43 protein-coding genes and 8 pseudogenes (2 of these 51 running past the window's edge) are annotated in these 57671 nt (G+C 60.3%); 22 read left to right on the top strand and 29 right to left on the bottom strand.

What is annotated here, in order from left to right; genetic code table 11:
• From N7E02_RS23260 to N7E02_RS23235, 6 genes are all read right to left on the bottom strand, one after another.
• A protein-coding gene (locus N7E02_RS23260; RefSeq protein ID WP_286579949.1) for a hypothetical protein crosses the window boundary here: on the bottom strand, positions 1-424 show its 5' portion. 257 nt of this gene lie to the left of the window's left edge; the window shows 424 of its 681 coding nt (coding positions 1-424); it begins with the start codon at positions 422-424; its stop codon lies off the left edge, out of view.
• A 22-nt stretch (positions 425-446) separates the two neighbouring features.
• Positions 447-2714: a polysaccharide biosynthesis tyrosine autokinase gene (locus N7E02_RS23255; RefSeq protein ID WP_286579948.1), complete on the bottom strand. Its 2268-nt coding sequence runs from the start codon at positions 2712-2714 to the stop codon at positions 447-449.
• Positions 2715-2767: 53 nt separating this feature from the next.
• Positions 2768-3445: a hypothetical protein gene (locus tag N7E02_RS23250; protein WP_286579947.1), complete on the bottom strand. Its 678-nt coding sequence runs from the start codon at positions 3443-3445 to the stop codon at positions 2768-2770.
• Positions 3446-3657: 212 nt separating this feature from the next.
• Positions 3658-4842 (bottom strand): polysaccharide biosynthesis/export family protein, encoded by a 1185-nt coding sequence (locus tag N7E02_RS23245; RefSeq protein WP_286579946.1) that lies wholly within the window; start codon positions 4840-4842, stop codon positions 3658-3660.
• Between the two features lie 150 nt (positions 4843-4992).
• Entirely contained in the window at positions 4993-5541 is a 549-nt protein-coding gene (locus N7E02_RS23240; RefSeq protein ID WP_353622844.1) for an O-antigen ligase family protein, read from the bottom strand.
• The gene (locus N7E02_RS23235; protein ID WP_286579944.1) at positions 5481-6311 is read right to left on the bottom strand and encodes a hypothetical protein; all 831 of its coding nucleotides are present in this window, start codon (positions 6309-6311) and stop codon (positions 5481-5483) included. Before N7E02_RS23235 ends, N7E02_RS23240 begins: the two co-directional genes overlap by 61 nt.
• A 313-nt stretch (positions 6312-6624) precedes the next feature.
• Between N7E02_RS23235 and N7E02_RS23230 the strand changes: the two genes are divergently transcribed.
• The 4 genes from N7E02_RS23230 (at position 6625) to N7E02_RS23215 (ending at position 9049) form a co-directional block, all read left to right on the top strand.
• Positions 6625-7206 (top strand): transglutaminase-like cysteine peptidase, encoded by a 582-nt coding sequence (locus tag N7E02_RS23230; protein ID WP_286579943.1) that lies wholly within the window; start codon positions 6625-6627, stop codon positions 7204-7206.
• Positions 7207-7406: 200 nt separating this feature from the next.
• Positions 7407-7592 (top strand): hypothetical protein, encoded by a 186-nt coding sequence (locus N7E02_RS30330; protein ID WP_510185304.1) that lies wholly within the window; start codon positions 7407-7409, stop codon positions 7590-7592.
• Between the two features lie 53 nt (positions 7593-7645).
• Complete coding sequence (locus N7E02_RS23220) at positions 7646-8161, top strand: DUF6030 family protein (protein WP_510185303.1); 516 nt, start codon at positions 7646-7648, stop codon at positions 8159-8161.
• A gap of 102 nt (positions 8162-8263) precedes the next feature.
• Positions 8264-9049 carry a metallophosphoesterase family protein gene (locus tag N7E02_RS23215; RefSeq protein WP_286579939.1) on the top strand — a complete coding sequence of 262 codons (786 nt, stop codon included), beginning with the start codon at positions 8264-8266 and terminating at the stop codon, positions 9047-9049.
• Between the two features lie 8 nt (positions 9050-9057).
• Here N7E02_RS23215 and N7E02_RS23210 read toward each other — a convergent pair whose 3' ends face one another.
• The 5 genes and pseudogenes from N7E02_RS23210 to N7E02_RS23195 all read right to left on the bottom strand — a co-directional run bounded on the left by N7E02_RS23210 (position 9058) and on the right by N7E02_RS23195 (position 20104).
• Entirely contained in the window at positions 9058-9843 is a 786-nt protein-coding gene (locus tag N7E02_RS23210) for an SDR family NAD(P)-dependent oxidoreductase (RefSeq protein ID WP_286579938.1), read from the bottom strand.
• 16 nt (positions 9844-9859) lie between these two features.
• Positions 9860-11214 (bottom strand): annotated as a pseudogene (locus tag N7E02_RS23205) (aminotransferase class I/II-fold pyridoxal phosphate-dependent enzyme).
• A 68-nt stretch (positions 11215-11282) separates the two neighbouring features.
• Positions 11283-15680, bottom strand: a complete 4398-nt coding sequence (locus N7E02_RS30245; RefSeq protein ID WP_445344462.1) for a KR domain-containing protein — start codon at positions 15678-15680, stop codon at positions 11283-11285.
• 55 nt (positions 15681-15735) lie between these two features.
• Positions 15736-18702, bottom strand: a complete 2967-nt coding sequence (locus tag N7E02_RS30240; protein ID WP_445344461.1) for a type I polyketide synthase — start codon at positions 18700-18702, stop codon at positions 15736-15738.
• 211 nt (positions 18703-18913) lie between these two features.
• A pseudogene (locus tag N7E02_RS23195) lies at positions 18914-20104 on the bottom strand (polysaccharide biosynthesis/export family protein).
• Positions 20105-20710: 606 nt separating this feature from the next.
• Here N7E02_RS23195 and N7E02_RS29915 point away from each other — a divergent pair.
• Together N7E02_RS29915 and N7E02_RS29910 are read left to right on the top strand one after the other, a co-directional pair.
• On the top strand, positions 20711-21112 hold the full coding sequence (locus N7E02_RS29915) for a DUF6030 family protein (RefSeq protein WP_353622928.1): 402 nt from the start codon (positions 20711-20713) through the stop codon (positions 21110-21112).
• Positions 20994-21302 carry a DUF6030 family protein gene (locus tag N7E02_RS29910; RefSeq protein WP_353622927.1) on the top strand — a complete coding sequence of 103 codons (309 nt, stop codon included), beginning with the start codon at positions 20994-20996 and terminating at the stop codon, positions 21300-21302. The genes N7E02_RS29915 and N7E02_RS29910 overlap by 119 nt, the downstream gene beginning before the upstream one ends.
• Here N7E02_RS29910 and N7E02_RS23185 read toward each other — a convergent pair.
• The 8 genes and pseudogenes from N7E02_RS23185 to clpP form a co-directional block, all read right to left on the bottom strand.
• Positions 21276-21653, bottom strand: a complete 378-nt coding sequence (locus N7E02_RS23185) for an ATP-binding protein (protein ID WP_286579934.1) — start codon at positions 21651-21653, stop codon at positions 21276-21278. The two genes, N7E02_RS29910 and N7E02_RS23185, sit on opposite strands and share 27 nt — an antisense overlap.
• Positions 21650-24730, bottom strand: a complete 3081-nt coding sequence (locus N7E02_RS23180; RefSeq protein WP_286579933.1) for a YhaN family protein — start codon at positions 24728-24730, stop codon at positions 21650-21652. The genes N7E02_RS23185 and N7E02_RS23180 overlap by 4 nt, the downstream gene beginning before the upstream one ends.
• Before the next feature lie 2 nt (positions 24731-24732).
• Entirely contained in the window at positions 24733-25968 is a 1236-nt protein-coding gene (locus tag N7E02_RS23175) for a metallophosphoesterase family protein (RefSeq protein WP_286579932.1), read from the bottom strand.
• A gap of 122 nt (positions 25969-26090) precedes the next feature.
• A pseudogene (locus tag N7E02_RS23170) lies at positions 26091-28281 on the bottom strand (esterase-like activity of phytase family protein).
• A gap of 171 nt (positions 28282-28452) precedes the next feature.
• Positions 28453-28731: a DNA-binding protein HupB gene (hupB, locus tag N7E02_RS23165; RefSeq protein ID WP_093001373.1), complete on the bottom strand. Its 279-nt coding sequence runs from the start codon at positions 28729-28731 to the stop codon at positions 28453-28455.
• A gap of 191 nt (positions 28732-28922) precedes the next feature.
• Complete coding sequence (gene lon / locus N7E02_RS23160) at positions 28923-31343, bottom strand: endopeptidase La (protein ID WP_286579931.1); 2421 nt, start codon at positions 31341-31343, stop codon at positions 28923-28925.
• 395 nt (positions 31344-31738) lie between these two features.
• Positions 31739-33016: an ATP-dependent Clp protease ATP-binding subunit ClpX gene (clpX, locus tag N7E02_RS23155; protein WP_286579930.1), complete on the bottom strand. Its 1278-nt coding sequence runs from the start codon at positions 33014-33016 to the stop codon at positions 31739-31741.
• A gap of 281 nt (positions 33017-33297) precedes the next feature.
• Positions 33298-33930, bottom strand: coding sequence for an ATP-dependent Clp endopeptidase proteolytic subunit ClpP (clpP, locus tag N7E02_RS23150; RefSeq protein ID WP_286579929.1), 633 nt, complete (start codon positions 33928-33930; stop codon positions 33298-33300).
• A 387-nt stretch (positions 33931-34317) separates the two neighbouring features.
• On the opposite strand from clpP, the gene N7E02_RS23145 reads away from it, so the two are divergent.
• The 5 genes and pseudogenes from N7E02_RS23145 to N7E02_RS23125 all read left to right on the top strand — a co-directional run bounded on the left by N7E02_RS23145 (position 34318) and on the right by N7E02_RS23125 (position 39996).
• Positions 34318-35568, top strand: coding sequence for a GGDEF domain-containing protein (locus N7E02_RS23145; RefSeq protein ID WP_286579928.1), 1251 nt, complete (start codon positions 34318-34320; stop codon positions 35566-35568).
• A gap of 106 nt (positions 35569-35674) precedes the next feature.
• Positions 35675-37441, top strand: coding sequence for a gamma-glutamyltransferase (gene ggt, locus N7E02_RS23140; RefSeq protein ID WP_286583996.1), 1767 nt, complete (start codon positions 35675-35677; stop codon positions 37439-37441).
• A gap of 55 nt (positions 37442-37496) precedes the next feature.
• Entirely contained in the window at positions 37497-38744 is a 1248-nt protein-coding gene (locus N7E02_RS23135; protein WP_286579927.1) for a cytochrome P450, read from the top strand.
• A 139-nt stretch (positions 38745-38883) separates the two neighbouring features.
• Entirely contained in the window at positions 38884-39312 is a 429-nt protein-coding gene (locus tag N7E02_RS23130) for a CidA/LrgA family protein (RefSeq protein WP_374730743.1), read from the top strand.
• Positions 39299-39996, top strand: a pseudogene (locus N7E02_RS23125) (LrgB family protein). Before N7E02_RS23130 ends, N7E02_RS23125 begins: the two are co-directional and overlap by 14 nt.
• Before the next feature lie 31 nt (positions 39997-40027).
• On the opposite strand, the gene N7E02_RS23120 reads toward N7E02_RS23125, so the two are convergent.
• Positions 40028-40828 (bottom strand): SDR family NAD(P)-dependent oxidoreductase, encoded by an 801-nt coding sequence (locus N7E02_RS23120; protein ID WP_286579925.1) that lies wholly within the window; start codon positions 40826-40828, stop codon positions 40028-40030.
• Positions 40829-40999: 171 nt separating this feature from the next.
• On the opposite strand from N7E02_RS23120, the gene N7E02_RS23115 reads away from it, so the two are divergent.
• Positions 41000-41467 carry a MarR family winged helix-turn-helix transcriptional regulator gene (locus tag N7E02_RS23115; protein ID WP_286579924.1) on the top strand — a complete coding sequence of 156 codons (468 nt, stop codon included), beginning with the start codon at positions 41000-41002 and terminating at the stop codon, positions 41465-41467.
• Positions 41468-41493: 26 nt separating this feature from the next.
• On the opposite strand, the pseudogene N7E02_RS23110 reads toward N7E02_RS23115, so the two are convergent.
• The 3 genes and pseudogenes from N7E02_RS23110 to N7E02_RS23100 all read right to left on the bottom strand — a co-directional run bounded on the left by N7E02_RS23110 (position 41494) and on the right by N7E02_RS23100 (position 42487).
• A pseudogene (locus N7E02_RS23110) lies at positions 41494-41846 on the bottom strand (cupin domain-containing protein).
• Between the two features lie 42 nt (positions 41847-41888).
• Complete coding sequence (locus N7E02_RS23105; RefSeq protein ID WP_286579923.1) at positions 41889-42203, bottom strand: hypothetical protein; 315 nt, start codon at positions 42201-42203, stop codon at positions 41889-41891.
• A gap of 5 nt (positions 42204-42208) precedes the next feature.
• Positions 42209-42487 (bottom strand): TetR/AcrR family transcriptional regulator, encoded by a 279-nt coding sequence (locus N7E02_RS23100; RefSeq protein WP_286579922.1) that lies wholly within the window; start codon positions 42485-42487, stop codon positions 42209-42211.
• Positions 42488-42573: 86 nt separating this feature from the next.
• Here N7E02_RS23100 and bdcA point away from each other — a divergent pair, with 86 nt between their 5' ends.
• On the top strand, positions 42574-43287 hold the full coding sequence (gene bdcA / locus N7E02_RS23095) for an SDR family oxidoreductase (RefSeq protein ID WP_286579921.1): 714 nt from the start codon (positions 42574-42576) through the stop codon (positions 43285-43287).
• Positions 43288-43646: 359 nt separating this feature from the next.
• Positions 43647-45230, top strand: coding sequence for a TerC family protein (locus N7E02_RS23090; protein WP_286579920.1), 1584 nt, complete (start codon positions 43647-43649; stop codon positions 45228-45230).
• A 19-nt stretch (positions 45231-45249) separates the two neighbouring features.
• Here the strand turns inward: N7E02_RS23090 and N7E02_RS23085 are convergent, their stop codons facing one another.
• The 4 genes from N7E02_RS23085 to N7E02_RS23070 form a co-directional block, all read right to left on the bottom strand.
• Positions 45250-45657, bottom strand: coding sequence for a response regulator (locus tag N7E02_RS23085; RefSeq protein WP_286579919.1), 408 nt, complete (start codon positions 45655-45657; stop codon positions 45250-45252).
• A gap of 131 nt (positions 45658-45788) precedes the next feature.
• A complete protein-coding gene (locus tag N7E02_RS23080; RefSeq protein WP_286579917.1) occupies positions 45789-46709 on the bottom strand; it encodes a cation diffusion facilitator family transporter in 921 nt (306 codons plus the stop codon).
• Positions 46710-46863: 154 nt separating this feature from the next.
• Complete coding sequence (locus N7E02_RS23075) at positions 46864-48162, bottom strand: O-acetylhomoserine aminocarboxypropyltransferase (protein ID WP_286579916.1); 1299 nt, start codon at positions 48160-48162, stop codon at positions 46864-46866.
• Positions 48163-48297: 135 nt separating this feature from the next.
• Positions 48298-48726 (bottom strand): CoA-binding protein, encoded by a 429-nt coding sequence (locus tag N7E02_RS23070; RefSeq protein WP_286579914.1) that lies wholly within the window; start codon positions 48724-48726, stop codon positions 48298-48300.
• Positions 48727-49540: 814 nt separating this feature from the next.
• Between N7E02_RS23070 and rplM the strand changes: the two genes are divergently transcribed.
• The 6 genes and pseudogenes from rplM (at position 49541) to N7E02_RS23040 (ending at position 53828) form a co-directional block, all read left to right on the top strand.
• Positions 49541-50005, top strand: coding sequence for a 50S ribosomal protein L13 (gene rplM, locus N7E02_RS23065; RefSeq protein ID WP_286579913.1), 465 nt, complete (start codon positions 49541-49543; stop codon positions 50003-50005).
• Between the two features lie 2 nt (positions 50006-50007).
• Entirely contained in the window at positions 50008-50472 is a 465-nt protein-coding gene (gene rpsI / locus N7E02_RS23060) for a 30S ribosomal protein S9 (protein WP_093001353.1), read from the top strand.
• 149 nt (positions 50473-50621) lie between these two features.
• Entirely contained in the window at positions 50622-50966 is a 345-nt protein-coding gene (locus N7E02_RS23055; RefSeq protein ID WP_286579910.1) for an antibiotic biosynthesis monooxygenase family protein, read from the top strand.
• 8 nt (positions 50967-50974) lie between these two features.
• The gene (speB, locus tag N7E02_RS23050; RefSeq protein WP_286579908.1) at positions 50975-51937 is read left to right on the top strand and encodes an agmatinase; all 963 of its coding nucleotides are present in this window, start codon (positions 50975-50977) and stop codon (positions 51935-51937) included.
• 73 nt (positions 51938-52010) lie between these two features.
• Positions 52011-52942, top strand: a pseudogene (gene argC, locus N7E02_RS23045) (N-acetyl-gamma-glutamyl-phosphate reductase).
• A gap of 13 nt (positions 52943-52955) precedes the next feature.
• Positions 52956-53828 carry an aminoglycoside phosphotransferase family protein gene (locus N7E02_RS23040; protein WP_286579907.1) on the top strand — a complete coding sequence of 291 codons (873 nt, stop codon included), beginning with the start codon at positions 52956-52958 and terminating at the stop codon, positions 53826-53828.
• Here the strand turns inward: N7E02_RS23040 and N7E02_RS23035 are convergent.
• Positions 53825-54925, bottom strand: coding sequence for a COX15/CtaA family protein (locus tag N7E02_RS23035; RefSeq protein ID WP_286579905.1), 1101 nt, complete (start codon positions 54923-54925; stop codon positions 53825-53827). The genes N7E02_RS23040 and N7E02_RS23035 overlap by 4 nt on opposite strands.
• A gap of 192 nt (positions 54926-55117) precedes the next feature.
• On the opposite strand from N7E02_RS23035, the pseudogene N7E02_RS23030 reads away from it, so the two are divergent.
• Positions 55118-55329 (top strand): annotated as a pseudogene (locus tag N7E02_RS23030) (DUF2842 domain-containing protein).
• A gap of 119 nt (positions 55330-55448) precedes the next feature.
• Positions 55449-56651: a GNAT family N-acetyltransferase gene (locus N7E02_RS23025; RefSeq protein ID WP_374730742.1), complete on the top strand. Its 1203-nt coding sequence runs from the start codon at positions 55449-55451 to the stop codon at positions 56649-56651.
• Between the two features lie 24 nt (positions 56652-56675).
• Here N7E02_RS23025 and N7E02_RS23020 read toward each other — a convergent pair.
• Positions 56676-57671, bottom strand: a pseudogene (locus N7E02_RS23020) (GumC family protein); it runs 1291 nt beyond the window's last position.

Genomic DNA, 57671 nt, shown 5'->3' with positions numbered 1-57671 from the left:
GCGAATATGCCTGCGAAAGTGTCATCAGATTAATCTGCTCATCGGCGCTGCCACCGGCAAACCAGCGCGTCTGCGCCAACTGTACCCACAAGTCGCCATTCGTGGGGTTGCACGCGAGCGCATTGCGGAGGACCCGCTCCATACGGGCAAGCGCCTCAGGCCATCCGTCCCTGTTCGCCACAAACTGCAGATCCGCCTCACGCTTGGCGACAGCGACCACAGCATTCAAGATATCAGTCCTGCAGGTGTCGAGCGGCGATCCTAACGCCTTTGCATAGTGCGCTACGCCCCGATCGGATACAATCTCCTGTCTGCGAAACATGGAGTTCAACGTCAGGTAGGGATGATATTCGCGTGTCGATGCGAACTCGCTGATCGCGACTGCTCCGATCAGGACTGCGGCCAAAAAGGCGACTGCGCGCAACGCCGCCGCCGGCCGGATACCATTAGCCATTGTCCTGATAGTACGACGTGTAGCGCGAGGCATAATATTCCGACGACCCGTACTCGCGATAAAGCTTCATCTTGCTGCTATCGACTTTGTTCAGCACCACGCCAAGGCAACGGTTTACGATCTGCGGATCGGCGTCGAGCGTGTCGCTGACGACTTTGCGGGAAGCTCCACCCCACTCCACCACCATGACGAAACCGTCGACACGCGGAGATATGGCACGGGCATCGACAACTGGACCAAGTGGGGGCAAGTCGAGAACCACGTAATCGAACTCGGTTGCCGCCTGGCTCAGGAGCTTCATCATCTGCTGCGATGCCAGAAGTTCCGACGAATGAGGGACGCGGCGTTTGACGACGGCTGGAAGAAACTTCAAACCGGAATCTGAATCACTCAGCAGCAAGGATGCCGGAGACTTGTTCTCGAGCAGGACTTCGAGCAGCCCCTCGTCGGCGTGTTGGCCGAGCGCCCGCGTGGCGCCAGGGTTGCGAAGGTCTGCATCGATCAAGAGGGTCTTGGCGCTCTTCGACAATATCTGGGCGAGATTGACGGCTATGGTCGACTTGCCCTCGCCCGGCAGCGCAGACACAATACCGATAATCTTGTTCTGCTTGTTGATGCTCAGATCGGCGGCGATCTTTGCGCTGCGCAGCGTCTCGGCGAATGAGGACAGAGGATGGTCGATTGCGTAACTGGAAACCTGGTTGCGCTTGAACACCTGGCCCTTTACCGGCTGGCCGGGACTTGCCTTGTTCTTTGACGGCTCGACCAATGGGATCGAACCGAGATATTCAAGCGAGAGCACATCGCGAACCTGCTCTCCCGTGCGGAAGAAGCGGTCGCGGAACTCGCGGAATCCCGCGACGCCAACGCCAACGATACCGCCGAGCAGGATACCGGCTGCGAGCACCAGGAACTTCCTCGGTTCACTCGGCCCGGCCGGCGGCGTGGCATAGGATATGATGCGAGCCTCGGTGACAGGGAATGATTCCTGCTGGACAGCCTCCTGATAACGCTGGAGGAATGTCTGGTAGAGGTTCTTGTAGGTCTCGGCGCTGCGCTCAAGTTCGCGCAGCTGAACCTGCGTCTCGCTGGCAGCGACACTGATCGTGGTGGCGCTTGCAACGCCTTCGGTGATCTGCCTCTCACGCGACTGCGCTACCTCAAGTTCGCTTTGGTAGCTTTCCGAGATACGACGCAGTTCGTCGAACATCAGGCGATTGTATTCGCCCATTTCCTGCCGCAGACGCGCTGCCTGGATGTGGTCGGGGCCTAGGCGCTTGCTGATCTCGGATTCCCGTTTGGAGGCATCGAGATATTTTTCACGCAGCGTATTGATGACCGAGCTCTCCAGGGCATCGGTTACGATCGCATCCGTCTGTCCGCTCTGGATGATGGACTGGAGGCGGTCATACCTCGCCTGCGCGCGGGCAGTATCGGCCCTTGCTACGATGAGCGCGCTGTTCAACTCTGTGAGTTGCTGGTCGGAGACCAGTTTGTTGTCGGCGACAACGAGACCATTGGCGGCGCGGAATTTCTGGATCGCCAGATCGGATTCCAGCGAGCGTTGACGCAGTTCCTCGATCCGCTCCTGCAACCAGGTACCGGCACGGCGCGTCGCGTCATATTTGGCGTCAAGCTTATCGGTAAGATAGGCGTCAGCAACGGCGCCGGCAATCTTTGCGGCGAGATCCGGTGAGGTCGCGGTGATGTCGATCTGCAGCACATAGGAACGCCCGACCCGAGAGACCTGCATCGATGCGAGCAGTGACTGAAGCGCTGCCTGCCGCTTGGCTTCGGCAGGGTCCTGGAGGTTTTCGACCTCTCCACCGGTCAAAAGGCCGATTCCCGAATGAATAAGAGACATGCCCACGGAGAAGATGTTGCCACCACCAGCCATGAACTCGGGATTGTCCTGCAGCTTCAATTTGTCGACCGCAGCCAAGCCGATCGTTTCGGACTTCAGCAGCTCCACCTGACTGAGGACAGACGCCTCATCGTCCAGTGGGCTACCGATAGCCGAAAGCTGCTGTACGACCTGACTATTGCTACGGTCGATGAGAACACTCGTGGACGCCGTGTATTTCGGAACAGCCGTCATCACGTAGCAGAGGCCGAACACAACAGACACAGCCACACAGACAGCAACCGCACGCCATTGGCGACGGGCAATCGAGATCAAGGCATCGAGATCAATCCCTCTGATCTCTTCTTCCTGCACTTGCTCTTCCTTGCCCCGAAAAAAGACCGGCCTCTGGTTCATCCATACGATCCACTTGCTTCCACGATCCAGACGCTCAGAGAGGCATCCGCCTGTCAGCCACGGGTTACAGGGCTTGGATCGACAACAGTGGTGCCGCCATCATCGTTGTCGTCATTGTTGCTTCCGCCGCCGCCACCGCTCGCGCCGGCAACGCTACCGCTGCCGCTGGCGGTACCGCCGCCACTGGCGCCCGCACCGGCACCCGTTCCAGTGCCGGTACCCGTGCCCGTGCCTGCACCACCGGTCCCCGCGCCCGCGCCAGCACCGCCGATTGCGGAGCCCGGAGCAGAAGCAGCGGGCGCAGTCGGCGTGGCGGGAGCAACCGGCGTGGTCGCAGCCGTCTCTGTTTCCGTCTGTTGCTGAACAGCCGCTTGCTGGGCTGCCGTGCCGAGCGTCTCACTCGATGCGACGGCAGTCTGGATCGCCGCCTGAGCGTCGGTATTGCCCGCTGCCGCGAGAGCACCCGCAGCCTGGGTCGCACCCTGCGCGACTGCACTGACCTGGCCGGGGCTCATCTGCCCATTTGCCGCCAGCGTCTGCAACGTTTCCATCATTTGGTCGAGCTGGCCGGCCTGTGCGGCGGCCTGAACGAGAGCGGCAATCCGCGCCTGCAATGCCGGTCCGCCTTGCGGGAATTGGGAAAGCACCGCGTTCGGCGTGGTCATGAATGCCTGGACGTCGGTCGCAGCCTGAACAGCCGGAGCCGGCGTCTGAGCTTGAGCCGACGCCATGCCAGCGCTGAAAATCAATACTGTTGCGGCGGCCGATCCCAACAAAACAGAACGGAAAGTCATTTCGACACCCCCAAGTGAAAGAGTAAATACTTCTTTAAGAAACACCAATCATCGCAACAAAATCAACTCCCGATTTCGAACAACCAAGCGATTCTTCAATATTTCCTTCAGTAACGTTAAGAGGCGACCGCAGTCGCCTCTGCAGTGCCTTAGTTATTATTCCAAGAGTCGTGAGTATCCACGACGTCTCGTACAGAAGATGTGACCGAATTCATGATGGTCAGGAACTTCACCAGTTCGACGGCATCCGATGTCGAGACGTAAATTACGTCCTTGTTCTGCATCGGGAACTTCTGAACCGCAAAGAATGCCGCCGGATCACGAAGGTTCGCGCGGAAGATCACAGGCACTTCGTCGCCTACGAACTTGCTCGTGTCGACCCCAAGACTGCGCAGGAAGTCACGGCTGACGACACGGTAGAGCAGAACGGCACGCGGTTCAGCCTTGTCGTCGAGCAGGCCACCAGCCTTCGCCAGCGCTTCGCCAAACGACAGGTTGGAGTCATCGAAATCATAGCGACCGCTCTCGCCCGTCACGCCGAAGGCAACAAAGGTGCGACGATCGCGGTTGACGAAGATCGTGTCTCCCGGCTGCACATAGATGTTTTCATTCGGGTTTTCGCTCAGCGTGTTGTAACCGACTGTCACGCTGCGGCCACCGCGCTGAAGCGTGACCGTTACCTCATCAGCAGGTGCACTGAGGCCACCGGCTTCGGAAATGACGTCAATGACACGCTCGCCAGCAGGGCTCAACTCAACCTTGGCAGGCGACTTCACGTCGCCGAGGACCGAAGCCTCCATGGATCGATTGGTGACCGTAGAAATGACCACCTGAGGCTCAATCGCGCGGTTTGCAAGCCGCTGCGCGAGATCGATCTGGATCGCCTCGATCGGGCGGCCTGCTGCAACGACCTTGCCGGCATAAGGGATGCTCAGCGTGCCATCACGACCGATCGTCTGATTGGGCAGGGTAATGAAGTTGCCAGGGCGCGAGCCTGCGTCAGCAGGAATGAACAGACCGCCGGCCTGCGCCTCGAAGACCGAAACCTGAACAACATCGCCGACACCAAGCACGATGTTCGGCGGGCCGCCACGACCGCCGCCAAACCCACCCCGCATGCTTGCCTTTGTGGTCTGCGAAACATTCGCCAGCACTGCCTTATTGATGTCGACCAAGGCGTAGTCGATGCCAACCTTCTTGTTGGCCGATGCGACCTTGACCTTGGCTTCGTTCTCGACTCGATGCAGGTCCGGACCGGACCGCGGAAGCGTCGTACAACCTGAAAGAAAAGCTAAAGTAGCAATAAGTAATACATGCGTGGAAGAACTAGCCATTTGCCCCGCCATTATTGTCCCGCGGGTGAATCGTATAGATACACCCTTCGGCGCATACCAGCATTTTTTCCTAGAAATTCAAGTATCGCTAAAAAGTTGAGTTTTTATGTAGCAAATAGACAACATAGACGCAGCATAGGATGAACTATTCTATATTATACCTGTCTTATTAACGCTTATCTTCATAGAAATCGCCAGGAAAAGCATAAATGCCATAGCGAATCCTGGGATTTGAATTGAGAAATCGACAATAGAATGAGCTACTACTAATATGACCGAAGCCACTCCGCCCCATACAAGTGGCCTTTTGCTCTTTCTACGTTTGATGCCCCCTGCAAATATGTGCAGCGCGGCTCGAAGTGCGAACACTAGGACGACGACGGTGATCGGCACGCCGTAGGCAAGGGCCATGTCGAAATAGCCGTTGTGGGCGCGTATCCAGGCGCTGGTCATCCCGCAAGCCGGATCAGCATGGGCGGGAAAGACATATTCGAAAGATCCGGCACCAGTTCCGGTGATCCAGTTCTGCCCGATCGATTTCACGATCCCGGGATAGACGCAGAAGCGACCGTCCTCGCCGCCGAGCATGCTGGCACGAAACAGCGTGCGGCCGAAAAGGAAGACGGTCGCAAGCAAGGCTACGGCTGCGACAAGTCCCGCGGTAAGAAAACGCTTTTTCCGCCTCTCGGCCACTCCCATGGCAAGCCGGTTGCCGGCAGCGCCCTTACGAAACCAAACAAAAAGCACCGCTGACAGCCCCCGACAGCGATTATCGAGGCACCAATACCGCCCCTCGACGTGGTCAGGGCCAGCGCCAAGAGCACCACCAAAGTCATCGCTCCGAATAGCCAGCGCAAATCGATCGGATCGGCAGTCGCCTGCCTGGAAGATCGCACCCTGGAAACCTCAAGAGCCAGGCACACCAAAAGCGCAATCAATACAAGGCCGTAAAACGTCGCGGCGGTGTTGCGGTTGACGAAAGGCGCGGTGAGACTGGAGAGATAATCCAGCTTGGCGGAAAACATCAGCGTTCCGGGAAACAGCTTGAACTGGATGATGGCAAAGAGAGCCAGGGCGGATCCCGCGATGGCAAACACCCGGAGGGCAACCTCGGCCTGTCGGTCGCTGCGAAACAGGAGCAGCCCCGTCAGAAACGTCATGAATGCCAGGCTGAGAGGCAGAAGTGAGTAAAGACTATCGCCTGGAGTTAAAGATATGCTTGATGATGCCTCGATCTCCGCAGCCGACAAATAGCCCCAGGCATCGTTGGCAATAATCCCTTCCGGCAACGGCGATATCTGAACAAGCGTCCACACGACGAGTAGCAACCAGATTGCCAGCGCCGAGGCAAACAGCGGCACGGCCTCCTTCTGCAATTCGGCAGTTGCCGCCGCGAGCGCTAGAGACAGCGCCATAAGCGCGGCTGCGAGCGAGAGCGAGCCCGGATAGACGCCGCCGTCGGTCAGCATGACGATAACGAACGAGGCGACAAACGGAATGACCGTGGCAATTCTAATGATCATGTGGAACCGGAAAATATCGAGGCAGTATGACTCGAATGTTGTACCGAAACGGTCAGCCTGTCACGGTCAATACTGGAGAAGACCGGAGCTTATTGCTTACTTTCTGTATTAATCAGTGCTTGCCCCATCCTGGGCCAATAAAAATCAAGATCGCTAAAATTGAAGAGATCAACTTAAACGTAGAGAATGACACTGCTGCTACAACCGCACCCGAGGCCGATATCCGGCACAAAAGAACGTTTGAACGGGGCGTTGGGCAATGGGCAAGTATCTTCTGGCTGCAGTCGCAGGCATTTCGATGTCCGCCATTGCGACATCCGCCTTGGCAATAGGTCCCGCCGGCTTGGCGCGTCCCGCGCCTTCTCAGCTTAACATCACAGTGCAGAAGGCAACCCTCGCACCGCTGGCATATGTCAAGTTTTGCGTGAGCCACAAGGACGATTGCGAAAAGGGCAGCGGGGAAGCCCGCGTTGACCTGACGCCCAAGCTGCGGCGGGAATTGCGCCAAGTCAACTTCCAGATCAACCGCACCATCGAGCCGGTCAACGATGTTCCGGGTCAGGACAGCTGGGACGCGGACGTGGCCAGCGGCGATTGCGAAGACTACGTACTGACGAAGCGCAAGCGGCTGATCGAACTCGGCTGGTCGCCGAACGCCCTGCGCATTGCCGTCACCTACACGGCAGACAATACCGGCCACGCGGTTCTGGTCGTCAGCACCACGAAGGGCGATCTCGTGCTGGACAATCGACACAATGCGGTTCTCGACTGGCGAGACACGGACCTGCGCTGGGTCAAGATTCAATCCCCGGACAATCCACTCAAGTGGAACGAGATCTGATTGCGGTCTAGATTTATCGACGTATAATCCAACTGTTTCAGGCCGTTGCGGCACGAATACTTTGGATAAATTTCGATAGATTCCGGATCTTACCTGAGTTGGTCAGCTCCACTTCAACAAAGTCGCCGGCTAAACCGGCACGGACCAAGGCGAACGATGGCAGGGCGGCTTTGCCCAGGCCACGCAACGCGCTTTTTCCCATGGCGCTGGTGGTGCTCGTCCTTGTGTTCGTGCTCGGTATCGTGCTGTCTGCGAACGGCGGGCGCAACCTGGCCGCCCTGCTCAAGACGTTCAATCTCCCCCTCCCCAGTTCATGGCATCCGTCGCACCTGCACCACCGGCAATCGACCTCGCGCCTCCTGCGACAAGATACTGGCCGTGGCTGAAAGGAATTTCGCACCACCCCGCGCCTTTGATTTCCATGCTTGCACCGGAGGAGATGTGCCAGTCTCTTGCCGTCGACGGGCAAGAGGCACCGTCCTTCCTCAAATCCGGTGCGGATGGCTGGGAATGCTCCATGCTCCTTGCCACATCGAGCGACCCATCGGCGCCCTCGCTGTTTCTTCAGGTGCGAGGTGGTGAGGATGGCCAGTTCACCATCGTGCGGGTGAAATTCAATCTGGCGGATGGCCGGTTAGCGGCTGACCTGTCGCGCCGTTCGCTCGCCTTTCTGCATGCGGCAATGAGGATGCCGCCATCTGAAAACCTCGACGAGGAGCTTGCAGCCAAACTTGCGAGCCAACAGGATTTTCATTTTGTTGCAGGCTATCACGCCCTCACCTTTCGCCGCGAAGTCGACGATCCGAGCAGATATAATCTGATCGGATTCAATCGCAGGATCGCAGGCACGGAGCCCTTCGCCTCTTGGCCAATGGCCAGCACTGTCGCCGAGAGCACGCCCACGCGCGTGCCGAAAGGTCCGCGACTTTCTGCCCAATCAGGCGGAAGTCCTTGAACAATCGCGTGATAGCTAGTATCGGGGGCCTGTTTTTAACCCTCCCTTAGGAGGGAGTTTTCATTGTCTAAAAATACATTTTTCTTCTAACTGGCGACATCGATGCGTAAAATAATCGGCTGGATGAAACGGAGCCAGACAGTGCAGGCTGCCGCCCCTTCCAGACGCCGAATTGATCTCGGCGACGAGCCGGCGACCTATCCGATCTATGCGATCGGGGACGTGCATGGCTGTCTTCGCGAGCTGCAGGATGCAGAGGCCCGCATCGCCCATGATGTGCGCCGCACCGGACGGCCCGGCCTCGTCGTGATGCTCGGCGATTATGTCGATCGCGGCCCGAGTTCGTGTCAGGTGGTCGAACATCTTCTGACACCGAGCGAGCTCGGCCTGAGGCGTCTCGCGCTTTGCGGCAATCACGACGACGTCTTCAGCAAGTTCATCGAGGAGCCCGACCTTTATATGGATTGGCTGGGCCTCGGCGGAGAGCAGACGCTGATGTCCTACGGCATCGACCTGCGCCATCTCACCGTAAAGCGGAAGAGCCGCAGTGGCGACCTGAAGGAGCTTCTTGCCGAAGCCATCCCGGCCAGCCACAGGGAGTTTCTGTCCCACCTGCCGATATGCCTCAAGATCGGCAACATCGTCTTCGTTCACGCCGGTCTGCGGCCGCGATTGCCATTGGCGGATCAGCATGACGAAGACCTGATGTGGATCCGTGATCCGTTCCTGACCGAAGGTTCCGGATTGCCGATCATCGTCGTCCATGGACATACACCGCAGCCGGAGCCAAGTCTCGGCCCCGGCCGCATCGGGATCGACACCGGCGCCTATTACACGGGCAATCTTACGGTTCTGAAGATCGATGGTGAGGAGAAGGCGTTTATCTAGCGCTGGCTCTAACGACCGACACGAAGCCGGTACCACAGCTCGACAAACGGCTTGATCGCCGGGCCGAAGATGGACAGCGCCGCAATCGACAGGGTGAAATAGACCCGCGCCCTGCCCTTGGCGATCCCGTCGACGATGTCTGCTGCAATGTTTTCCGCGCGTCGCGGCTTTACCTTGCCCATCAGCATCTGCGCTTCGCGCGGGCGGCACTGGACTTCCCAGGCAAGCTGCGGCGTGTCGGTATCGGGCGGGAAGCATATCCCGACGGATATCCCGTCCGGTATCGCCTCCAACCGCAACGAGTCTACAAACCCGACGAGCGCGGCCTTCGACCCGCAATAGCCCGCATAGGCGGGAATGCCGATGAGAGCGGCGGCGGAGGACACGATCATGATGCGCCCTTCCCGGCGCTTGCGCATGCCCTGATAGACCGCCCTGACGGCGTTGACCGCACCGTGAAAATTCGTCTCCCACATGGCGCGGAAGGCTTCATCGCTCTGTTCGTAGAACCATGCAGGATCGACGATGCCTGCCGACACGACGAGAGTGTCGCACGGCCCCTGAACGGCTTCGCAAGCGGCGATCGCCGCGGAAAGAGCTACAGGGTCGGCCACGTCGGCGGCCGCCGAGAAGATTTTGGCGCCGACGGCCGCAACGCTTTCGATCCGCTCATGCGCGGATTGCAGCCTTTCGGGATTGCGGGCGACGATCGAAACAGACACGCCCTTCGCCGCGTAGATCTTTGCAACCTCAAGTCCGATGCCGCTCGATCCCCCCGTTACGACGACATGCATGGCGCCGCTCCTCACCTCAACTATTGGGCGTCTGGAGCAGCGGCGAAAGCTGCATCATCTTTTCCATGTCAAGCGAGGCGAGGCCGAAATTGCGGTCCTTCAGGGCTTTCAACCTGCGAGCGGTCGCGTCGACAGCATGGCGGATCTGCTCTTCGGTGTGATTGCAGGTGATGAAGAAGCGCAGGCGCGCCATGCCTTCAGGAACTGCAGGATGGATGATCGGCAGCGCATTGACGCCGTCTTCCAGCAATTCGTTGGAGAGCTGTACAGCGCGAAGGAATCGCCGACGAGAACCGGCACCACCGAAAAGCCGACGCTCAAGCCCGTGTCGAGACCGGCTTTCTGGGCATACTCCAGGAAGAGCGCGCCGTTGCTGTGCAGGCGCTCGGTCCGCTCAGGCTCATTGCGTAGGATCTCAAGTCCAGCCTTTGCAGCCGTTGCTAGCACGGGGGCGAGACCGACGCTGTAGACGAAGCCGCCGGCTTCCGCCTTCAGGATATCCGCCAGCGCCTGCGAACCGGCAATATAGCCGCCGCAGCTCGAGGTCGTCTTGGAGAGCGTGCCCATCCAAAGATCGACATCCTTTGGATCGAGACCGAAATGCTCGAATGTGCCCCTGCCCGTCTTGCCGAGCACACCCAGCGCATGGGCCTCGTCGACCATCAGCCAGAAACCGTAGCGGCTGCGCAGTTCGAGAAGCTTTGGCAGATCGGCGATATCGCCGTCCATCGAATAGACGCCTTCAACGATGACCAGCACGCGGCGGAAATCGGAAGACAGGGTCTTCAAAACGGTTTCAAGATTGTCGACGTCGTTGTGACGGAAAAGCCTGCGGGTGGCGCCGGACTGTTTTATGCCGGCAAGCGCGCTGTTGTGGATGAACTCGTCGTGGATGACGAGGTCCTGCGGGCCAACCAGACAGCTGATCGCTGCGACATTGGTGAGGTAACCGCTGACGAAGCAGACGGCTGCCTCGACGCCATAAACCTCGGCCAGGGCCGCTTCCAGCTCCGTGTGAACCGGACGTTCGCCTGCCACAAGGCGGCTGGCAGAGGCAGAGATGCCGTAACGGTCGATCGCTTCCTTCGCGCGGCTCATCACTAGCGGATCGGTGTTGGTGCCGAGATAGTCGTAGGAGGCGAAATTGGCGAAGAGTTCGCCACCCATGACGGTGGTCGCACCGGCTGCGGCATCATGCGAGCGATAGAAGGGGTTGCCCACTCCGATCATCTCGCCGATCTTCCGCTGCGTCTGCACGCGCTGATATTCCGGCAGCTGGTCGAACTTCAATGCCTGGCGGGCAGCAGCCTGCGGCTGGCGGTTCAACCGCGCTTCGCGATTGCGCCCGGATGCCTCGTTCGTCTGCCGCATCTGTTCGAGGAACCCCTTCTTGGCGTCTCCGCCGGAAGACGCCGTGGTTCCCCGCTTGTCTTTGTCAGTCACTGTGCGGCTGCTTTCTGCTGTGTCGAGTGGCTCTTCACCAGGCGATCCAGGACCTCGTCCTGCGGACCAGATTCGTCCTCGTCGTTGCGCTTCGAGACCCTCTCGCGCAGACGGGTGACGACATCGCTGACGGTCGTGTCTTCACCGACGCCGCTCAGAGGAATATCAAACCCGGTCTTCTGCTGGAAGCTCATGCCGAGTTCCATCGCCATCAGACTGTCGAGGCCGACATCCTTGAGGATCTTTTCCGGCGTGATGCTGTCTTCGGTCACACGCAGGATCGTGGCGATTTCGGCGGCAACGACCTGATGCAGCAGCACCTGGGCTTCGTCGATCGACTTGCCGCGGATGAGCTCTTCCAGATCGATCCGGTCGCCGTCTGCCGCAGCCTGCTGGCTGCCGGCCGCGCGCATGGCCGTCTCGAACAGGGAGGACGTCGCGATCGGCAGCATGCGGACAGCGCTCCAGTCGACTTCGGCGATCATGACCGCCGCAGCATCGATGGAGCCGGTGTCGGCCGCCATGTAGTTCTCGACCTGCTCCAGCGCATCGCGCGCCTTGAGCGCCGTCTTGCCGATACGCTTCGACAGAAGCTCGTTGACTTCGGCATTGCGCGCCAGGAAGCCAGTATCGGCAATCGCACCGAAACCGACGGCAAGCGCCGAGAGACCGGCTGCGCGGCGGGCGCGGGCAAGGCCTTCGAGATAGCCGTTGGCGATGACGTAATTCGCCTGGCCAGGGTTTCCGAGCATCGTCGTGGCCGAAGAGAAGAGCAGGAAGAGCTCGAGATCATCGCCACGGGTCAGCTTGTCGAGCAATTCAGCACCGCGAACCTTCACGTCGACGACCGGACGGTTGCGCTCGTCGGTGAGGTTGGTCAGCAGCGCGTCGTCCAGCACCATGGCGGCGTGGATGACACCCTTGATGGGAGCAGCACCGCGCAGCTCGGTCAGAAGCCCCGAGAGCGACTGATCGTTGGTGATATCGCAGGCGTGCAATGTAGCGGCCACACCGAGGCGCGCCCACTTTTCGAGAGCCCGGATCGTCGCCTCGTCGGCAATGCCGCGACGCGAGCAGAGCGCGATCCGTCGTGCGCCCCTAGCAACCAGCCAGTCGGCGGCTACAAGGCCGAAGCCGCCGATACCACCGGCAACGAGGAAGGTGCCCTCGCCGTCGAAGCGAACAGCGCGGTCGGTCGCCACGACGACGCGATCCTTGCCGCGCACCGGCGGCTCGATGACGATCTTGCCGATCTGGCCGGCATTCTGCATCAGGCGGAAGGCGCTGCCGATCTCGTCGAAGCCGAAGGCGCGATAAGGCAGAGGCGAAAGCTCGCCGTTCTGGAACAGCTCGCCGATCTGCGTGAAGATCTTCTTCGTCACCGCCGGCAGGTTGACCAGCAACTGGTCGGCGTCGATGCCGAAATAGCTGATGTTGCGGCGGAACGGACGCAGTCCGATCTTGCGGTCGGAATAGTAGTCGCGCTTGCCGAGTTCGAGGAAGCGACCGAAGGGTTTCACAAGTTCGAGGCTTCGCTCCATCGCTTCGGAGAAGAGCGAGTTGAGAACCAGATCGACGCCCTCGCCGTTCGTCACCGCGCGAACGCGGGAGACGAAATCGAGCGAGCGGGAATCGAAGATGTGGTCGGCGCCAACCGTTTCGAGGAAGCGGCGCTTCTCGATGGTGCCAGCCGTCGCGATAACGGTCGCGCCCTTCAGCTTGGCGATCTGCAGCGCGGCAAGGCCAACGCCGCCGGCAGCACCGTGAATGAGGATCGTCTCGCCCGGCTCGATATGGCCGAGTTGGACCATGGCATAATAGGCCGTGAGGAAGGCAACCGGCACGGTTGCCGCCGCGGCGAAATCCAGCCTGTCGGGGAATTTCGTTACACCGTCACGGCGAACGCGGACATGGGTCGAGAACGCGGCCGGGCCGATGCCCATGACCCGGTCACCCGGGACGAGATCGATCACGGCCGAACCGACGCGCTCGACACGGCCGGACATTTCCATGCCGATCGTGGCGCCTGCAAAACCGTCTTCCAGCGCTTCTTCCGGCAGGAGGCCCATGGACCACATAACGTCGCGGAAGTTGAGGCCCGCAGCCTCGACCGCGATAATGACCTCGTCGTCTGCAGGCTCGGCCGGGTCACAGGTTTCCCAGATGATGCTGTCGACGCGACCACTCACCAGCTGACGGATGGTAGCGGCTTCGAAATTGGTCGTCGTCGTGTCGGAGCCAGCAAACGGGCCGGATGCCGCGCGGATTTCGACAAGGCCCTCGCCCGCGACCAACCATTCGCGGTTGGCGCCGCGGACAGTGGCGATGCGATCGACGAGTGCGACGGACGCGTCGCTTTCCGCGTCGACGAGATGAATATCGACGGCGTCATATTCATTCTGAAGAACGCGGGCAAAGGTCCAGAGACCTGCATTGCCCTCATCGCTCTTCGCGCCGGCAAGCGGAGAACCGCCGGCCGCGACGATGACGATCCGCGGACGGCCTGCAAGCCCGAGGGACTGACGCGTCAGCGTTTCCGCCAGATGCTTGAAGCGTGACAGGCGCTCGACCTGAAGGCCAGAGACGTTCTCATGAGCACCGCGATCGGCAAGGTAGGCGACGCAGATGGTGCCCTGCTCATCTGCCTCGAATGGCTGTTCGAGCACCGATCCTGCAGACACGATCGTCGCATCAGTGAAGGATGCGGAGACCGACGTCTCTGCGGACGGTTCAGCGACAACGATCAGATGGCCACGTGCCTCGGCAGCAAGCCTTTCGGTCGAAGCGATGGACTGAGCCGATGCCAGGATGAGAGACCCCTGCTCGGTCTGAACTTCCTCTATCGAGGGCGCAGCGAAGCCGAAATCCGAAAGCAGGCTCTCGATCTGCGTCGGTGTGCCGAGTTGGCCAACCGGGAAATCTGCGGACTGGCTCGCGGCAAACCAGTCGTCCGACAGACCGAAGGTGAAGTCGTTGAATGCGGACGGCGCACGATCGGCAAAGACGATTGCTGTGCCCTTGGATGCGAGCGTGCGAACGGCCTGGCGAACGTCGTCATCGGCTGCGAGCAAAGCCTGGCTGTTCAGCCCGCCTGCGATGATCAGATCGACCTGCGGCAGGGCGGAAAGCGCCTTGGGTTCGACGACCGAAACATGGACCTTCTGCTCGAAGGCCAGTTCCAGCATGCGCCGTGCATTTTCGCGCGGTTCAGCGATCACAAGCGTCGCGCCAATCGAAGCGGCTAGATCCGCGAACCGCGTGCTGACCGATTCACTGGTGCTGCCGAGCTCGACGATGAAACGCGTCTTGCCGGGGTTGGCCTTGCAGAAGCGCTTGGCCAGTTCGACTGCGCTTTCCGCGCGGCTGCGGCCAAGTGGCGAATGGATGAGGACGTGGTCCAGCGTCGCTTCGCTGACATTGCGCTGCAATGCTGCCTCGGCATCACCGCGAAGGGTGACGAGCGACAGACGTTCCATCATGTCGCGATAAACGTCGTTGACGAGAACCGCCTCGGCGACCCGGGCGGAGTTCTCGCGGTAGATTTCCTGGATCAGATCGGCGACCGGCGGGAAGGCAAATTCCTGCGGCACCTGCCAGCCGGCATCCGTCGGCGAGGCGATCCCGGCATCTTCCAGCGTGAAAAGGCAGGAGGTCAGGAACGCGCGCAGATCCTTGTCGCCCGGCAGGGCTGAAGACAGGATGACGCCTTCGCGGTCCGCCAGAGACAGGGCGATCTCGTGGCAGGCACGGTAGATCGCAGCATCGATCATCAGCGAAGCATTGTCCTTGGACGACACCGATGTGCCTTCGGACAGCGCCGGCAGTGCGAATGTCCGACCTGCCGCAGCAGCTAGGAGCGCGCTCGGAACGGCTTCGAAATGAAAGGCGACGGAATCCAGCGTGTGGTGACGGCGCAGCGATGTGCGGCGGAAGCGGCAATCGGCAAGCATCGCGACCTGTTCGCCGGCGGCGTTGAAGAGGCGGAAGTTGACCTTGATCGAGAAGCTGCTGAAGCGTTCGATTTCGATCACCGCCTGGGCGATCGTCTCACCCGTGCCAGTTACGCGGACAGAGCCGAAGCGAACCGGGATATAGGGCGAACCAGCTTCGCTGCCGGACAGCTTGTCGAACAGAGCCACGAGGCCGTGGAAGACGGCGTCTACCGAGAACGGGTTGAGATTGTAGCTGACGTAAGGATGCGCAGGATCCGCAGCGTTCTTCAGCTCGACCTCGACGACATTGTTGCCAAATGCAACGGCCTCGGAGAGCAGCTGGAAACGTGGTCCATATTGCAGACCGAAGCGCTCGGCGGTCTCATAGACTTCCGTGGACGAGAGGCTGGATCGATCGTCGGCGGTCTTTGCGCCCTCGAACCGATAACCTTCACCGTCCACCGGGCGCCGACAACGGCCGACGGCGTGGATCGTCCAGTCGTCGCTGCTCAGGCGCTCACGCGAACGAGATCTCGATATTGCCGGTCTCGGGCGACAGGATTGTCGACATTTCGAGCATGCGATCGGGGCGCAGTTCCAGCGGCCGCACGATCTCCATGTTGGAAATCTCGATCTCGTCCGTGCCGAAATGCGCCTGCGCCGCCGTCACGGCGATATCGAGGAAGCCACTGCCTGGCAGGATGGCGCGGCCATCGACCACGTGTTCCGCAAGATCGGGGAAAAGCAGTGCGTCGATGTGGTTTTTCCAGTGAGAACCATTCGGGTCGTTACGCCAGCCAAGCAGCGTGTAGCGGCTCTTCAGGTCGCGACCGAAGACGTCGATCTCGTCCGTCGTTCCCGGCATCTTGAGCGACATCGGCTCGAAAGGCAGCGACGGCAGGTCGGCCAATGCATTGCGTTTGCCGCTGTGGCGCGACGGAGCCGGCACTGCGCCATGGGCAATGGCGCGGGCAAACGAACGGGCGACAGGATCGCGGCCTTCGACGGAAGCCTCACGCTGCAGCGTACCGATCACGGTCGCCGGCTGCGCTATGTTCTTGGCGATTTCGGACACGTAATTGGACAGGATCGTACGCGGCGAGATCTCGATGAAGAGGTTGCATCCGAGATCGAGCGCCGTCTCGGCGGCCGAGCGGAAGAGCACCGGCTCGCGGACATTGCGCCACCAGTAATCGGCATCGAGGCCACGGCCATCGTAGATGCCGCCGGTGACGGTAGAGACGAAGGTACAGGCAGCGCTCTGCGGCTCGATGGCCGGCAGGTCGGCAAGGAAGCCGGCGCGCGCACTGTCGATGATCGGATGGTGGAACGGGTAGTTGATATCGAGGATATGGGCGACGACCTGGACCTTGCGGGCCGCATCGCGGAATGCCTGAATTTCCTCGACCGGTCCGGAAATGGTGACCGAGTTCGGAGCATTGACTGCGGCGACGCAGATGCCGTCGAGACCGTGGGTCTTGGCGAAGGCCGCTGCGGCCTCTTCGCTCATGACCACAGCAGCCATCTTGCCCTGGCCGGCAAACAAATGCTGTGAGCGCGAACGCTTGGCCACGATCGCAACCGATTCAGCCGCGGTCAGCGCCTTTGACGCATAGGCAGCCGCGATTTCGCCGACAGAGTGGCCGAAGACCACATCGGGACGGATGCCGTGCGCAGCAAGGCAATCGGAGAGTGCTGCCTGTACCGCGAAGAGCAGCGGCTGGGCGATGGTTGCATCGGCAAGCCGCGCATTGATGTCATCGGCGACGATGAGATCGGTCAGCTTCTCGCCGAGATGATATTCGAACAGCGCGCTGAACGACTGGAAATACTGACGGAAATGACGGTTTTCGCGATAGGCGTCAACGCCCATGCCGGCCCATTGCGCGCCGTTACCGGAGAATACGAAGGCGATCTTGCCGACATGCGAAGGCGCTTCGCCGCGCTCGCCATCGCAGGCTTCGCCTGCCAGATGTGCTTCAATTGCCTGCAGGACAGTGTCTTCGCTGCGTGCGTCGACGGCGAACCGGTGCTTCAGGGCATCCCTGTTGGTCGTCGTCGCAGCCACGATCCGGCGCGCAGCCGCAGGCTCAGCCGTGGAAAGACGCTTGCGATAATCTTCAAGCAAGGTCTGCAACGCAGTCGCGCTGTGGGCACTGGCGAGGAAGAGCACGTTGTCGCCCTTGGCCGGCGCATCGGCCTCGCTCGCAGGCTCGGGATCGCCAATGACGACGTGTGCATTGGTGCCGCCGAAGCCGAAGGAGTTGACGCCGGCAAGTCGTGCCTCCTTGGCTGGAAGCAGCTTCAGTGCGGACGTGTTGACGCGCACATTGAGTGCGTCGAAATCGATATCTTCATTGGTCTTTTCAATATGCAGCGTCGCCGGGAGATAGTCGTTCTCGAGCGATATCATGGCCTTGAGCAGGCCGAAGAGGCCCGATACCGGCTCGGTATGGCCGATATTCGACTTGATCGAACCGATCGGCAAAGGCGCGCGACGGTTCTGGGCGATGACGCTGCCGATTGCCCAGACTTCGGCCGGATCGCCGACGCGCGTGCCGGTGCCGTGGCCTTCGATGAAGGCGACGCGGTTCACGTCGATATTGTTACCTTGGTAGATCGAGCGCAGCAGGTCGGCCTGAGCCTCGCGCGACGGCAGGCTGATGCCGTTGGTGCGGCCGGAGGAGTTCACGCCCGTCGCGTGGATGCGCGCGTAACTGCGGTCCTTCTGCTGCCTTGCCCTATCGCTGCGACGAAGCACGATTGCGGCGCCACCTTCGGCGCGGACGTAACCATGGCCATTGGTGTCATAGGCGCGGCAGAGGCCTTCCGGCGACAGCATGCGCGCCTGGGCGAAACCGACGAAGGAGAGCGGATAGATAAGAATGTTCACGCCGCCGACGATTGCCGTGTCGATATCGCCGCGCTCAAGCGCGCGGGCGGCCTGATCCAGAGCGACCAGCGAGGACGAACAGGCCGTATCGATCGTCATGCTCGGTCCGTTAAGGCCGAAGACATGCGAGACGCGGTTGGAGACGATCGAGAGCGTATTGCCCGTCATGAAATACGGGCTGCCGGACGCAGGATCTTCGGCGGAAAGGTTGCCAGCCTCAAGACTGGAAGCGCCGATATAAACGCCGACCTTCTCGTTGGCGAGCGTGCTTGCCGGAAGATTTGCATCTTCCAGCGCCCGCCAGACCAGCCGCAAGAGCACGCGCTGCTGCGGATCCATCTGCATGGCTTCGCGCTGCGACAGGCCGAAAACGCCCGGATCGAAATCATAAACGGAGTCAATCACGCCCGCGGCATAAGTATAGGTCTTGCCGGGTGTGCCCTGTACAGGGTGCCAGAACCGCGCCAGATCCCATCGGTCGGAAGGGATTTGCGTGACAGTACAACGCCCTTTTCTAAGGACTTGCTGAAGTTCCTGAATAGAGTTTGCGCCTGGGGCTACACAGGCTCTGCCAATTACTTCTATCGTCATCGTCACTCGGTGCTGTTTACAGCATTAATGGCGTAAGCGGATTAGGCCGCACTTAATCAACTTTAACAACATAGTTGGCAACAGTTGTCACGAGAAAAGCGCCGTGAGGCGCCTGTCAACAGTTTTCAACAGGCGCAACCCTGACGCGAAAATATATTCTCAAGCGGCCCAAAAATGCTGCAGGGCCGCGTCATGCAGTCAGGTTTCAGCGTCAGTCGCTGACGCTGTTGGCGACCGCTGCTACGCCAGCACCCTGCGCCGCGATGCCCAAAGGCGAACCGATAAGCGAGAGGAACTTGGCGAAATCAACGTTCCGGTGACGCGACGCATAGATGACGTCCCGGCTCTTTACAGGGAATGTCTGCCCGACGACAAGGCTGTCCGGCTTGCTCATGTCGAAGCGATAGACGATCGGATAGCGACCTTCCTTATCCGAGCGAATTCCTTTTCGCAGCAACTCATCGAAGCGAGCCTGACCGACCAGCCCCTGAACAACTTCCGGCTCTTCATAACGGAACAGGAAATAGCCCGTCGCATCGACCGCCTGATCGTTTCCACCGCCACCGAGTGCAACGGCTTCCAGCAGGTTCAGATCATTGGCACCAAATTCCACGCGGGCATTGCCCTTGACGGCGCCAAGCAGCGTGAAGGTGCGGGGATCACGGCTGACGAAAATCTGGTCGCCCGGCTGAACATAGATGTTCTCGCTCGGGTTTTCGATGACCGACTTGAGAAGCGCAGTACCGGTGCGCCGCCCGCGTACCAGCGTGATGTAGCTTTCATACGGCTGAGCAACCGGACCACCGGCCTTGGCGATGACATCGGTGATCTGCTCGCCACTCAAATTCAGCGGGATCTGTGCGGACTTGCCCACAGCGCCGGAGACCGTGACCGACCTCGATGGCGTATCCATGCTGGCAACGATGACATCGGGTTCGACTGCCTTGCTGCGCAGTGCGGTCAAGATGGACTGCCGCGCTTCTTCCAAAGTCTTGCCAGCGAACCGAACGGTTCCAACATAGGGAACAGCCGCAGTGCCGTCCGGCTGGACGACGATATCAAGTCCGGTCTGCTTCGATCTCGCTCGTGGAGAAAAGCCCGTCCGATCCGGCCTCGAAAATGGTGATCTTCAGCTGATCGCCCACACCGATGACGGCACGACCTGCACCACCGCCGCCGAATCCGAAACGCCGCTTCATCGCGGTCGAGGTATAGTCGGAAACCAGTCTCGCCGAGCGGCTGTCGACATCCACGATTTCGAAGACCGCAGCATTCGGCCGCCCTACTTCCGATGCCGAACGCCCCCGTCCGCATTGATCGCCGACGTAAGAGGGCCTTCTCCGGGCACTGCCTGGCAACCGGCCAGGGCCGCACAGATTACGATCGCAGTTACTCGAACCAAATCTCGATACTCCAAGGCATTGCCGAGAAAGCAGTTTTGACCGCTTCATCAACCTAAATTCGACGCCCTTGAAAGCACACCGGACGACGAACAACAAGCACCATGACTTTGGCCATACCCAAAATAAACGAGGGTGCGGTTTTATGGCCATAGTCTCTAGCAAACCGATCTCAAGAGGCGAACCTAGAAAAGTTGACTTAAATGCCTACTAACCAACGTGGTTAACGGCACAATCGGCGCGTGGAAAACTCCTTACCAATCAACAGAATCATGCTTGGACAGGCACCCTTTTCCTATGGCAATGCTCTGAGAATAAATCTGGAGTTGGAACCGAGCATATGTCCCCAGCGGACAAACCTGATGTCTTAACGCCCCTGATGCGCCTTCGGCGCAGGCGAAAGGCATTCAGGATTTTCGGAACACTTTTGATTCTAGCGATGCTTTTGCTTGTCGGTACGGTGCTCGCAGTCAATCAGGCGCGGAATTTCCATCGCCTTGCCGACTGGCTTGGACTTCAGGATTACCTGAGAATCATCGAACCAACTACGGGTGGAGCCCCCAAACATTTTCGAAGGCTCAGCCGCGTTGCAGCCTTCCCCCAAACTGATGTCGCGCGAGATGGACACAACAACTGCGTTCAGGCATTTCCCAAGCCAGGCAGCCTATGATCGGTGCCGGCAATTGGGCGTCGATGGGGCTGCGGCAGCCTTCCAGGCATCGGGCAATGACTGGGAATGCGTTTTTTCCCAGGAACTTGGATCAACATCGGAACCGTCGGTTCTTTTCATCCAGGCAAAGGGAACCTCGCCTGATTCATTCCGAACATTCCGGGCAAAGCTCAGCTTGCTCGATCCGGTTGAGGACGCGGCACTCATTCGCCTCGCGCTCGATCTCGATCGACCGATTCGGACTGGCGCTTTCAGTCGAAAGTCGCGGCTATATCGAGGGTCGGATCACCGCGCGAAGAAACTTCTCTTCTTTGCTGGAAAACTACCGGATCACCTTTGAACGGGAGCGCGGTGACGAGAATCGTTTCAACCTGCTGATCGTCCCGCTTTCGACCTCAGTCGGCTGTGCCCTGCCACGGCAGGAAAGCGATGGCCGCACGATGCGCTCCTCGATCATACAGATGGAACTTGGATGCCTTTCGCTCAGCCGCAAACCACCCGCATCAGGTCAGTCCGCCCAGTCTGACTAGATCCAAATTGCCGCCGAGCTCTTGCTTTGCCGTTTCGACAAGGCTCATCTGGTGGGTGAAAAGGATCGTCTGCGATACAGCCTCACCGGCGGCAAGAGTACGTAGGCCAGCCGCCGTACGCTCGTCGTCAAACGTCTGGAAGATATCATCCAGAATCAGCGGCGCGGGCTCGTTACGAGCGCAATAGTCTTCCAGGAAGGCAAGGCGCAGAGCCAGGTAGAGCTGATCGCCGGTGCCCTCGCTCAAGCCAGCCAGCGGAACCTGCTCGCCGGTGCGACGTTCCACGGCCAGTTGCAACTCGTCACTGTCGTCATAGATCTGAAGCAACCTCGCGAAACGGCCGCCGGTCAATTTCGAGAAGATACCCCTGCCCGCTTCATCACCGGATCGGCCTGGCGTTCACGGTAACTTTCCATCGAACCGGCGAGCAACGCGCTGGCAAGCTTGAGGACGACCCAGCGCCGGCCCAGTTCACGTGCCTCCTCTTCGGCCGCGCGTTTCTGGAAGACGGCCTTTTCAGCGCCGATACCCGTTTCAAGCTCCGTGCGACGCCGCTCTATATTTGCCTGGACCGCACCCAATGTGCGCAGTTTCTCGACCTGACGCTCGTCGGCAGCGGCAAGTTCTTCAAGCCTGACGCTTGTTGCGACACGATCGAACCCTTCCAAAGCAAGGCGAATATCCTCTTCCTGCGAGCCTGCCGCCTGATCGGCAAAGCGGATCCGGGACTGGCGAAGACCAGCTTCCGCCTCGGCTCGCGTTCTCAGTTCCTCCAACATCGTCGACAGACCCGACGTGTCGCGCCCAACAGCACCGGCAATCGCGGCAAGCTGCTCATCGATAGCAGCCGTCTCGGCGACGGTACGGGTATAAGACAATCGCGCCCGCTCAAAGGCTGCAGCGACGACCTTCCGCTGGCTGTCGGCAGTCTTCGCGTGGGCAGCCTTTTCGTTCAGCATGCCAGCGGCCACGTCGGCAGGCAGCTTGGCCAAATCGGGTGCGACCTCGCGGCAAAGCGCGTGCACAGCCGACTCGAACTCGTCCATGTCTCGCGTCATACCGCGCACACGGCGATCACGGTTCTCCCGCTCTGCCAAGAGGTCTGGAACAACGCGCCAGACATCGAGACTAGCGAGCGCCATCTCCGTCGTGACGTCCTCCGGCAAACCGACAAGGGCGGCCGCCGAGGCGAAACTTCCACGCCAGCGCTGGATGTCGCCTACAATATCAGCTTCTTTTTCCTCCAGCCGCGCCAGTGCCTCCTCAGCTGCAGACCGCAGACGCTGGAGCGATCGACCCTCGGTCCAGATCCGACTAGCCTCTTCGAGACGGCGCTCGATGTCCCGAGCAAGAGCTCCCGTCGGCATGCTTCCGATAGTAACGCCGATGGCCTCTGCCAGATCTGCGAGCGCCGGTACCAACACGTCTTCCTTCAGCCTCAGCGCTTCGACCGCATCGACGGCATCGTTGAGAACGGCCTGGCGTGCCGCGAGATCATCGACAGCGCGGCGCCATTCGATCATCTTGTCGGCAGCGGACGGGACGACTGGCGCAGCGTGGAAAAGATCCTCAAACTCGGTCAGAGCGTCGGCAGCAGCGATTTCCGCTTCCTTCGCCTCGCTTTCGAGCTTGGCAATCGCCTGATCGAGGTCGCGCCGACGCAGCGTCAGTTCCGCGTGGCGTGATACTCGCTCCGCATCTGCGAGCGCAGCGTCCGACAATCTGTCCGCTTCCATGCTGGCGTGACGAAACACCGTGATCCTTTCGGATGTCGGTTCCTCGGCGATCAGATCGAACAGGGCGTCGCGGCCCACCCTCGCTGCCTCCACGTCTACACGCGATACAAACCCTCTCTCGGCCTCAAGGGCCTCAAGCTGGCAGACCACTTTTTGCGCATCATCGAGACGAGCAGACAATTCCTGATGTCGCTGCCGGCTTTCTGCCCTTGCAGCATCGATCAGCCCCTTATGCGTATTGAGCGTGACAATGTCCGGCAGCGGGGTCGCAAGCAGGCGCGCAATATCCGTAACGGGCGGATCAAGGCGGCTTGCTGCGGCCGCAAGGTCACTCTCGGCGCGCGCCGCACGGACTTTCAGTGCCTCCTTTTCAGCAAGGGCCGAAATATCCGGCCGCAGCGCTGCGAACTGGTCGGCCCATGACTTGGGATCGATAAGCCTCACGCGCCCCGCATCAACATCGAGACGGCGTAGTGCCTCGCGCTCCTCCTCAATCCGCAGACGCTGTTGCTTGAGACTGCGATCGAGTGCAGCGCCCTGGTCCACGATATCGCGCAACCGGACGAGGTCAGCATCTGTCGGTTGGGCGCGCTCAAGTTCGGCAAGCTTGGAGAAGCCAAGCCGTTTTGCGGCTTGGACGAGCCGCTGGTCAAAGCCGTCCACCTCTTGGCGCACGCGAGAAATGTCTTCCCGCGCATTGAGATATACCCCCAGACCTGTATGGGCAGCGATGATGCGCGGGGCAGCGGCGAGCAGTGCGGCATCAACATGCAGTGCCGCCAGATCGTCTTTCAGTCGCCCGGTCTCGGCTTCCGCCACGCGTCGGGCCTCAGAATTCAGCCGTGAACTTTCCAGAGCCTCCGCAAGTTCAGCTGCAAAGCCCGTCGGAAGCTCGCCAAGATGATCATAGCTCGCCAACCGCTGCCGCTCGCGATCGAGCTCCGCCAGAACGGGCTCGAGCTGGAGCAACTTCCGCAGGCTTTCCAGCTCTCGTCTTGTCGCCTCGCGTTCGTTGCGGACCGCCGTCACGGCCTCCTCGGCCTCTGCCTGCTCTTTCAGCAATCCTTTCCAGTCACTCGCCTTCAGCTCGCTCTCGCGCTCTGCTCGACGCGCTTCGTCATGGATATCGAGCGCCTGATAGAAGAGCCGGTCCTTGGACTTGCGCTGGGCGTAAATTCCGTCTGCCTCTGCCTCCAATGATTTACGCAGACCGGAAAGGCCCGTAAGACCGGATGCCGCGGAGAAAAGAAGGCTACCGATCTCGCCGCCGCTTTTCAGCATCGTATCGCCGCCATGGCGCAGCGTACCGGAGTTCAGGCCGAAGGCGCGCTCAAAGACATCGCGCGAGAGCGTGCCGAGGAACGGCACCAGCGCATCGTCCGGAAGAGCGCCCTCCGTATCACTGTCGGACAGCAACGTGTTCTTGCGTCCCTTGCGGCGGCGAAATTCGAGTTCGCGTCCATCGCGGGTGACGAGACGCGCACCGACACGAAGCGATGCGCTGTCGTGCAGAAAACCATATTCGGAGCGATCCGGAAAACCGAACAATAGATCCGAGATTGCCGACAGCGCCGAGGATTTACCGGCCTCGTTCGGACCGTAGACGATATGCAGTCTGGCATCCGGTCGGAAGGTCAGGCGGCGATCGGTCAGGGCACCGTAGCGAAGAATATCCAGTCGTTCGAAACGCATGCTCAGCCGGCCCTCGCGGCACGGGCAAGAAGAAGATCGCGGGCCTCGGCCAGAAGCGTATCGAGATCGGCGCCGAGCGGAAGGGCGTCCGCACCGAGCCCACCCGGCAGGCGTGCGGCAATTTCGGCCACCCGTGCGCTTGCCTCATCGACGAGTTCAGGAGAGAAACCACCCGTCGAGATCAGGCCCTCAAGGCCGAGTACAGCATTATCGTCATCGACAATCTCCTGGTCCGGCTCCATGCGCAGCTCAAGTTTTTCCAGCCAAATATCGGCATGGGAGCGATGGCATGCGGCCTGCACCTCATCACGAAAATCCCCTCCCCGTGCAAGGATTTCGCGCCGGAACCGGCTTCTCCCACCCAGCCTGACGCGCAACGCCAAGGGTCGTTCCTCCATCGTTTCGACGAGACCGTCGAGCGCGTTCTCCACGCGACGGAGGATGGCCGGCACATCGTCATCGGCAGCAAGATCGATCGAGATTTCGGCGAAACGGGCGCTGTCGGTGATCAAACGTTCATGGCTGACGCGGCCGTCTTCCACCGTAACCACCACGGCACCCTTGGCACCCTGCTCTCGGATCGAGCGGCCCTGGATATTGCCTGGGAAGACGACGAGCGGATCCTGCGAGACGATCTCGAAATCGTGGACATGGCCGAGCGCCCAGTAGTCGTAGCCGCGCGAGCGCAGATCTTCCAGCGAACACGGCGCATAGGTAGCGTGGGGCTCGCGGCCGGTCATCGAGGTGTGCAGAACGCCGATATTGAACCAGCCGGCCTCCGGCTTCGGATAGGCGAGCGCCAGGTTTTCGGTCGCCGACCGCTCGGCGAAGCCCTGACCATGCAGCGCCACCTTCAAGTGATCCAGCTTGAACGTGCCGGGCCTGTTTGTCGGGAACTCGCTGACATTCTTCGGCAGCGTGATCGTCTTGGTGATCACGCTTTCGGCGTCGTGGTTGCCCTTCAGCAGGAAGACCGGAATACCGGCGCGTTCCAGCCGCGCGATCTCGCGGTTGAAGAACAGGCCGATCTTATTGTCCTTCCAATCGCCGTCATAGACGTCGCCGGCGACGATGACGAAATCGACCTTTCTCGCGACAGCCTCATCCACCAACAGCGAAAAGGAGCTGCGGCTTGCTTCGACAAACAGCTCGGCGAGGCTGGCATCCTTGAGCGCCAGCCCCTGGAAGGGACTGCCGAGATGTAGGTCTGCGGCGTGGATGAAGCGGAAAGCGGTCATCAGAATCGGCTCATGCGAACACATCGGGAACGCCAGATTTAGGACAGGACCGCGCAATAAAAAAGGCCGGGCATATAAATGCCCGGCCTTTTCCTGTTGATGTGAGTGCTAAAACATCGTGATCAGTTGGTCGCCTTGATCTCGACCGGCAGGAACAGCGTCTCCCCGGAGCTGTCGTCCACGCCGTCGTTATCGGTGACCATGAAGGCCTTGCCGGACTTGTCGAAGGCGAACCCTTCCAGCTTGTCGAGGACGTAGCCGTTGGTGGCGCTCTTCAGGTCGGGAAGGAAGTCGTGGACCTCTTCCTTGGTAACGACCGGCAGTTCGCCGCCGAGTTCGGCAGGCTTCAGGTCCTTGAGCGCGACGCGATAAAGCTTCTTCAGCTTGGCTTCGTCACCGATGAGGTTGTCGCGCTCGACGATGTAGAGGTAGTCGCCGTTGGCGGTGATTTCCGACAGGCCGACCCAGCCCTTGTCAGCCTTTTCGAGCGGATAGCGGACAGCCGCCCACTCCTTCGACTTCGGCTTGTAGGACAGAAGCTTCACCTGGCCCTTCGGGTCGTCCTTCCATTCGCGCTGGATCGCCATCCAGAGCGTCAGATCGTCGCCGGAGCCGACGGCGGTAACACCCTCAAGACCGTAGCGGCTCTCACCAGCCAGAAGTTCGGCGGGGAGGCCGATCTCGGCCTTGATCTCGCCCTTGGCGTTGACGTTGTAGAGGCCGTGGCCGACGAGCTTGGCGCTGTCGCCTTCCGAAGCCAGCCAGAAACCGCCCTTGCCGTCGAGCGCGATGCCCTCGATGTCGAGCTTTTGGGCCGGCTGGCCGTTGCGCGTCACAAGGAGGACATTGGTGATCTCGGCAGGCTTCTTCGTCGCGTCGATGGTGAAGATCGACGGCTGCATGGCATAGACCGAGATCGGACACGGCGTAGAACGTGCCGTCCTTTTCCGCGTCGCCGACGAGACCGGAAAGAGCGCCCCAGCCGACGACCTTGCCATCCAGATCCTTGGAGACGAGCGTCGGATAGGCCTTTTCACCTTCGGCCAGCTCATAGAGCATCACGTGCGAGCGCGGACCGCCATCTTCGCCTAGATCGGCTTCGTTGGCGGATGCGAGCAAATTACGACCAGGAATTGCGACAGCACCCTCCGGCGACACGCCCGACGGCAGAAGCTGTACGAGCTCAGGCTCGGCGCCGGTATCCTTGTAGACGGCGATCATCGAACCGCGCTCGGACAGCACGAAGAAATACTGCTGGCCACCAAAGACGGCAGCTTCCATGCCTTCCGGCTCGATGCCCTTGTTCTTGGCACGCTTTTCCGGGAAGTGGCCGTGACGTGCGATCTCGTGTTCGAGCGTCATGCCGGCATCGTAGAGGACCTTGCCGGAGCGATCGAAGATGGTGAAGCCGCGCGAGCCGCCCTTGTAGTCACCTTCGTTGGCGATGACGAGGCGGTCAGTGCCCAGCCACTTAACAGCGTCGGGCTCGCGCGGAACGGCAGTCAACTTGCCGGAGAAATTCAGAGAACCGTCAGTCTTGGCATCAACGCCTTCCAGGTCGACCGTGCCGGCCGTGAAGTGGCCGGTGACCTTGGCGGTCTTCGAGTCGATGATGATGACGTGGTTGTTTTCCTGCAGCGTCAGAGCGATTTCGCCATTGGCGTTGATGTTGACGAATTCCGGTTCCGGATCTTCCGGAGCAACGGTGGCGAGACCGGTGACATCGACATGCTTGATGCTCTCGCAGGCCGGAACGCCGTTGTTCAGCGTGACGATCAGCAGTTCGCCCGCCGGAAGCTGCGGCAGGGCGCCGTCGTTCAGATCCTCATCTCGCTGGTTTTCGATGGCAATGGCAGCGAACGAGCCATCCGGCGCCACGACGACGCTGTCCGGTTGGCCACCGAGGTCGCAGGTCATTTCCAGCTTCTTCGAGGCGATATCGATGACACCAAGCTTGCCCGCAGGCTTCGTCAAGTCTTCCGTGTTGTCGATGGTGATGAGAGCCTTGGCACCTGCCGCGGCAACCGAATTCGGCTCGCCATCGATGGCGATCGAACCGCCGGCCTTCGGAGCCTTGGCGTCGGTGATGTCGATAAAGCCGATCGTACCGCCCGGCGCGTCGGAATAGATCAGGGTGTTGCCGTCAGCTGTCGCCGTAATGATTTCCGACGACGTCGCCTTGTCCTCACCCTTGGGGAGGTTCGTCGCGACGGGGAAGGAAGCGATGCGATTGAAAACCTGTTCGGCACCAGCCGGAACGGCTACCGAAGCCAGAAGCGTCGCGGTCAGCGCGATGCGTATAGAGAATGTCATTGGAAAGCCCTCCGTGAAACCACAGGTGGGCTTTTGGTCCAGTGTCATGACAGCCGCATGACACTTCCGATGATCCTTGGTTGCATTCCACAACATCAAGCAAAACGCAAAAAGGCCCGACATGAGCCGGGCCTTCAAGACCAGAGCGGACGAGAGCCGCCCGGCTAAATCTTACTTGCCGTTAACGGCGTCCTTCAGGCCCTTGCCGGCCGAGAACTTCGGCACGTTGCGAGCCGGGATATCGACTTCTGCGCCGGTGGACGGGTTACGACCCTTGGAAGCTTCGCGACGCGAAACCGAGAAGCTGCCGAAGCCAGCGAGACGGATGTCGCCACCCTTCTTCAGCTCAGCCTGGACAGTCTCGAAAACGGCATCGACTGCAGAGGCGGCATCAGCCTTGGAGAGGCCGGCGTTTTCGGCCACTGCGGATACCAGTTCGGTCTTGTTCATGTTTCCACCCTTTCAACGGTTTTGGAACGACTCAATTGGTCGGTGCCGACAATAGTTTTGCGTCGGACCTTGGCAACCCAAAAGCTCTGGAAAAGCCTGAAAAACAAGGGCCTTCGTGCAATTTTCACAAAAAAGCCGGCTTTGAGCCGGCTTTCTCCACATTTCGTTTCATTTTGACGAAGCCGTGACGCTCAGTGAGCGATGGTCGTCGTTCCGTCTTCGGAGCCTTCAACAGTCGCAATGACCGGCGTTTCAACGGTTCCGTCCCATTCGATCGGCTCCGGACGACGCACGAGCGCATGCTTGATCACCTCGCCCATGCGGGACACGGGAATGATCTCCATGTTGTTCTTCACGTTGTCCGGAATCTCCGCCAGATCCTTGGCGTTTTCTTCCGGGATCAGCACCTTCTTGATGCCGCCGCGCAGGGCCGCGAGCAGCTTTTCCTTCAGGCCACCGATCGGGAGCACGCGGCCACGCAGCGTGATTTCACCGGTCATGGCGACATCCTTGGAAACCGGGATGCCGGTCATGATCGAGACGATCGCAGTTGCCATGGCGACACCGGCGGACGGACCATCCTTCGGGGTCGCACCCTCCGGCACGTGGACGTGGATGTCCGACTTGTCGAAGCGCGGCGGCTCGATGCCGAAATCGACAGCACGCGAACGGACATAGGATGCCGCCGCCGAGATCGATTCCTTCATCACGTCTTTCAGGTTACCGGTCACGGTCATACGACCCTTGCCCGGCATCATGACGCCTTCGATGGTCAGCAGTTCGCCGCCGACTTCGGTCCATGCCAGACCGGTCACGACACCGACCTGATCCTCGCCCTCGGCCTCACCGTGACGGAAGCGCGGAACACCGAGGTAGTCCGAAATGTTGGCGGCCGTGACGGCAACCGACTTCGTTTTGCCCTTGATGATTTCGGTCACTGCCTTGCGGGCGAGCTTCATCAGCTCGCGTTCGAAGGAGCGAACACCTGCTTCACGGGTATACTGCTGGCTGATCGCCATCAGGGCATCGTCCGTAACCGAGAACTCACTCGGCTGCAGGGCATGTTCCTTGATGGCCTTCGGCAGAAGGTGACGCTTGGCGATCTCGCGCTTCTCATCTTCCGTGTAACCGGCGATGCGGATGATCTCCATGCGGTCCATCAGCGGACCCGGAATGTTCAGCGTGTTCGCCGTGGTGATGAACATCACGTCGGACAGGTCGTATTCGACTTCCAGGTAGTGATCCATGAAGGTCGAGTTCTGTGCCGGGTCGAGCACTTCGAGCAGGGCCGAAGACGGATCGCCGCGGAAGTCCGAGCCCATCTTGTCGATCTCGTCGAGCAGGAAGAGCGGGTTGGACTTCTTCGCCTTCTTCATCGACTGGATGATCTTGCCGGGCATCGAACCGATATAGGTGCGGCGGTGACCGCGGATCTCGGCTTCGTCACGGACGCCACCCAGAGCCATGCGCACGTATTCGCGGCCGGTCGCCTTGGCGATCGACTGGGCGAGCGAGGTCTTGCCGACGCCCGGAGGGCCGACGAGGCACAGGATTGGCCCCTTGATCTTGGTCGCACGCGCCTGGACCGCCAGATACTCGACGATACGTTCCTTTACCTTGTCTAGACCGAAGTGATCCTGTTCCAGGATCTTCTCGGCGTTGTTGAGGTCAGCCTTGATCTTCGATTTCTTGCCCCACGGAATGCCGAGCAGCCAGTCGAGATAGTTGCGCACGACAGTGGCTTCCGCCGACATCGGGCTCATCTGCTTGAGCTTCTTCAGTTCGGCATCCGCCTTTTCGCGGGCTTCCTTGGAGAGCTTGGTCTTGGAGATGCGCTCTTCCAGTTCGGCCATCTCGTCGCGGCCTTCCTCGCCGTCGCCGAGTTCCTTCTGGATCGCCTTCATCTGCTCATTCAGGTAGTATTCGCGCTGGGTCTTCTCCATCTGGCGCTTGACGCGCGAACGGATGCGCTTTTCGACCTGCAGAACGGAGATTTCGCCTTCCATGAAGCCGAGCGCCTTTTCCAGACGCAGCTTGACGGAAACCGTCTCCAGCATTTCCTGCTTTTCGGTGATCTTGATCGACAGATGCGAGGCAACCGTATCAGCGAGCTTCGAGTAATCCTCGATCTGGCTGGCGGCACCGACGACTTCCGGCGAGATCTTCTTGTTGAGCTTCACGTAGTTCTCGAACTCGGAAACGACGGAACGCGACAAGGCCTCGACCTCGACCGCGTCTTCTTCCGGCTCCTCGAGAACTTCGGCCTTCGCCTCGTAGAATTCCTCGCGATCGGTATAGGTGTCGATCTTGGCACGGGCGCGGCCTTCGACCAGCACCTTCACGGTGCCGTCGGGCAGCTTGAGAAGCTGCAGGACGTTGGCGACGGTGCCGACCTTGTAGATCGCATCGGGCTCCGGATCGTCGTCGCTCGCGTTGATCTGGGTGACGAGCATAATCTGCTTGTCGGATCCCATGACTTCCTCGAGCGCGCGGATGGATTTCTCACGTCCGACGAACAGGGGAACGATCATATGCGGGAAGACCACAATGTCGCGCAATGGCAGGACCGGATAGGTCTCAGCGCCGGATGCAGCAGACGTTGAATTTGTCATCTTGTTTCCTTTCCATCGTCCCGTTTCCGGGATGGCCTGAGCAAATACCCAGGCACTTCACTCCCGCCCAAGGTGGAGTTTTCACTTATCGTTTTCAAGCCTTGCACGAGGCCCTGCCACCGACAGCATGACAGAGATATTACAAAGCGCCCACGCAAATACAACACGCCTACTCCGGGAACGCCTACAGCAGGTTGCTTGCCCGAAGAGAGCACCCAACGCGAAGCAGCGAGAAGATCGATGATCCTCGTCGTTCCTGTCTAAAGCAAGCCAAATATCGCGCAACTGCCTGCGATGGAAATTTCGCTCAAACGATACTTGCAGACAGAGTTACCAACAAAAAGAGGCCCCAATGTGGGACCTCTTGAACTTGACTTCGACTGACGCGATTTGGATCAGGCCGAAACGTTGGCCTTCTCATCCTGACGATCGGCATAGATGTAGAGCGGACGGGCATTGCCCTTGACCACATCATCCGAGATCACAACCTCGCGAACGCCTTCCATCTCGGGAAGCTCAAACATCGTGTCGAGCAGGATCTTCTCCATGATCGAGCGAAGGCCGCGGGCGCCGGTCTTGCGGACGATCGCCTTGCGGGCGATTTCGCGCAGCGCGTCCTCGTGGAAGGTCAACTCCACGTCTTCCATCTCGAACAGGCGCTGATACTGCTTGACGAGCGCGTTCTTAGGCTCCGACAGGATCTGGATCAGAGCGTCCTCATCCAGATCTTCGAGCGTCGCCAGAACCGGCAGACGACCGATGAATTCCGGGATGAGGCCGAACTTGACCAAGTCTTCCGGCTCCAGTTCACGCAGCACTTCGCCGACGCGACGGTCGTCCGGAGCGGCAACGCTTGCGCCGAAACCGATCGAGGTCTTCTCGCCGCGAGCGGAGATGATCTTGTCGAGACCGGCGAAGGCACCGCCGCAGATGAACAGGATGTTCGTCGTGTCGACCTGCAGGAATTCCTGCTGCGGATGCTTGCGGCCGCCCTGCGGCGGTACCGAGGCAACCGTGCCTTCCATGATCTTCAGCAGAGCCTGCTGCACGCCCTCGCCCGAGACGTCACGCGTGATCGACGGATTGTCGGACTTGCGCGAGATCTTGTCGACTTCGTCGATATAGACGATGCCGCGCTGGGCGCGTTCGACGTTGTAGTCGGCGGCCTGCAGGAGCTTCAGGATAATGTTCTCGACATCCTCACCGACATAGCCGGCTTCGGTCAGCGTCGTCGCATCGGCCATGGTGAAGGGAACGTCGATGATGCGAGCGAGCGTCTGGGCAAGATAGGTCTTGCCGCAGCCGGTCGGACCGACCAGCATGATGTTCGACTTCGCAAGCTCGACTTCACCACCCTTGGAGGCGTGTGCGAGACGCTTGTAATGGTTGTGTACGGCGACCGAGAGAATGCGCTTGGCCTGTTTCTGGCCGATGACATATTCGTCGAGGACCTTGATGATGTCCTGGGGCGTGGGAACGCCGTCGCGGGACTTGACCATCGAGGTCTTGTTCTCTTCGCGAATGATGTCCATGCACAATTCGACGCATTCATCGCAGATGAACACGGTCGGGCCCGCGATAAGCTTGCGGACCTCGTGCTGGCTCTTTCCGCAGAACGAGCAGTACAACGTATTCTTGGAGTCGCCGCCGTTGCCGCTGCTGACTTTGCTCATATCATTTTCCTTCCAGCACTCTGCGCTCACGTTCAAAGAAACGGGCGCAGTCCACTTTACCGCTGCCGGCACGAGAGACCGACGGGCCTCACGTGCCTGCCCTGCTTCCGGGGTACTCTACCGGTCCATAAAGGACCGGCGGCAACGAAACCCCTCAGAGACGAATGCTATGTCACAAAAGTTCAACACAGCATTAATCGTTACTAATAGCGCTTTCCTGCCGACTTGAAACCCCTTTTCACTCACATAGGGTTTACAGTCGCCGAAAGCCCTTGGCAGGCTTAACCTTCCGAACCGCCTTCCATTTCCTGACGCGACGTCAGGATCTTGTCGATGACACCCCATTCCTGGGCTTCGTCAGACGTCATGAAATGGTCACGATCGAGCGTCTTCTCGACTTCGTCCAGGGTCCGGCCGGTATGCTTTACATAGACCTCATTAAGGCGGCGCTTCATCTTGATGATGTCGCGCGCATGACGCTCGATGTCGGAAGCCTGGCCCTGGAAACCGCCCGACGGCTGGTGAACCATGATACGGGCATTCGGCGTCGCAAACCGCATGCCCTTCTCGCCGGCAGCCAGAAGCAGCGAGCCCATGGACGCAGCCTGACCGACGCAGAGCGTCGAAACTGCCGGCTTGATGAACTGCATCGTGTCGTAGATCGCCATGCCGGCGGTGACGACACCACCCGGCGAATTGATGTAGAGGGCGATTTCCTTTTTCGGGTTTTCGGCTTCGAGGAACAGAAGCTGGGCGCAGACGAGCGACGCCATATGATCTTCCACCGGACCGGTCAGGAAGATGATGCGTTCCTTCAGAAGACGCGAGTAGATGTCGTAGGAACGCTCACCGCGGTTGGTCTGTTCGACGACCATCGGCACCAGGGCCATTGCGGTATCAACTGGATTTGTCATGTCCGTCCTTTGTCAAATGCCTTGCCGAAGGCAGCATGGCGCTCCGGAATCATTGGAATGGGTCAGTCCCTACATAGAGTGTCAATGCCCGGTACTTCAAGACGCAGCACCCGATATCCTTAACTCGTAGGCTCTTCACAATGACCTTGCCTGCGGCTTCGCGAATAAATAGCTCGGGCTCAATCTCGCATGCGCAATTCCCACGACCAATTTCCGGCTTAGGGTAAAGCAGCGGTAAAGACCCGACGGGGGCTATCGACAAAATCCCTTATCTTGCCGTGACACCTCGGGATCTCCGCTGATCCGGACCCACCGGCATTGAAAACGGCACTTTAAGCTTTGGACGATATACCAGAGCCAAGCCGGGGGTCGGCTGGGGGTTTTGTGTTGGATATTGTAACCGGTTTCATGATCTGGGCCGCAGAAGCGACGACGCTTGGCGTGCTCTTATGGTCCCGTTGGTTCTATGAGCGTCAGCCATTTTATCTGAGCTGGGGATTTGGCTTCGTCTTCCACGGCCTCGGCGTCGGGATGGTGGCGTTGCGCGGCAGCCTGCCGGAATTTCTCTCGGTCGAGATCGCCAACACAGTCGCGCTGGCCGGTATCGGGCTGTGGATCGTCGGGATGATGCAGTTCGACAATCGCCGCCTCGACCCATTCGCGGCAATCCCCGCACTGATATGGGTGGCGGGCATGTTCCTCGATCCGGTCCGCGAAACCTTCGCCTATCGTGTGGCGCTCTACCATGGTGCCGCTTCCGTGGGCTACATGATCCTGATCGGCGCCATTCTCTGGGGCAAAAACAGCCGCTCGGCGACACGTCGCCTCTTTGCCGCCTGCATCGGCGTCCAGGTGCTTTCGAGCGCGCTCGTCGCCACGCTTGTGCTGATTAGCGAACCGAGTTCGTTTGCGACCGATACCAAATCGATCTGGCTTCTGCTGACCGCTGCGCTCTGCTTCGTTGCGGCCGTCATGAGCGGCGCCAAGCTGATCAACGAGCGTTCCGAGGCCAAGCTCAAGCTGCTCGCTGTCACCGATCCACTGACCGGCATCCTGAACCGCCGTGGCATGATCGAGGAATTCCACCGGCTGAAGCGTTCCACCTCGCATGCGGGCGGCATGCTGGCCCTGATCCATCTCGATCTCGACGGATTCAAGCAGATCAACGATATCTACGGCCACCAGGCCGGCGATGAGGTGCTGGTCGCCTTCGGCCGGATCGGCACCGCGGCCCAGCGGGGACGCGGATCCTTCGGCCGCATGGGCGGCGAAGAATTCGCCTCGATCATGCATGTCAGCGACACGATCGAAGCGGCAAGCGTTGCCGAGGCTGTGCGTACAACGCTGAAGCGCCAACCTATCCTGGTCGGAGAACATCGTATTCCGGTGACGGTCAGCATCGGCATCGCCGTCACGGATGCGAAGACCGCTGATCTCGACGCGCTGCTGAGCTCCGCCGATCGCGCGCTCTACAGCGCCAAGACGAGCGGCCGCGACCGGACGGCAATCGGCACCGAACGAGATGTCTCTATCATCCCGGCGGTCGACAACGCCTATCCCGGCGAGCCCGCCTATGACGTCGGCATGACCCAGCAGGTGGCAGCGCTGCGGCGCATCGTGGCGATCGGCCAGCGCTGATAGCACGGTTCAATTTGTAGCATTACCATTGCCTGTCGGCGTCGGCGGCCCAAATTCCCTCCATGAAATTGGAGGGAAGACCATGCGGACCACGACACTCGGCAGAATGATAGTTTCGGCGATCGTCGGCACCGGCATAGCGGCGGGTGCCGCGTCCGGAGCTTGGTCGCAGCAGGCTTCCGACATGAACGCGCCCGAACGGGCGACCGGCACCACGACCGCGAAGCGGGTCGAGGCGAAGGATTTCATGGTCGCCGCCGCCAATCCGCTGGCGGCCGAAGCCGGGCGTGAGGTGATTGCCAAGGGTGGCAATGCGATAGACGCCATGGTCGCTGTTCAGACCGTACTCGGCCTTGTCGAACCGCAGAGCTCCGGTCTCGGCGGTGGGGCGTTCCTCGTCTATTACGACGCAGCCTCCAAGAGACTGACCACCTTCGATGGCCGCGAAAAGGCGCCCATGGCGGCAACACCGAAGCTGTTTCTCGATGAACAGGGGCAGTCGCTGAAATTCATGGATGCCGTGGTCGGCGGTCGTTCAGTCGGCACGCCCGGCACCGTGCGCCTGATGGAGGAAGTCCACAGGCGCTACGGCAAGGCTGACTGGGCCAGCCTCTTCCACCCGGCCAAGAAGCTGGCGACCGACGGATTCGAGGTTTCGCCGCGCCTTGCCTCCCTAATCGTGGCCGCAGGTGACAGCCTGAAGAAGCATGAAGGGCCGCGGTCCTACTTCTACGACCAGTCCGGTGCACCGCTTAAGGCTGGAACCGTGCTGAAGAACCCAGACTATGCCGAAACGTTGACCGCGATCGCCACCGGCGGCTCGGACGCCTTCTACCGCGGGCCGATCGCAGAAAGCATCGTCCGGACTGTACGCGGTGCGCGCGACAATCCCGGCGTGCTGTCGATGGTCGATCTCGCGACCTACAATATCGAGGAGCGCGAACCCGTCTGTTTCTCATACCGGGCGCTCGATGTCTGCGGCATGGGACCGCCCTCCTCCGGTGGCGTGGCGATAAGCCAGATGCTCGGCGTGACGGAGAATTTCGACCTCAAGGGCCTCGGCCCAGACAATGTGGAGAGCTGGCGGATCATCGGCGATGCGCAACGCCTCGCCTTTGCCGATCGCGAACGCTATGTCGCCGACACGGACTTCCTGCCGCTGCCGATCAAGGGACTGCTCGACAAATCCTATCTCGGCGAGCGTGCCAAGCTGCTCGACGGCGACCCTACCAGTCCCAAGGCGCTTGCCAAGGATGCGGTGAAAGCGGGAGAGCCTGAATGGGATCATGCCATGCTGCTCGGCCGCGACGCGGCGATCGAACTGCCTTCCACCAGCCATTTCGTCATCGTCGATAGGGAAGGTAATGTCGTCTCGATGACGACGACGATCGAGAACGGTTTTGGCTCGCAGCTGATGGCGAACGGCTTTCTGCTCAACAACGAGCTGACCGACTTTTCCTTCAAGACCCATGACAAGGGTCTGCCGATCGCCAACCGCGTTGAGCCCGGCAAACGGCCGCGCTCGTCGATGTCGCCGACGATCGTGATGAAGGATGGTAAGCCACTTCTCGCCATCGGCTCGCCGGGCGGCAGCCAGATCATCGGCTACGTGGCGCAGGCTCTGATCGCCTATATCGACTGGGGTATGCCGGTGGAACAGGTCGTCGCCCAGCCGCATCTGATCAACCGCTTCGGCACCTATGACATCGAGAAGGGCACGACGGCGGAGAAATTTGCCGAGCCGCTGAAGGCACTCGGCTACGAGGTGAAGCCGGGCGAAATGAATTCCGGCCTGCATGCGATCGAGATCACCGAAAACGGTCTCATCGGCGGTGCCGATCCGCGCCGCGAAGGCATCGCCGTCGGGGAGTGAGAGAGTTGTCGAAGCCGATTGCGCAGCGCCGAGAAATTGCGCTACGCATCGGTTCATGACAGCGCTTCCGAATTTCCTCAGCATCGATCCCGAAACCCGTCGCGTCTCGCTCGACGGGCGCAATCCGGCCTTCTATGGCGACCCGAACCGCGTCTATGCGGCGCTGCATCAGCACTGTCCGACTTTCTACTGGGAGGAGCAGCGGCAATGGTTCTTCACCGGCTATGACCATGTGAATGCTCTGCTGCGCGACCGGCGATTCGGGCGGCAGATCCTGCATGTGGCAAGCCGCGAGGAACTCGGCCTGCCGGAGCCGGAAGCGCATCTGGCGAATTTCGATCTCGCCGAGCGCCACTCGCTCCTGGAGATCGAGCCACCGGAACACACGCGGCTGAGAACACTCGTCAATCGCGCCTTCGTGTCCCGCCATATCGAACGGCTGCGGCCGGAGATTGCGGATCTGGCCGAGCGGTTGATCGACGGTTTCAAGAAGGACGGCAAGGCGGAGCTACTATCCGCCTTCGCCGACATCATCCCGGTGACGATGATCGCGCGGATGATCGGTATTCCCGACGAGATGGGGCCGCAGCTGCTGAAATGGTCCCATGCCTATGTCGGCATGTACATGTTCAAGCGCTCGAAGGAAGACGAATACGCCGCCGATCGTGCCGCGAAGGAATTCGCCGACTATGTGAAGACGCTGATCGCCGAACGCCGGAAGAACCCGACCGAAGATCTTCTGACCCACATGATCCATACGGAGCACAAGGGGCAGTATCTGACCGACGACGAGCTGGTTTCCACCACGATCGTGCTGCTCAATGCCGGCCACGAGGCGACCGTGCACCAGATCGGCAATTCGGTGCGGGTGATCCTCGAAAGCGGTCTCGATCCGGCCGATCTGTTCCACGACGAGGCGGCGACTGAACGCACGGTGGAAGAGACGCTGCGCATTTGCGCGCCGGTCCACATCTTCCAGCGCTGGGCACTCGAAGACGTGGAGATCGACGGCGTCTCACTGAAGCGAGGCGACAAGGTGAGCCTCATTCTCGCCGCCGCCAATCTAGACCCGCACAAATTCTCCGATCCGCTGGCATTCAGGCCAGATCGTCAGGAAGGAGCAAACCTCTCCTTCGGCGCCGGCATACATTTCTGCATCGGTGCGCCGCTCGCGCGGCTTGAACTGAATATCGTGCTGCCCATCCTCTTCCGTCGCTTGGCCGGCCTTCGGGTGGCGGAGACGCCGCGGGTAAAGGACGTGTACCACTTCCACGGGCTGGAGCGGCTGGACCTTACCTGGTGAGGTCCTCAGGCACCTCGTCGACGGGCTCGTGCGCCGCTGTGTTCCATTGAAAACACATGGCTCTCATGCAGCAAGATCAATTGCTTGGGAAAAACAGTACCGTATAGTTCTGCATAGGGAGGATCGTTGAACTTTGGGGATCCACCCGTTGACCAAGCGCAAGGCCTCCATTCTGCTGCACAAGAGCCTGCACCGCAGCCGCCTCGCCCAGGTCGCGCTGATCGTGCTGCTATGGCTCGCCGGCGAGGCCGTTTCCCGCAGCACCGGCCTGCCGATCCCCGGCAGCGTCCTTGGTCTCTTCGGTCTGCTTTGCCTGCTGATAACCGGTACGATCCGCCTGCAGACCATGCGTCGCGGCGCCTATGTGCTTCTTGCCGACATGCTTCTCTTCTTCGTTCCAGCCGTGCTTGCCGTTCTCGACCATGGTGAATTTCTTGGCCTGACCGGGCTCAAGGTCCTCGCCGTCATTCTCGCCGGTACCTTCATGGTTATGTGCATGACGGCGCTGGCCGTCGATTTCGGATATCGGCTGATGCTCCGGCTGGAGACCCGTCGTGCCATCGCTTGAGACGGTTCTGATCACCGTCTTCTGGTCGGCCGCGACGATCGCCATCTACTTTCTTTCCAAGCGCCTCTACAAGCGCTGGCCATCGCTATGGACGTCGCCGCTGGTACTGACGCCGGTATTGCTGGCCGTGATCGCGCTTTCGCTACATACGACCTATAGCGAATATATCGGCGCCACCCGCTGGCTGATGGCCGTGCTCGGTCCCGTCACCGTCGCCTTCGCCATCCCGATCTACGAGCAGCGGGCGATGATCATGCGCTACTGGCCGGTGCTGGCGTTTGGAATGGTCGTCGGCAGCGGCACCGCGATCATCACCGCCTGGGCATTGGCAAGTCTGCTCTCCATCGACGGCACACTTCGCCTCAGCCTCCTGCCCCGCTCGGTCAGTTCCCCTTCGCAATGGCGATCTCGGAAAACATCGGCGGCGTGCCGGATCTGACGGCCCTGTTCGTCGTCGTCACGGGCGTGCTCGGCGCGGTCATGGGTGAAAACCTGCTGCGCATCCTGCCGCTCAAATCGTCGCTTGCCCGCGGCGCGCTGTTCGGCATGGGCGCGCATGGCGCGGGCGTTGCCAAGGCCAACCAGATCGGCGCCGAAGAAGGTTCGGTCGCCGGCCTGGTGATGGTTCTCGTCGGCCTCGTCAACGTGCTTGCAGCACCGCTGCTGGCCGCAGCGCTACGATAGACGCCGAGTCACCACTCGGCGACAAGGCGTATTATTGGATCCCGTAGCGGGGAGCGGGCTTGCTGAGCGACAGGTTCGGACGCAGCGCATTTCGGGCCGTGTCAAAATTCTGATAGAGCGAGACGTCGGCCAGTGACGGCATCGTCACAAGCTCTCCGCGATCGAGCCCCACAAGCGCCGCATCGACAAGGTCACCGACTTCCATCACTGAGTTTGGATCGAGCTTGTCCATCGAGCCGCCGACGCGATCGAAGATTTCGGTGCGGGTATAGCCGGGAAGCACGGCCTGCATCGTCACGCCAGTGCCTTTCAGTTCCGTTGCCAGCGATTCCGTCAGCGCCAGCACGAAGGCCTTGCTGCCCGCATAGGTGCCGTGGAAATGCGGCGCGGCCATTGCGACCGCCGAGGCGATGTTGACGATCGCTCCCCGCCCTCTCGCCGCAAATGTCTGCGCCGCGGCGACAGCCAGGCGGTTTGCGGCGTTGACGTTGATCTCGACCATCCTCTCAAGATAGTCCGTATCGGCCGTCAGCAGAGGCCCGGCAGGACCGATGCCGGCATTGTTGACGAAAAGCGTGATGGACGCATCCTGACGGAGCCGATCCTCGACCTTGCCGGTATCTTCCTTAAGCGAGAGGTCGGCAGTCAGAACACTTGCCTTGACCCCATGTGCCGCGGTCAGCTTTTCAGCCAAGGCTGTCAGGCGGGCGGCATCGCGCGCCACCAGAACAAGATCATAGCCGCGGGCGGCCAGGCGCTCGGCATAGGTTGCTCCGATACCAGAGGATGCGCCTGTTACCAGGGCCGTACCGAGTTCTTCATTCGTCGTCATCGTAGCTCTCCTTGCATTGGATCGACGTGTCACATACCAGGCGCCGCCTCACTGCTGGCTGGAATTTACTGGCATATGCCACTAAATATGCGAGACACGATTTTCCGATACAAGAGCCTCCACCAGGATTATTTGTTGCGCCGGCTATGCCGCGGCTCAGGGATTGAAACGATGAAGAGTGACGACAAGACCAGCATCTGGGCCTATTGCAACAGCAGCGCCATGCGCCGCGCCGCGCGCCAGCTCGGCCAGCTCTATGATGATGCGATGGGCGATACGGGGCTCAAAGGCACGCAGTTCTCGCTCCTGTCGCAGATCCGGTTTTCGGGCGAGCCAACGCTGAAGAACCTCGCCGAGGCGATGGTCATGGACCTCTCAGCGCTCGGACACACGCTGAAGCCGCTGCAGCGCGACGGCTGGATCGAGATCGTGCCGGACGAGAACGATCGGCGGGTGAAGCGGGTCAGACTCACGGACAAGGGGATCGCCAAGCAGGCCGAGATTACCGCTCGCTGGCGGCGGGCTCAGGCCCGGTTCGACGAGACTTTCGGCAAGGAGCAGGCGGCGGAACTTCGTCGCACGCTCGAGCTGATCTCATCGCCGGAATTTGCCAACGCGTTTCGTGATATCCCCGATTAGAGACATTTGTCGCCGGTTGGCCTACCTCAGCCTACGGGCAGCCGGATGACATAGTCCTTTGTCGTCGTCTCCAGCACTTCCCATGTACCCTTAAAACCGGGCCGCAGGATCATGCGGTCACCAGGACCAAGCTCCCTCGCCTCACCGCCGTCTTCGGTGACGATCGAGCGGCCGCTGAGGACGTGGAAATACTCCCATTCGTCATAGACGATCCGCCATTTTCCGGGCGTCGCTTCCCATACACCAGCATAGATTCCGCCTTCCGCTTCCTCGACATTCCAGCTGCGAAAAGTGGGATTGCCCGAAACCAGCCTATCCGCCGTAGGAGCCCCTCCTCCGGTTCGATGGCGGAGAGATCGAATGTGGTCCATGTCTGCATTCCCATTTCCTTATTTCATGAGTTTCGGTCGCTTCGGGTGCGTCAGGCTTCGCGGTCGAGACGGGCAGAAAAACCTTCGGCCGCGATTGAGGCCATGATCTGCAGCCGGGCAGCCGGCATGCCATTGCGAGCACTTGCCGAAAGACCGGCCATGGCCGTCATCGCGTAATCGGTCGCGAGATCGGCATGTTTAGCATCCAGCAACGCGATCATCTGATGCATCGAGGCGCGGCTTTGATCGAGCCGGGCGCGCGCCCTGCTGCCGGCTTCGGGATCTGCGGTCCCCCTCGCCCCATCGATCACCATACAGCCGCAGGCTTCGCCGCTCGTATAAGCCTCAGCCGCATAGCGCAGCATGTTCGTCATACCGACGGCAAGGGAGTTCCCGGTGCGAAGATCGAGACGAGATCCAATCCGTCATTCTCGACATAGCGACCGAGCGCTTCGTCATAGAGCTGAACCTTGCTGCCGAAGGCGGAGTAGAAACTCGGGGGATTAATGCCGATCGCTTCAGTCAGGTCGGCGACGCTCAGCGCATCATACCCCTTTGCATGGAACAATGCCTGGGCCTTCGCCAGCGCCTCGTCGCGATCGAATGCGCGCGGCCGTCCACGCTTTCCAATTATTTTTGTATCACTCACTACAAAATCCTTGACGCAATCAATCCGCCTATTTATGTAATCGTCACTACATTAAATCTCAACACAGAGATACGGGAAACAAGACAATGACAGACTTTCATGGAAAGAACGTGTTGATTCTGGGTGGCAGTCGCGGCATCGGCGCTTCTCTGGTCCGCCGCTTTGCCGGCGACGGCGCAACGGTGACTTTTACCTATGCCGGATCGAAGGATGCGGCAGAAGCACTTGCCGCCGAGACCGGTGCCAAGGCAGTCAAGTCCGACGCCGGGGACCGGACGGAGACGATCGCCACCGTCAAGGCAGCCGGACCGCTCGACGTGCTTGTCGCGAATGCCGGCACGCTGGCGCTTGGCAATCCGCTGGAGATTGAGCCTGACGCCATCGACCGGATGATCGACATTAACGTGCGCGCCCCTTATCACGCCTCGATCGAAGCGGCCCGCAACATGCCGGAAGGCGGGCGGATCATCATCGTCGGTTCGGTCAATGGCGACCGCATGCCCTTTGCCGGCGGTGCCGCCTATGCGCTGACGAAATCTGCCGTCCAGGGCATGGCGCGCGGCCTCGCCCGCGACTTCGGTGACCGCAACATAACCGTCAACGTCATCCAGCCCGGCCCGACCGATACGGACATGAACCCGAAGGATGGTCCGATGAAGGACACGATGCATGGTTTCATGGCTCTGAAACGCCACGGGAAACCGGAGGAAATCGCCGGCCTCGCCGCCTATCTCGCGGGCCCGGAAGCAGGCTTCATCACCGGCGCGATGCACACGATCGATGGCGGCTTCGGCGCCTGAAGGGTGCTGAATGCCGACAACAGCCGCTGGCTGCCTTCGGGCAGCCTAGGTGCTTCCTCCCGAAAATTTTACCTGGAGAGGATGCATTTCATAACGCAATCGCTATAGTCTGCGCCCATGGACACCCGATTGCGTGTGTCCGGCTCGACGCGTCGGTTGCCTTCGACGTCGATGTCGAACCGGACGTTCTTCCTTCATGGTCGAGAGATGACCGCGCCCCGCGATAAGCCGGGGACGCTTGTTCACGCCATCACACTTCAGCTTAATCTGCTGCCGTCCCCGTCCTGGGGCGGCATTTTTTGTTTTCCCTTTCAACCACAGAAGGAATGGCCGCTGGAATCGGCAGGCCGCTTGTCATCATGATATTCGAATGGATGTCCGACCCCGCTGCATGGGCGGGTCTCGCCACCCTCATTGTTCTTGAAATCGTTCTCGGCATCGACAATCTCGTGTTCATCGCGATCCTTGCCGACAAACTGCCCGAGCATCAGCGGGAAAAAGCCCGCCTGATCGGCCTCAGCCTGGCGCTCGGCATGCGCCTCATCCTGCTTGCCTCGGTCGCCTGGATCGTCACGCTAACAGCACCGTTGTTCACCGTGCTCGGCATCGAAATCTCCGGCCGAGACCTTATTCTTCTGTTTGGCGGCGTGTTCCTTCTTTTCAAGGGCACGATGGAACTGCACGAACGCCTTGAAGGCCATTCCGGTCCCAAGGATGGCAAGGTCGAGCATGCCGTATTCTGGCAGGTACTCGTTCAGATCGTCGTGCTCGATGCGGTGTTCTCGCTCGACAGCGTCATCACCGCCGTCGGCATGGTCCAGCATCTTTCCGTCATGATGATTGCCGTCGTCGTCGCCGTCGGCGTGATGCTGCTCGCTTCCAAGCCGCTCATGGCCTTCGTTTCGAAGCACCCGACCGTTGTCATTCTCTGCCTCGGTTTCCTGATGATGATCGGCTTCTCGCTGATCGTCGAAGGCCTCGGCTTCCACATTCCGAAGGCATATCTCTATGCCGCGATCGGCTTCTCGGTTCTGATCGAGGCATTCAACCAGATCGCGCGGCGCAATCGCGAGCGGGTTCTGACCACGGGTGATCTTCGCGAACGCACGGCAAGCGCCGTCCTGTCCCTGCTCGGCAGCCGCCGAGGCGAAGCCTCGCTCGGCGAGACAGCCGACGTGATGGCCGAACGCGCTTCGGAAAACGAGCTGTTCACGCCGGTCGAACACGAGATGATCGAAAGCGTGCTGACGCTTGCCGACCGCCCCGCCAAGTCAGTGATGACCCATCGCCTCGATATCGACTGGCTGGACATCGAGGACAGCGACGAGGAGCTTCGCCGCAAGGTGCTGGAATCGGGCCATTCCCGCTTCCCGATCGCACGCGGCAGCCTGGACGAGTTCCTCGGCGTGGCGTTGGCGAAGGACCTTCTGCGCGACTTCATCGAGACCGGCAAGATCGATTTCGAGCGTTCGCTGCGCCAGCCGCTCGTCGTGCATGAAAGCGTCAATGCTCTGCGCCTGCTCGAACAGCTGCGCCAGTCGCCGCTACAGGTGGCGATCATTCTCGACGAATACGGCTCGGTGGAAGGCATGGTCACGGCAACCGACCTGCTGGAAGCCATTGCCGGCGATTTTGCCGATGATGACGACGAGCAGCTGACCGTCGAGCGTGGCGAGGACGGCTCACTTCTCGTCGATGGCTGGATCGACATCCGCCATGTCTCCAAACTTCTGGATAGCGATCTCGTGGATGATGCCGACCGCTATTCCACGCTGGCCGGCCTCATTCTCTGGCGTCTCGGCCACCTGCCGCAGCAGGGAGAAACGGTGACCTTTGGTGACCTCACCTATGAAGTCGTCGCACTCGATGGTCGCAATATCGACAAGGTGCGCATCAGCACGGCCGACCGCACGAAGGCAGAGCCGGCCGAAATGCGCGCCTGACGATTTCAGGTCTTAAAAATCAAGCATGCCGGCGGCGTTCGCCGCCGGTCCATTCCCGCCCCTTCAGCATGGCGCCGACGGTCCCGAGCAGGGTCGCGGCCGAGCACGGCTTCGGTATGAAACGTGCAGTGGCCGGGAGATTGTCCTTTTCCCCGAGACGACGAGCCGACGACACGATGATGCCTATCCTCGGGGCGCATTCGGCGACCATCCGCGCCAGATCCAGACCGTCCAGAACGCCCGGCATATCGACATCGGTGATCAGGAGATCGATCTCCTCGTGCTGGCCGAGCTGGCCGACCGCCTCAAGCACGGTCGTTGCCTCGATGACCGCGTAACCGGCATCCTCCAGTGCATCCATGACTGCAAAGCGGATCAGCGCCTCATCTTCAACGACCAGGACTGTCTTCTGCCGGAAAGTGGTCATGCCGAATTCCTCGTGTTCGTGTGTCGAGCCTATCAACGCACGAACACGAGGAGGGATTGCGGCAGAGGCCGTACCAATTCGAAACATGTTTAATAAAATACGAATAAACTTGGAGCGGCCTTTGTAAGCCTTCAGTCGGCCCATTCGGGATCGCTGGTGAAAACGATCGTCAGCCAGCGGTCCGGTCCCTCGCCGCCGATCGCCTCACCGATCTCGTCACGGATCGCATCCCATTCCGAAAGATGGCGGGCAGGCCAATCCGAAGGCGCGATGAAGAACAACTCGATCTGGCGGCCCCGGCCGACCTTGGCGACATAGGCGCGGTAGGAGAGGAAGCCGTGGCGCTCGACGATGTCCTGCGCCACCGCATCGACATGCTGCTTCAGCTCGGCCGGTGTCACAAGCAGAACATCGGCCACTGCCTGGCGGACATTTGCCAGCGGTACCGGAATGGTGACAAGGCAGATGACAGCGAGCACGGCGGGATCGATATAGGGCGTGAGCCATTCAAAAGTCGTTCCGTGGATGGCGTAGCCGCAGACGAAGGCAACGAGCAGCGCCGAGGTCAGCGCGGCCGTCATCAGCCACGCCTGCGCATCCAGCGCGACAAAGCCGGATTTCAGGTCGCGGTTCGCTCGTGAGCAGAATATGCCCATGGCGAGTGATACGGCGAGCGTCACGACGGTGAAGATAATCGCCGGCCCGAAATCGATCGGCCTTCCGCCCGCCAGGAGACTGCCGACGGCATTGATGAAAGCGTAGATCGCAGCGCCCATCAGAAGCGTACCGTTAAGCCCGAGCACCATCGGCTCGAGATGCCAGAAGCCGACGCTGAAGCGATCGATGAGCTTGCCCTTGGCCGTGGGCTCGGCGGACGTCGCAATCAGCCGCGACACCAGCAAGGCCAGCATCGTCATGAACGCATCGGTGAGGGAATAGAAGCCATCGAAAATGATGGCGAAGGAGCCGGACACGATGCCGACGATAATGCCGAATGCCGCCACTGCGGCCGTGACGGCGATGGACAGCCGAAGGAGTGACTGCTCGCTCACGGGGTATTCTCCATCGGAACAGGGACTGCACCCCGCCCTTTCTCTGATTTTACTCGATCAATCCCCCTCGAGACTGCGCATCGCATGTCGCGACCACCGATCGGATAGCGACCGACGGCGAGGAAAGGTTGCTTGAGGCGGCTCTATAGAAGCGTCAGCTAACTTTCGCCAGTGCCTGATCGAGGTCGGCAATGATATCCGCGACATCCTCGATGCCGACCGATAGGCGTACGACATCCGGCCCGGCACCGGCAGCGACCTGCTGTTCCTCCGTTAATTGGCGATGGGTGGTCGAAGCCGGATGGATGACCAATGAGCGGGTGTCGCCGATATTGGCGAGATGTGAAAACAGCTGCAGGCTCTCGACGAAGGTCTTGCCGGCGTCATAGCTGTTGCCTGCACCGCCCTTGATGCCGAAGGTGAAGACCGCACCGGCGCCTTTCGGCGAATAATGCTGTTGCAGAAGATGGTTGGGGTCGTCCTCAAGCCCCGAATAACTGACCCAGGCGACCTTCGAGTGCTGCTTCAGCCATCTGGCGACGGCAAGCGCATTGTCGCAATGCTTCTGCATCCGGAGCGGCAGTGTCTCGATGCCTGTCAGGATCATGAAGGCGTTGAAGGGCGAAATGGCCGGACCGAGGTCGCGCAGACCGAGCGTGCGCGCCGCGATCGCAAAGGCGATATTGCCGAAGTTTTCATGCAGCACGACGCCCGCATATTCCGGGCGGGGCTCCGAGAGCATCGGGTACTTGCCGGATTTCGCCCAGTCGAATGTGCCGCCATCGACCAGAATGCCGCCCATGGAATTGCCGTGACCACCAAGAAACTTCGTCAGCGAGTGGACAACGATGTCGGCGCCATGCTCCAGCGGCCGCAGCAGATAGGGACTTGCCATCGTGTTGTCGACGATCAGCGGCAGTCCGTGCCGGTGAGCGACGTCGGCGACTGCCGAAATATCGACGAAGGTGCCAGCGGGATTGGCAAGGCTTTCGATGAAGATCGCACGCGTCTGGTCGTCGATCGCAGCTTCGAAGCTTGCCGGATCGTCGGTATCGGCCCAGCGGACCTGCCAATCGAAATTCCTGAACGCATGGCCGAACTGGTTGATCGAGCCGCCATAGAGTTTTCTGGCCGAGACGAAATTGGCGCCCGGCTGCATGATCGTATGGAAGATCAGCATCTGCGCCGCGTGACCCGACGCTACAGCTAGTGCCGCTGTACCGCCTTCCAGTGCCGCTACCCTCTCTTCAAGAACCGCCTGGGTGGGGTTCATGATGCGGGTGTAGATATTGCCGAATTCCTGCAGGCCGAAGAGCGCCGCCGCGTGATCCGTATCGTTGAAGACGAAGGATGTCGTCTGGTAGATCGGCGTCGCACGCGCCCCCGTGGTCGGGTCAGGCTGCGCCCCTGCATGAACGGCAAGCGTGGAAAAGCCTGGATTGAATGGCGGCATGGTGTTTCCCCTCGGTCCAACTGGTCTTTTTTATTGACGGCAACAGAAAAGCGCGAGCGCCAGCCGGGATCAAGGAATATCGTTCCTTCTAATCCCGTTGCGTCGAAAAGCAGCGGCAAATCCAAACGTAAAAAATCAGGCGATCAGCCGAGGATATTCGATTGCGGGGCACCGGTTCATGACCATTGCGATCCCACCCGCCTCGGCCTTTTCGGCGGCGTGGTCGTCGCGCACGCCGAGCTGTGACCAGATTACCTTCGGCCGGATTTCGAGCGCGAGCGCCTCATCCACCACGCCATCAAGAAATTCCGGCGCGCGGAAGACGTCGACCATATCGACCGGCTGCGGGACATCGGCGAGCGTCGCATAAGTTCGCTGGCCGAGGATTTCCTTGCCCGCCTGACCGGGGTTGACGGGATAGACCGTGTACCCCCTGGCCAGCAAAAAGCGCATTACACCATAACTCGGCCTTTCCGGCTTGGGTGAAGCACCGAGAAGAGCGATCGTACGCGTGGTCCTCAGCGTGGAAGCCAGATAATCGTCGTCGTAGCGGTCGTGGTTCACGGACGTCTCCCTTCGAAACCTTAGCTTGCCTGTACATAGGGAGCGCGCGGCGGCAGGGCCAGCGCTCGCCCACATTCAGAGCGGCCGAAGGACCATAGGCCGGTGGAGACCAGATGCGGCACCGCGTTACCGCCCGGTCAAATGCCCCGTTGTTGAGCTAAAGTATTTGTTTCTGGAACATTCCATTTTTGTTCCCGCGCATATTAGCTACAGCTCATAATTTAATTACAAGATCCTAATATTAGGAATTTATAGTGATATCTTGCATTAAATGACATGCAGTCACAATTGTAGAATTCCAACAATATGGCATTATTTTCATTTGTTTATAGATATCTTCCCGCGCAGTCCCGATTTGGCCGGGCGAGAATATTTATTCTTCAGAGCGTTAATATTCGAACATTCGCTCACAGCAATGGCAAAATCCTGAGTTGTATCGCATTGACACACCCGCCGGTTATCACTCACTGAGTCCGGCGAATGCCACATTGATTGAAAATAAGCCTTCGTGCGCAGGCAGGATGGGTGCCTGTCATGCTATGAGAGCGCCATCCGAGGCAAAAAAACGCATGAATAGTTGAGGTAAATTAATACCACATATATAACTAATTGTTTTTGCTAACATTATTTTTCCGTCGGCTTTCACGTGATTATTGACCCTCAACCATGCTCACGATATAAGCCCGCCAGATTGCGGACCTTCCATGGCCCGCTTTCTTTTTGGACGGCCAAGGCCGCTCAATTCAAGCAACAAGAAACGTCCATTCTGAAGGCCTTACGCTTCCGGTAATGGATCCAAACGAAAGAGAAAATCATGTCTACCTTCGTTCAGAAGCCTGCAGAGGTGGAGAAGAAGTGGGTGATCATCGACGCCGAAGGGCTCGTTGTCGGCCGCCTCGCCACCCTCGTTGCCAACCGCCTGCGCGGCAAGCACAAGGCTACCTACACCCCGCACGTTGACGACGGCGACAACGTCATCATCATCAACGCTGAAAAGTGCGTCCTGACCGGCAAGAAGTACACCGACAAGAAGTACTACTGGCACACCGGTTACCCGGGCGGCATCAAGGAACGCACCGCACGCGCCATCATCGAAGGCCGCTTCCCGGAGCGCGTTCTCGAGAAGGCCATCGAACGCATGGTTCCGCGCGGCCCGCTCGGCCGTCGCCAGATGAAAAACCTGCGCGTCTACGCCGGCTCGAACCATCCTCATGAAGCACAGCAGCCGGTCGTCCTCGACGTGGCTTCGCTGAACAGCAAGAACGTAAGGAGCGCCTGATAATGGCCGATCTCTCCTCTTTGAAGGACCTCGCGCCGGCTGAAGGCCAGGCACCGGTTCACGTCCGCAAGGTCGATGCACAGGGCCGCTCCTACGCGACCGGCAAGCGCAAGAACGCAGTCGCCCGCGTATGGGTCAAGGCTGGCTCGGGCAAGATCATCGTCAACGGCAAGGACTTCTCGGCATACTTCGCCCGTCCGGTCCTGCAGATGATCCTGCAGCAGCCGCTGGTTTCGGCTGCCCGCACCGGTCAGTTCGACATCATCGCCACCGTCACCGGTGGTGGCCTCTCCGGTCAGGCCGGCGCCGTTCGTCACGGCGTCTCCAAGGCCCTCACCTACTTCGAACCGGGCCTGCGTCCGGTCCTGAAGAAGGGTGGCTTCCTGACCCGCGACAGCCGCGTCGTCGAGCGTAAGAAGTACGGCAAGGCCAAGGCCCGCCGCTCGTTCCAGTTCTCGAAGCGTTAATCGTTTCAGGATTTACGGACTTTTGGAAAGGCGGGGCTTTTGCTCCGCCTTTTTTCGTTTCGGGCTTTATCCATCAAGATTTGAAGCTTGCGCATCAAACGGCATTACAGAACATGGTCAGGATTGCCGTCCAGCCCCAGAGAGCTGCCATGTCACTGCCCACAGCCTCATCCTTCGCGACCCTGCCGGAGCCGCCTTATTACATCGTCGCCTTCTCCTCCTGTCGAACCGAGGGCGAGAATGGCTATGGCAACATGGCCGACGCGATGGTCGAACTCGCGAGCCAGCAGCCGGGCTTTCTCGGCGTGGAAAGCGCGCGCGGGATTGACGGGTTTGGCATAACCAATTCCTATTGGACCGATGAGGATAGTATTCGCGCCTGGAAGGCCGTCGTCTCTCATTCGGCGGCGCAGCGGCTGGGGCGAGAACGCTGGTACGAGGATTACCAGGTGCGGATCGCCAAAGTGGAACGCGCTTACGGGTTCGACAGATAGGGAATGGAATGGCCAGCAAATCGATCGACAACGCCTTTACCGCCAAGGCCGCGCGTGGCGCGGCGACCGACCCGACCTATGCGGGCGCGCTGTCCTTCATGCGGCGGCGCTACAGCAAGGATGTGGAGGGCGCCGATGCCGTCGTGCTGGGTATTCCCTTCGATGCCGCCGTCTCCAACCGGCCCGGCGCCCGTTTCGGGCCGCAAGCAATCCGGCGCGCCTCGGCGATCTTCGACAACGATCCGCAATATCCGTTTTCGCGCGATCTGTTCGAAGAGATGGCGGTCATCGACTATGGCGATGTGCTGCTCGATTACGGCAATCACCAGAAGACGCCGGGACTGATCGAGGCGGAAGCCGCGAAGGTCATTGCATCGGGCGCCTTCCTGCTTTCCCTCGGTGGCGATCATTTCGTTACCTGGCCGCTACTGAAGGCGCATGCCGCCAAGCATGGTCCGTTGGCGCTTGTCCATTTCGACGCCCATCAGGACACTTGGGACGATGACGGCGAGCGGATCGACCACGGGTCGTTCGTCGCCCGTGCCGTGCGCGAGGGTGTCATCGATGCCGCACATTCGATCCAGATCGGCATCCGCACCCACGCTCCGGAGGACTTCGGCATCAGGATCCTTTACGGGCATGAGGTCGAGGACATGGGCGCTCAAGCGATCGCTGATGCGATCCTTGCCCATGTCGGCGACCGACCCGTCTATCTCACCTTCGACATCGATTGCCTCGACCCTGCCTACGCGCCCGGCACCGGCACGCCGGTCGCCGGCGGGCCGTCGAGTGCGAAAATCCTGTCGGTGCTGCGCAAGCTCGGCACGCTCGATATCCGAGGCGGCGACGTCGTTGAGGTAGCGCCGGCCTATGACCATGCCGATATCACCGCCATTGCCGGTGCGACTGTTGCAATGTATATGCTCGGACTGAAAGCGGAGCGGCTGGCTCGTAAGAAAAGCGCTCGTTAAAAATCTGATTCAACACGCTGCTAGAATGATTCAGGCGCTCAATCCAACGCGCTGAAAACATGGGATAAAAGCAATGACGGCAAAGATCTTCATCGACGGCGAACACGGAACCACGGGACTGCAGATCCGCACCCGCATGGCCGGCCGCCGCGACGTCGAGCTGCTGTCGATCCCGGAAGCCGAGCGCCGCAATGCCGCGATGCGCGAAGACCTGCTCAACAGCGCCGACATCGCCATCCTCTGCCTGCCGGACGACGCTTCCAGGAAGCGGTCTCGATGCTGTCGGGCAACAACAAGGTGCGCGTCATCGACACGTCGACCGCCTATCGGATCGCGCCAGATTGGGCTTACGGCTTTGCCGAGATGGACAAGGCGCAGGCAGGCAAGATCAAGTCCGCCCGCCATGTCGCCAATCCGGGCTGCTACCCGACCGGCGCAATCGGCCTCATCCGTCCGCTGCGCGCCGCGGGCATCCTGCCGGACGGCTATCCGGTTTCGGTCAACGCGGTCTCCGGCTATACGGGCGGCGGCAAGCAGATGATCGCGCAAATGGAAGACGCTTCGCGGGAAGACGCCATTTCCGCCAACAACTTCCTCTACGGCCTGAGCTTGAAGCACAAGCATGTGCCCGAGATGAAGGAACACGGCCTGCTCGACCGCGCACCGCTCTTTTCACCTTCCGTTGGCCGCTTCGCCCAGGGCATGATCGTCCAAGTGCCGCTCTTCCTTGAAGACCTTAAGGATGGCGCGACTGTCGAGACCATTCATGCCGCGCTCGTCGCCCACTATGCCGGACAGGACATCGTCACGGTCGTTCCCTTGGAGGAGAGTGCAAAGCTTGGCCGCATTGATGCCGAGGAACTGGCCAATACCGACAACATGAAGCTCTTCGTGTTCGGTACGCCGGGTGGCGCGCATGTCAATCTCGTCGCGCTCCTCGATAATCTCGGCAAGGGCGCCTCGGGCGCCGCCGTGCAGAACATGGACCTGATGTTGTCCGCCTGATCAAGATCCGGCCGTGACAACCCCTGCCCCATCGCTTCCGACCGAACTTGCGAAGCGATGGGGTGTTCAAACCGCCACACCGATTGCCGACACGCGCACCAGCGTCATTCATCGCGTGCTGCTTCACGATGGGTCGAGCGCCATTTGCAAACAGCTCAAGCCCTCCGGACTGCACGAACTACATGGCATCGACTTCCTCGCCTGGCGGCAGGGACAGGGCGCAGTGCGGCTGCTGGATCAGTCGGAAATGGCGTGCCTGCTGGAGGATGCAGGCGCGTTGACGCTCAGAAACTATCGTCTTGAGCATGATGAAGAAGCCGCAAGCGACATCATCGCGGATGTGCTCGGCGCGTTGCACAGCGCCTCGATGCGATCCCCTCCAGCCACGCTTGTTTCGCTGCGGCAGCATTTCAAAGCGCTGTTTGATCGCGTCGAACAGGCTGACGAGACGGAGCTTTTCGACACGCTACGTCGATGCGCCAGAATCGCCGATAGCCTGTTGACGTCCCAGGTCGACATCCGACCTCTCCACGGCGATCTCCATCACGAGAACATCATCAGCGGCACAGCGCGCGGGTGGCTCGCCATCGATCCTCAAGGACTGATCGGCGACCCGGCTTATGACTGCGCCAATGTGTTTGGAAATCCCGAAGGTGCATTCCCCGACATTATCGATCCGCGAAGGATCAACCGGCTTCTGACCCTCTTTGCTCCCGTGATCGGATGCAGCGAGGAAAAGATCCTGCGCTATGCCATCGCCCATGCGGGCCTGTCGATCTGCTGGTCGCTGGAAGATGGCGACGGCATGTCCGGTAACGGCAATGCCATGGAGCGGCTGGCCTTCGCCAAGGCCGCTCTCTCGCTCTTGAACGAGCGGCTGGTCTAGTTCCTGACTTCGATCTTCGTCTCGCGCGGATACTCACCGTAGAATGCGCGGAAATGGGCAATGGCGAAGCCGAGCACGATGAGTGCCATGCCCTGGTGGGCGAGCGCCATATCCAGCGGCACCTGCATGATGAGCGTCGAAATGCCGATCACGGCCTGCACGCTGACAAGGATGAAAAGCAGCACGGCGCGGCGGGCATGGGTCGTATCCGGCGCCCTGGAGAGCGAGACGATCATGTGCAGGAAGGTTGCGGTCCACAGCAGATAGGCACCGCAGCGATGGACGAACTGCACCGTCTTCGGGTTTTCGAACAGGTTGATCCACCACGGGTTCTGAACGAACAGGTCACCGGGGATGAGTGCGCCATCCATCATCGGCCATGTCGTGTAGCTCAGACCTGCATCGAGACCGGCGACCAGAGCGCCGAGATAAATCTGGAAGAGCACGAGGAAGGCAATCGCGCCTGCCGCCCAATGGGATTTCGCGGTCGGCGGACGGTCGCTGGCATGTGGTGACAGGCCGCGCATGATCCACACACAGGCGGCGAAGATCAGACAGGCAATGGTAAGGTGAGTGGCAAGGCGGTATTGCGACACGCTGACGAGCTTGGTGAGACCCGAAGACACCATCCACCAGCCGATGAAGCCCTGGAAGCCACCGAGCGCCAGCGTTCCGACCAGCGGCCAGCGTAGGCGCTTTTCGATGCGGCCGGTCAGCCAGAAGAAAGCGAGCGGCAGGGCGAAGACGATGCCGATCGAGCGGGCGAGGAAACGATGCGCCCATTCCCACCAGAAGATTTGCTTGAACTCGTCGACCGTCATGCCCTTGTTCAGCAGCTGGTACTGCGGGATGCGCTGGTAGAGTTCGAACTCTTCCTGCCATTCGGCGGCATTGAGCGGCGGGATGACACCGTGGATCGGCTTCCATTCGGTGATCGAAAGGCCGGAATCGGTCAGCCGCGTGGCACCGCCGACCAGCACGAGACAGAACAGCGTGAAGATGACGAGGCCGAGCCAGATGCGCACGGCCTTGCGGTCGCGGCGCTCGCGCTTTGTGTCACGGACTGCATCGATGATGACTGTGTCTGTTGCCGACATGGCTCGCATTCCTGTCGTTTGCGGCCAGCTTGATGGAGGCCGCCATCATGGGACAACGCGACGCAGTCGCGCGACATCTTCCTTTTCCGCGTTGCTTTGCCTCAAGCCCCCGTGCAAAACAAGCCCCAGCACTTTGCGGCATGCGGTCGCGGCTGCATGTGCTCAGACAAGTGGGGATATTGGAGGCGTGTCTTGGTTCCGCGTTTAAGAAGCTTTGTCGGCACGATCCTGATCATCGTCCTCGTCATCACCTATGCGCTTGCCGCAACGACGATTGCCACGCTGACGCTCGCCACCTCCCCTGGTGGGTGCATCTACTCTATTTCGCACTGTCCGGGCTCCTATGGATCCTGCCAGCCATGCTTATCATCAAGTGGATGGCCGGCCCTCGGGCGAAACGATAGACTTTCATCGGCCATTAACCAGAGGCCGCGCTTCAAACATGTTTTCCATGCCATAAACGCATTCTTCGTGCTCGCCATCTAACATGGAGCATTAATGATATGGGTGATGCATGGCCGCTCTGGCAGATCAGAACGAGACGAAGATGTCGGACGCGCGCGGCAGCCTCGCAACGCAAGGTCCGACCGTGAGATTTGCCGATCTCGAAATCGCTCTGGCACATGACAATCCCTCAGTCGAAGCCTCTTGGCGGCGTCTGGAAAAGCGCGAATGGAATTCCCTCAATCAGGGACTGGATTGGTGCCGTGCCTGGATGCAGGCACATGAACACGCGCTTTTGATCGTTACCGGGTCAATCGGAGAGCAGACCGTATTCTTGCTGCCGCTCGAAATCGTCTCGGAAAAAATAGGCAAGACGGCGCGACTGCCGGGTGGCCGTTTCAACAATATCAACACCGGGATCTTCGCCGGAGAGCTGGCCGCTCCGAGCCCAAAGGAACTCCAGCAATTCAAGAGCGCCATTGCGAAGGCTCTGCGCGGCAAGGCAGACCTCCTCGTATTGGACCAGGTGCCGCTGATATGGAAGGGCATCGCACATCCATTGAGCGCCCTTGCCTCCGTCGAGAACCAGAACCGCTCCTTCCAGCTGCCCTTGCTTGAGACGATGGAAGCCACGATCGGCCAGCTCAACGCGAAAACACGACGCAAGAAATTTCGCAGCCAGCTGCGCAAGCTAGACGCGCTTGGTGGTTTCGAGCATCTCGTGCCGGCCAGCAACGCCGAACAGCACGAACTCCTGGACCGCTTCTTTGTCCAGAAGGGCTCCCGCCTTCAGGCATTCGGGCTCCCCGATGTCTTCCAGCCAGCGGAGACGCGACGCTTTCTTCATCTCCTGCTTGATGCGCCAAGAGACAGTACCGACGTTCCACTTACGATGCAGGCAATTCGCCTGAAGGGCGAGCATGAGGGGCATATCGCTGCCATCGTCGGCCTGTCGCGCAAGGGAGACCATGTCCTCTGCCAGTTCAGCTCCATCGACGAGAGCGTCGCCGCCGAGGCAAGTCCGGGAGAGCTTCTATTCTGGCTGGCAGTCGAGCGGAGCATCACGGAAGGCGCGACGCTCTTCGACTTCGGCATAGGCGACCAGCTCTACAAACGCAACTGGTGCAGCCAGGAAACGGTACAGCATGATATCGTGCTGCCTTTGACGGTGAGAGGGCGATTGCTGGCGCCTCTACTCGTCGCCGGAACGCGCCTGAAGGCGGCCATCAAGAAACATCCGCAGCTTTACGCGCTTCTCCAGCGATGGCGAGCACGCCACTAGAGCCTTTCCGGTGGTTGCGCGTCGTCAGGCGGCCGTGCGACTGCGCGACGGCGGGTGACGCCGGTCGTCCTGCTCCGCCATAACGAGAAGATTGCGAAAGCCAGCCTCCGCATAGTCAAGGACCAGTCGTGTTATGTCGTTCTCGCTGAAGCCCGGCACAGACAGGATGACCTCCGTCCGATCATTGCGCACGAGACGCGACAGCCCGCCGGTCTCGGCCGGACCGCATTCGATCAGAACGAGATCATAGGCATCCGACAAAGCATCGACGATCATCGTGAGGCGATCGACGCCGCGCATCGCCTTTACCGGATCCGAGACGCCTTGCGGGATGATGTGAGCGTCCGAAAGCCGATCCGGGTGGATGGCGTCACCAAAGGCGCTCTCACCGCTTAGAAGATCGGTGATGCCCAAGAGCTTGTCGCTTTCCGCCATCAGCCGCGTCGGGCAGGCAGAGCCTGTCAGGTCCACCAGAACCACGGTCCTGCCGGCCTCCGCCGCTGCACGGGCGAGCATGACGGTTGCGGTAGATCCCTCGTCGCCGCCCGGAGATACAGCTGTGGCAACGGGCACGTCGTAGCGCTGGAGATGGTGAACGACCGAAGCGATGGTGAAGCCCTGGTCGGCATTATCTGCCGTCTCGATGGCCTGCGAGGGCACATGGATCGGCGCTTCCTTGGCTACGTCAGGGGCCTGTGACGCCACGGTTTCGGGCTGCGGCTTAAGATATTGCGCTGGCACGGGCTCTACAACGGTTGTTGGTGCAGAAAGCTGGTCTGCCTCCGGCTGGGGCGCCGGCTTATGCGGTTGCGCCGCGACGACGACGGCCGGCGCTGCGAGCGGCTTGGCGACACTGACCCGTTCGACCTTATGCAGCTCGACTTCTTCCACCTCATCCGTCTCTTCACGGCGGACGGGACGCAGGGCCCGTCCGCTGAAGAGTTCGGAGATCATTATCGCGAGGCAGCTGAGTATCAGGGTCGCGAGCGTCACGACGATGACGATGGGAATGACCTTGGG

Origin of the sequence: Terrirhizobium terrae (assembly GCF_030323265.1) — a bacterium.
Taxonomy (GTDB): Bacteria; Pseudomonadota; Alphaproteobacteria; order Rhizobiales; family Rhizobiaceae; genus Neorhizobium.
The sequence above is the reverse complement of the archived record's forward strand: the minus strand, read 5'-3'. Positions and strand labels throughout refer to the sequence as shown.

What these genes read in the sequence shown, in the direction of transcription:
- N7E02_RS23255 (WP_286579948.1), bottom strand. Translation starts at nt 2,714, where the DNA reads ATGAACCAGAGGCCGGTCTTTTTTCGGGGCAAGGAAGAGCAAGTGCAG.
- N7E02_RS23250 (WP_286579947.1), bottom strand. Translation starts at nt 3,445, where the DNA reads ATGGCGTCGGCTCAAGCTCAGACGCCGGCTCCGGCTGTTCAGGCTGCG.
- N7E02_RS23245 (WP_286579946.1), bottom strand. Translation starts at nt 4,842, where the DNA reads ATGGCTAGTTCTTCCACGCATGTATTACTTATTGCTACTTTAGCTTTT.
- N7E02_RS23240 (WP_353622844.1), bottom strand. Translation starts at nt 5,541, where the DNA reads ATGGGAGTGGCCGAGAGGCGGAAAAAGCGTTTTCTTACCGCGGGACTT.
- N7E02_RS23235 (WP_286579944.1), bottom strand. Translation starts at nt 6,311, where the DNA reads ATGCTGACCGACGGCGGCGTCTATCCGGGCTCGCTCTCGCTCGCAGCC.
- N7E02_RS23230 (WP_286579943.1), top strand. Translation starts at nt 6,625, where the DNA reads ATGGGCAAGTATCTTCTGGCTGCAGTCGCAGGCATTTCGATGTCCGCC.
- N7E02_RS30330 (WP_510185304.1), top strand. Translation starts at nt 7,407, where the DNA reads ATGGCGCTGGTGGTGCTCGTCCTTGTGTTCGTGCTCGGTATCGTGCTG.
- N7E02_RS23220 (WP_510185303.1), top strand. Translation starts at nt 7,646, where the DNA reads ATGTGCCAGTCTCTTGCCGTCGACGGGCAAGAGGCACCGTCCTTCCTC.
- N7E02_RS23215 (WP_286579939.1), top strand. Translation starts at nt 8,264, where the DNA reads ATGCGTAAAATAATCGGCTGGATGAAACGGAGCCAGACAGTGCAGGCT.
- N7E02_RS23210 (WP_286579938.1), bottom strand. Translation starts at nt 9,843, where the DNA reads ATGCATGTCGTCGTAACGGGGGGATCGAGCGGCATCGGACTTGAGGTT.
- N7E02_RS30240 (WP_445344461.1), bottom strand. Translation starts at nt 18,702, where the DNA reads ATGACGATAGAAGTAATTGGCAGAGCCTGTGTAGCCCCAGGCGCAAAC.
- N7E02_RS29915 (WP_353622928.1), top strand. Translation starts at nt 20,711, where the DNA reads ATGTCGCGCGAGATGGACACAACAACTGCGTTCAGGCATTTCCCAAGC.
- N7E02_RS23180 (WP_286579933.1), bottom strand. Translation starts at nt 24,730, where the DNA reads ATGCGTTTCGAACGACTGGATATTCTTCGCTACGGTGCCCTGACCGAT.
- N7E02_RS23175 (WP_286579932.1), bottom strand. Translation starts at nt 25,968, where the DNA reads ATGACCGCTTTCCGCTTCATCCACGCCGCAGACCTACATCTCGGCAGT.
- hupB (WP_093001373.1), bottom strand. Translation starts at nt 28,731, where the DNA reads ATGAACAAGACCGAACTGGTATCCGCAGTGGCCGAAAACGCCGGCCTC.
- lon (WP_286579931.1), bottom strand. Translation starts at nt 31,343, where the DNA reads ATGACAAATTCAACGTCTGCTGCATCCGGCGCTGAGACCTATCCGGTC.
- clpX (WP_286579930.1), bottom strand. Translation starts at nt 33,016, where the DNA reads ATGAGCAAAGTCAGCAGCGGCAACGGCGGCGACTCCAAGAATACGTTG.
- clpP (WP_286579929.1), bottom strand. Translation starts at nt 33,930, where the DNA reads ATGACAAATCCAGTTGATACCGCAATGGCCCTGGTGCCGATGGTCGTC.
- ggt (WP_286583996.1), top strand. Translation starts at nt 35,675, where the DNA reads ATGATAGTTTCGGCGATCGTCGGCACCGGCATAGCGGCGGGTGCCGCG.
- N7E02_RS23135 (WP_286579927.1), top strand. Translation starts at nt 37,497, where the DNA reads ATGACAGCGCTTCCGAATTTCCTCAGCATCGATCCCGAAACCCGTCGC.
- N7E02_RS23120 (WP_286579925.1), bottom strand. Translation starts at nt 40,828, where the DNA reads ATGACGACGAATGAAGAACTCGGTACGGCCCTGGTAACAGGCGCATCC.
- N7E02_RS23115 (WP_286579924.1), top strand. Translation starts at nt 41,000, where the DNA reads ATGAAGAGTGACGACAAGACCAGCATCTGGGCCTATTGCAACAGCAGC.
- N7E02_RS23105 (WP_286579923.1), bottom strand. Translation starts at nt 42,203, where the DNA reads ATGCTGCGCTATGCGGCTGAGGCTTATACGAGCGGCGAAGCCTGCGGC.
- bdcA (WP_286579921.1), top strand. Translation starts at nt 42,574, where the DNA reads ATGACAGACTTTCATGGAAAGAACGTGTTGATTCTGGGTGGCAGTCGC.
- N7E02_RS23090 (WP_286579920.1), top strand. Translation starts at nt 43,647, where the DNA reads ATGATATTCGAATGGATGTCCGACCCCGCTGCATGGGCGGGTCTCGCC.
- N7E02_RS23085 (WP_286579919.1), bottom strand. Translation starts at nt 45,657, where the DNA reads ATGACCACTTTCCGGCAGAAGACAGTCCTGGTCGTTGAAGATGAGGCG.
- N7E02_RS23075 (WP_286579916.1), bottom strand. Translation starts at nt 48,162, where the DNA reads ATGCCGCCATTCAATCCAGGCTTTTCCACGCTTGCCGTTCATGCAGGG.
- rplM (WP_286579913.1), top strand. Translation starts at nt 49,541, where the DNA reads ATGTCTACCTTCGTTCAGAAGCCTGCAGAGGTGGAGAAGAAGTGGGTG.
- rpsI (WP_093001353.1), top strand. Translation starts at nt 50,008, where the DNA reads ATGGCCGATCTCTCCTCTTTGAAGGACCTCGCGCCGGCTGAAGGCCAG.
- N7E02_RS23055 (WP_286579910.1), top strand. Translation starts at nt 50,622, where the DNA reads ATGTCACTGCCCACAGCCTCATCCTTCGCGACCCTGCCGGAGCCGCCT.
- speB (WP_286579908.1), top strand. Translation starts at nt 50,975, where the DNA reads ATGGCCAGCAAATCGATCGACAACGCCTTTACCGCCAAGGCCGCGCGT.
- N7E02_RS23035 (WP_286579905.1), bottom strand. Translation starts at nt 54,925, where the DNA reads ATGTCGGCAACAGACACAGTCATCATCGATGCAGTCCGTGACACAAAG.